Origin of the sequence: Wenyingzhuangia aestuarii (assembly GCF_011927765.1) — a bacterium.
Taxonomy (GTDB): domain Bacteria; phylum Bacteroidota; class Bacteroidia; order Flavobacteriales; family Flavobacteriaceae; genus Wenyingzhuangia; species Wenyingzhuangia aestuarii.
Genome location: NZ_JAATJG010000017.1, coordinates 1 through 53,712 on the forward strand (window position 1 = coordinate 1; position 53,712 = coordinate 53,712).

A 53,712-nucleotide genomic window follows, 5' to 3' on the forward strand; every position below is an offset into this window, starting at 1 on the left:
CGAGTACCTTTTGAAAAGCGAGTAAGGAAAGCACGACCCTTCCAAAGCTTTGGTAGGGGAATGCCCTAAAATAACTCTTATAATGTGTATGTTTTGAAATTATGAATTAGTACTATAACTAATGGTTAGGAATTAATTATTGCGTAAATTTATTTCTAATATATGTTACATGGGATTACACTTTAATTTTAAGGAAATAGTTACTGCAACTATGGTTTTATTTGCGGTAATTGATATTATAGGGAGTATTCCCATTATTATTGATTTGCGTAAAAAAGTAGGACATATTCAGTCAGGAAAAGCAACGATTGTTTCTGCTATTATTATGGTTTTATTTTTATTTGTTGGAGATAAAATACTTGGGTTAATAGGAATTGATGTGAATTCCTTTGCTGTTGCTGGGGCTTTTATTATTTTTTTCTTAGCGATTGAAATGATTTTGGGTGTTTCTATTTTTAAAGATGAAATATCAGAATCTACTTCTATTGTTCCTTTAGCTTTTCCATTAATAGCTGGTGCTGGTACTATGACAACTTTAATTTCTCTAAGAGCTGAGTATCATGTTGAGAATATTGTGATTGCTATTATGGTTAATAGTATTTTTGTCCTTTTTGTATTGAAGGCTTCTAAAAGAATTGAAGCTACATTAGGTACGGTTGGACTTAGTGTATTAAGAAAAGTTTTTGGAATTATTTTGTTAGCGATAGCTGTGAAATTGTTTGCAACGAATATTAATCAGTTATTAAATTAGGATACTATTATGTACATAAAAAAAGCTCATTTAAATTCATAAAATGAGCTTGTCTATAATTATTTAGATTTAACAATTAGTATTCACAATCTGTGTTATTTTCTTTTATGTAGTATGATTTGTAATTTTTAGCTTTAGGATCTTTACAGCCACAAAGGTTTAATAGTTTGATGTTTTTAAAGTCTACAGGTTGACTTTCTGCCTGCAGTGCAATATAACCTTGGGTTATAATTTCTTTTGTTTTTTGCTCCCATTTGTTTTGATTCATTCCCCATTTTTCCCATCTTTCTCCTCGTTTTTTCTTTTTAGTAAAGGTTTCTCCTATTTGAGGTTTTTTAAATTTTAATACGGTATCATTTTCAATTATAAAAGTCATAGATTCTCCTCCCTTTACAATAGCTTCGGCATGAACCCATTGGTTTCCATTATAAGTTTTTGAATTTGAGTTTATGCAATGTTTATAATCTACTTTATTATTATAAGTTAAAATAGTTCCAGGAGTACATACATTGGCTGTAGGTCTTTCTTGATTATTATTTAATCCACCTAAAAGTTGAAATTCTATAGATACTGGAAAGTTTTGGTTGAATTCGTTACTTTCTGCAGATTGTGAATGTAACATAACTCCACTATTTCTATTGTTAGAGGTAGAACCACCTTTTGTTTGTGTACCTGTAAACCTATAATCAAACACTAATTTGTAATATGAGTAGGGAGTTTTGTAATATAGGTGTCCAAATTTATTATCAAAGTTTTCATAATCATCATAAACAACGCGTAACATATTGTTTTCTGCTCTAAATGTGTTTTTGTAATTATGATTTAATTTTTCTCCAGTAAATTTAATATCCCAATCGTCGAGATTTTTTCCGTTAAATAGTTGAATCCAATCTTCTTTTTGACTAATAGATTCTTTGGTTTTTATGGATTTACAACTTGATATTACAAGAAGTATTAATAAAAAGGAACTACTAAGTTTTAAGTAATGTGTCATTTTATAAGTTTATAAAGCTAAATATATAGAAAATAAAAACTCCTTTAAGTACAAACTGTACTTAAAGGAGTTTTTATAGGATAGAAAAGAAATTTAAATAGTTACATATTTTAATTTTTTTTCTATTGCTTGAATAATGTTTCCTGCAATGTCTTTACCAGTTGCATTTTCAATTCCTTCTAACCCTGGAGATGAGTTTACTTCTAGTAAAAGAGGTCCTTTGTTAGAGCGAATTAAATCGACTCCTGCAACAGGTAGATTTAAAATTTTAGCTGATTTTAAGGCTAGTTTCTTTTCTTCTGAAGAAATTCTAACAATAGAAGCGGATCCTCCTTGGTGAATATTAGCTCTAAACTCCCCTTTAGCTGCAGTTCTTTCTATAGAAGCAACTACACGACCATCTACTACAAAACATCTTAAATCTTTACCATTAGCCTCTCTAATAAATTCCTGAACCAAGATATTTGCGTTTAAACTTTTAAAGGCATTAATTACAGATTCAGCTGCTTTGTTAGTTTCGGCCAAAACAACTCCTTTTCCTTGCGTACTTTCTAATAATTTAATGATTAATGGAGCTCCACCTACCATGTGAATTAAATCTTTAGTATCTAATGGAGATTTTGCAAACCCAGTAGTAGGAATGTGAATATCGTTTTTAGAGAACAGTTGAGATGAAAACAATTTATCTCTAGATGATGAAATAGATTCAGCTTCGTTTAAACAATATGTCCCTAAAGATTTAAACATTCTAAGTAAAGCACAACCATAAAAAGTCATACTTGTTTTAATACGTGGAATCACAGCATCAAAATCATTAATAACATTTCCTCCTCTATATCTAATTTCTGGAGTAGCAGTATCTAATTTCATGTAACATTGTTGCACGTTTAAAAAGACCATTTCATGACCTCTTGCACGACCAGCTTCCATTAATCTTTTGTTAGAATACAATTCTGGATTACTAGCTAGTACAGCTATTTTTAATCCCGATTTTTTCATCACAAAAGTTTCGTATTTTTTGTCAATTTCTTCATCAGGAATATTTCCCATTAAAAATTCTTCAGAAGGATTTACAATCATTCTGTTTTCCATAGCTTGTCTACCTAATAACATTTTAAATTCCATGTTATCTCTATCGGCTAAGGTCAATTCTATGTCCCAAGTTTCATTCCCCATGGTTACTGGAGAAGAAATTACGTATCGTTTTTCAGGAATACCAGATGAACTTTTAATAATTCTAGTCGCTATTATTTTAGATTCACATTCTATAGAAATACTTCTGTTTTCTGTTAGAGGTTGAATATAAAAACGTACCCAGTTTTCTTTGTTTTTTTTATATGTTGTGATATCAGTAGCTTGTATAGATGATGTTTTAGCACCAGAATCTACTCTAGCTTTGATAGCAGGAATATTTAGTTTGTCAAAATGACACCATTCTTTATTTCCTACAATAGTTAACTCACTCATGAATATTTATTTTTTTTCGAATGTAAAGGTAATCATATGTTGTTTGTGTTACCTCAATATTAAATTTAAAGATAGCTTATTTTCTTTATTTTAATGCTTTTATAATCATATTGAATTGCTATATTTGTCACAGAAATTAAGAACATGAATTCAATTAAATTACATCATCATCACATCCAGTACTGCGCTTAAGCGAGTTGGAAGGACTATGTTGTAATTAGAACATATTTTTCAAACCCGTTTGAGCTATCTCGAACGGGTTTTTTTATTTTAGAAATTGATTATAAACTATATATACCAATGAGCACGTTAAAAATTGCCATTCAAAAATCTGGAAGATTAAATGAAGATTCTTTACAACTTTTAAAAGAGTGTGGAATTTCAATAGATCATCGTAATGCACAGTTAAAAGCTACAGCAAGAAATTTTCCATTAGAAGTTTTTTATTTAAGAAATGGTGATATACCTCAGTATTTAGAAGATGGTGTTGTTGATATTGCTATTTTGGGAGAAAATACATTAATTGAAAAAGGTGATAATTTACCAATAGTAGAGCGTTTAGGTTTTTCTAAATGTAAAGTTTCTTTAGCGGTGCCTAAGGATGTTGAATATACTGGACTTTCTTATTTTGAAGGGAAACGTATTGCTACTACTTATGTAAAAACTTTAGATAAATTTTTAAAGGAAAAAGGAATTTCAGCATCTTATCATCAAATTGCAGGATCTGTAGAGATTGCTCCAAATATTGGTTTGGCTGATGGTATTTGTGATATTGTAAGTTCTGGAGGTACATTATTTGCTAATGGATTAAAAGAGGCAGAGGTAATGTTTTGGTCAGAAGCAGTGTTGACAAAATCACCTGTTTTATCGACTGATAAACAAGCTTTGCTAGATAAACTACAATTTAGAATTCAATCTATTTTAAAAGGTAGAGCGTTTAGATATGTATTGTTAAATGCTCCAAATAATAAGGTTGATGAGATTATTAAAGTAATTCCAGGAATGAAATCTCCTACGGTTTTACCTTTAGCTCAAGAAGGGTGGAGTTCTATACATACGGTAATTCCTAAAGATAAATTTTGGGAAATATTAGATGAGTTAAAAGCTTTAGGAGCAGAAGGTATTTTAACAACGGAGATAGAAAAAATGGTATTATAAATTAGTACAAAGTACAGAGTACAGAGTACAAAGTATTAAGTAAAATAGTCTAAGATAAATTGAAGACTTTGTACTTAATGCTTAATACTTATAACAAATGAAAACATACAATAATCCAGCAAAAAATACATGGGCAAGAATAACCCAACGTCCGGCTAAAGAGGCTAATACGTTAGGTACTACTGTAAAAGCTGTTTTTGATGATATAAAAGAGAAGGGAGATGTTGCTTTAAAACAATATACTCAAAAATTTGATGGAGTTACTTTATCAGATTTAAAAGTTTCTCAGCAAGAAATAGACGATGCAATTCCTTTGGTTTCACAAGAATTAAAGGATGCTATTGTATTGGCTAAAAACAATGTAGAAAAATTTCATACTTCTCAAAAAATTGAGAAAAAAATAATTTCTACCGTAAACGGTGTAGATTGTTGGCAAGAAATGAAACCTATAGAAAAAGTAGGTTTGTACATTCCTGGAGGTTCAGCTCCTTTGTTTTCTACTATTTTAATGTTGGGAGTTCCGGCAAAAATAGCAGGAGCAAGTAAAATAGTCTTGTGTACACCACCATCAAAAGATGGAACTATCCATCCAGCAATTTTGTTTGCTGCCCAACTAGTAGGTGTTACAGAAATCTACAAATTAGGAGGGATTCAAGCTATTGCAGCGATGACCTATGGTACGGAATCTGTCCCAAGTGTGTATAAAATATTTGGACCAGGAAATCAATTTGTAACCGCAGCAAAACAATATGCTTTAACACAAGGTTTGGCTATTGATATGCCTGCAGGACCTAGTGAAGTAATGGTTGTTGCAGATAAAGATGCCGATGCTAGTTTTGTGGTAGCAGATTTATTATCACAAGCAGAACACGGTGCGGATAGTCAGGTAATTTTAGTTACCGCTTCTCAACAATTAATTGATGAAGTTCAAATAGAATTAGACAAACAATTGGCTGAGTTGCCAAGACAAGAGGTAGCTACCTTGGCTATTGAAAACTCTAGTGCTATTTTAATAGATAGTATTGCAGATCAAAATGAATTGATTAATGCCTATGCTCCAGAACATTTAATTTTAAATGTATTGAATGAAGATGTGTATTTAAGTGAAATTGTAAATGCTGGATCTGTATTTATTGGACCTTTAACTCCAGAAAGTGCGGGTGATTATGCTTCGGGAACCAATCATACTTTACCTACGAACGGATACGCTCGTATGTACAGTGGTGTGAATTTAGATGCATTTACGAAGAAAATTACCTATCAAAAAATAACAAAAGAAGGAATCTTAAACATAGGACCTGCTATTGAATTGATGGCTGCAGCCGAAGGTTTAGATGCTCACAAAAATGCAGTAACCTTAAGATTAAAGAGTTTGAAATAATTAGTACAAAGTACAAAGTACGGAGTACAGAGTATTTAGTAACAAAGAAACTTAGGAATTTGTACTTAATACTTAATACTAATTGAATTATGAGTTTCGATTTAAAAAATATAATCAGAGAAAATGTAGCCAATATGAAAGCTTACTCTTCGGCAAGAGATGAGTTTACTGGAACTACAGATGATATGGTTTTCTTAGATGCGAATGAAAATCCGTTTGAAAATGGAGTTAATCGTTATCCGGATCCCATGCAAAAGACTGTAAAGTCTGAATTGGCAAAAATTAAAGAAGTTGCTCAAGAAAATATTTTGTTAGGAAATGGTTCTGATGAAGTCATCGATTTAATTTTACGTGCTTTTTGTGAACCTAAAGAAGATAATATCATCACTTTGCCACCTTCATACGGAATGTATGATGTGTCGGCAAATTTGAATAATATCAGCATTAAAGAAGTTCCTTTAAAAGAGAATTTTCAACCTAATGTTGCTAAAATATTAGAAACAGTTGATGCCAATACCAAAGTGATTTTCTTGTGCTCTCCAAACAATCCATCAGGAAACTTGTTTGATTATGCCAATGTAAAAGCTATTGTGGAAGGTTTTAACGGATTGGTGGTTGTAGATGAAGCTTATATAGATTTTGCATCGGAACCAAGTTGGGTGACACGTTTAGAAAAACATCCGAATTTAATTGTAAGTCAAACCCTATCTAAAGCATTTGGTATGGCAGGAATTCGTTTGGGAGTTTGTTATGCATCTGCCGAAATTATTGCTGTATTAAACAAAATTAAACCTCCATACAACGTTAATGAGTTAACACAGCAAAAAGCTTTAGAACGTTTGTTGGCATATGAAGATGTACAAGAAGAAATTGAGGCTATTTTGGTAGAACGTGACAATTTAGAAATTGCGTTAAAAGAGGTTTCTTTTGTGGAGAAAATATATCCAAGTGATGCCAATTTCTTGTTGGTAAAAGTAGATGATGCTACAAAGCGTTACACTCAACTAATAGAAAAAGGAATTGTGGTACGTAATAGAACCACTCAAGTATTGTGTGAAAATACCTTACGATTTACGGTAGGAACTATTAAAGAGAATATTGCCTTAATGAAGGCGTTAAAGGAGATTGAATAGTACTGAAAAAGTACAGAGTACAAAGTAGTTAGTACAGAGTTTTTTGTTGTTAAAATATACTTATTACTCAGTACTTTGTACTAAATACTAAAAGAATATGAAAAAAGTTTTATTTATAGACAGAGACGGTACCCTTTGTATTGAACCGCCTGTAGATTATCAATTAGATAGTTTAGAAAAGTTAGAGTTTTACCCAAAAGTTTTCCGTTACCTAGCAAGAATTGCTGAGGAATTGGATTACGAATTGGTGATGGTAACCAATCAAGATGGATTGGGAACAGATTCTTTTCCAGAAGATACATTTTGGCCTGCTCAAAACAAGGTGATTCAAGCTTTTAAGAACGAAGGAGTAGAATTTGCTGCTGTACATATAGATAAAACTTTTCCGCATGAAAATGCTGAAACTCGCAAGCCTAGAACAGGTTTGTTAACGCAGTATTTTGATAAAGAAAAATACGATTTAGAAAATTCTTTTGTGTTAGGTGATAGAATTACCGACATGGAATTGGCTAAAAATTTAGGAGCTAAAGGAATCTTTTTATCAGAAAATCCTGAATTGGGTGCTGATGAAGTAGAGGCTGATGTAAAAGCAATTCAAGATTGCATCGCTTTAACTTCTACGGACTGGAAAACTATTTATGAATTTTTAAAATTAGAAGATAGAGTTTCAGAAATCACAAGAAATACCAACGAAACTAAAATTTACATCAAACTAAATTTAGATGGTTCTGGTAAAAATGATATTTCTACAGGAGTAAAATTCTTTGACCATATGTTAGATCAAATTGGTCGTCATGGTTCTATGGATTTAACGGTAAAAGTAGATGGAGATTTAGAGGTTGATGAACATCACACTATAGAAGATACCATGATTGCTTTAGGAGAATTGTTCCATAAAGCCTTAGGAAATAAATTAGGAATAGAACGTTATGGATTCTGTTTGCCAATGGATGATTGTTTGGCACAAGCTGCTGTAGATTTTGGAGGAAGACCATGGATTGAGTGGGATGCTGAATTTAATCGAGAAATGATTGGAGACATGCCTACCGAAATGTTTTTCCACTTGTTTAAATCGTTTACAGACGGAGCCAAATGTAATTTAAACGTAAGAGCAGAAGGAAAAAACGAACATCACAAAATTGAAGGGATTTTTAAAGCTTTTGCAAAAGCAATGAAAATGGCTGTAAAACGTGATGCGAATAAAATGTTTTTACCAAGTACGAAAGGAGTATTATAGAAAACAGTAGTTAAGAATTTAAGAAGTTAAGAAGCTACTTAACTCCTCATTTCCTTAACTCCTTAACTACTAAAATAAATATGAAAATAGTAATTATAAACTACGGAGCAGGAAACATACAATCTATCCGATTTGCCATTGAGCGATTGGGATACGATGCTATTTTAAGCAACGATGTTGAAGAAATAAAAAGTGCAGATAAAGTCATCTTTCCAGGAGTGGGAGAAGCAAGTTCTGCCATGAAAATGTTAAAAGCTACCGGGTTAGATACTGTAATTCCAACCTTAACACAACCTGTTTTAGGAATTTGTTTGGGAATGCAATTGATGTGTAAATATTCTGAAGAAGGAGATACCACAGGATTAGGTGTTTTTGATGTAGACGTAAAACGTTTTGAGAACATTGTAAAAGTCCCTCAAATAGGATGGAACCAAATTAGCGGTTTGGGATCTAAGATTTTTAACAATGTTAAAGAAGGTGCTTACATGTATTTGGTACACAGTTATTATGCACCTTTAACTAAAGAAACTATTGCGACTACGGAATATGGGATTCAATACTCTACAGCATTGCAAAAAGCTAATTTTTACGGAGTGCAATTTCACCCAGAAAAAAGTAGTACAGACGGAGCTCAGATATTAGAGAATTTTTTGAATCTGTAGTTGTTTGTTTTAGCAACCAGAACGAACAACGAACAACGAACAACGAATATGAGAATTATACCAGCCATAGATATTATTGACGGACAATGTGTTCGTTTGTCTAAAGGAGATTACAATACTAAAAAAGTATATAATGAAAACCCTTTAGAGATTGCCAAGCAATTTGAAGCTCACGGAATAGAGCATTTACACTTGGTGGATTTAGATGGAGCCAAAGCAAGCCATATTGTAAATCATAAAGTTTTAGAACAAATAGCAACGAAAACAACCTTAAAAATTGATTTTGGTGGTGGTTTAAAAACCGATGAAGATTTAAAAATAGCTTTTGAATCTGGAGCCAATCAAATTACAGGAGGAAGTATTGCAGTAAAAAATGCAGCTGTTTTTAAAAGTTGGATTGCAAAATTTGGAGCAGATAAAATTATTTTAGGAGCCGATGCAAATAATGAAAAAATTGCAGTTAGTGGTTGGTTAGAAGAATCTGATGAAGATTTGATTCCTTTTATTCAAGGATATCAAAAAGAAGGAATTCAATATGTAATTTGTACAGATATTGCTAAAGACGGAATGTTACAAGGTCCTTCTTTTGATTTGTATGAAAAAATATTAAAAGAATGTCCTAAAGTAAAATTAATTGCAAGTGGAGGAATTTCTACTTTTGATGAATTACCAAGATTAAAAGAATTAGGATGTGAAGGAACCATTGTTGGAAAAGCGATTTACGAAAACAGAATCAGCTTAAAACAATTGGAAGATTTTATTATAGGAAAGTAACAAGTATGAAGTAAAAAGTAACAAGAATTTAGAAGTCTTGCTACCTGTTACTTGATACCAGATACCAAAATTATGTTAGCAAAAAGAATAGTTCCTTGTTTGGATATAAAAAACGGACGTACTGTAAAAGGTGTCAATTTTGTAGATTTGCGTGATGCAGGAGATCCTGTAGAATTGGCAAAAAAATATGCAGCAACAGGAGCAGACGAATTGGTGTTTTTAGACATTTCTGCAACTGAAGAACGTAGAAGAACTTTGGTGAATTTAGTAAGAGATGTAGCTGCACAAGTAAACATTCCGTTTACCGTAGGTGGTGGAATATCATCTGTAGAAGATGTTGATATTTTATTGCAGAATGGAGCTGATAAAGTTTCTATCAATTCATCAGCAGTAAAAAGACCACAATTAGTGAATGAGTTGTCTCAAAAATTTGGAAGTCAATGTGTCGTAGTTGCTATTGATGCCAAAAAGATTGATGGAGAATGGATTGTGCATTTGGTAGGAGGTAAAGTTCCTACAGAGTTGAATTTATTTGACTGGGCAAAAGAGGTTGAAGAAAGAGGAGCAGGAGAAATTTTGTTTACTTCTATGAATAACGATGGAACCAAAGATGGTTTTGCCAACGATGCTTTGGCTCGTTTGTCAGAAGAATTAAACATTCCTATTATTGCAAGTGGTGGAGCCGGAAATGTGCAACACTTTATAGATACTTTTAAAGATGGAAAAGCAGATGCCGCTTTGGCAGCAAGTGTGTTTCATTTTCAAGAAATTGAAATTCCAGATTTAAAACAAGAGTTAAAAAAACAGGGAATTCCTGTAAGGTTATAAATAGATTTTCTAAAACATCTCGACTCCGCTCGATGAACTTTTTAGAATATTTACGATAAATATAACAGTGAAGAGTTTGGTTAAACTGTAAAAACTGTGGTAAAATAATAAAATTGATTGTCATTTTGAATTGCTATGGTCATCGAGCGTAGTCGAGATGAAAAATATAGAATTCGATAATAAAACATAAATCAAATGGAAATTAAATTTGACGAAAAAGGACTAGTTCCTGCAATTATACAAGATGCTGAAACTAAAAATGTATTGATGTTAGGATACATGAATCAGGAAGCATTTGATAAAACGTTAACGACTAATAAAGTTACTTTTTACAGCAGATCTAAAAAAAGATTGTGGACCAAAGGAGAGGAAAGCGGAAACTTTTTAGAACTGGTTTCAATTAAGAATGATTGTGACAAAGACACCTTGTTAATTCAAACAAAACCCGTTGGGCCTACGTGTCACAAAGGAACAGATACATGTTGGGCAGAAGAAAATACAGAGAATTTTGGTTTTTTATCTACGTTAGAAAATGTTATCACAGAGCGTGTAAAAAACAAAGATGTTCAAAAATCTTATGTAGCTAGTTTATTTGCCAAAGGAATTAATAAAGTAGCTCAAAAAGTAGGAGAAGAAGCTGTAGAAACAGTAATTGAAGCTATGGATAATAACGATGAATTGTTTTTATACGAAGCAGGAGATTTGTTGTTTCACTATTTAATGTTGTTACAAGCAAAAGGATTTACCTTAAAAGATATTACGGCTGAATTGAGAAAACGTCAGAAGTAAATTGTTTATAAATAGTACATTCAAGCCCTAGAAAATTTATTTTCTAGGGTTTTTGTTTTTTATATTTGTGTTCCTATTGCAACTATGAAAGATACATTTAAACATCAAGGATTAAGAAACAGATTGATTACTGTTTTACAAACTAAAGGGGTTACAGATCACGCTGTGTTATCTGCTATAAAAACAATTCCAAGACATTTGTTTATGGATTCTAGTTTTGAGGAATATGCTTATCAAGATGTGGCATTTCCTATTGCAGCAGACCAAACTATTTCTCAGCCTTATACGGTAGGTTTTCAGTCTCAGTTGCTAGAAATTAAACCAGGTGAAAAAATATTAGAAATAGGAACGGGGTCAGGTTATCAAACAAGTGTATTGGTAAGCTTAGGGGCTCATGTGTACACTATTGAAAGACAGCAGGAGCTGTTTAAAAAAACACAGTTGTTATTGCCTAGGCTAGGATACAAGCCTAAACATATGTATTTTGGTGATGGTTACAAAGGGTTACCACAATTTGCCCCTTTTGATAAAATTATAGTGACTTGTGGAGCTCCATTTTTACCGAAACCTTTATTAGCACAATTAAAAATTGGAGGACGAATGGTAATTCCGGTAGGGGATGCTCAACAAATGATGACTTTAATTACTCGCAATTCTGCCAAAGAATTTGACAAGCAAATTATTGAAGAATGTGCTTTTGTACCAATGCTTACGGACAAAAGTCTTAAGAATTTTTCTTAATTGTTCTTATATTTCTTTCTCGTTCATCAAAAGTAGTTTCGGGTACGGGTAAAACTACTTCATTAAATAGTTCCATCAATTTAGAACTATGCTCTCTGGTGGTGTTTTTCTTTAAATCTATATGAACAAAGGTCATCCAAGCAATAGCTTTTAACTTGTCTTTCTTTTTGTTAAACATTCGCATTTCTACCTTCATATGTTTTTTAGAAAACTCTATAGTTTGAGACTCAAAAGCAATTTCTTCCATAGTGTAAACCGGTAGAATATAAGCAAGCTGGGTACTAGAAACTACCCAGCCAATATGCTCTTCACGAATCATTTTAAAAATATCAATACCATAAGCGTTTAACACGTGATCTTCTCTTTGATTGATAAAATAATCAATATAACGACCATTGTTTAAGTGGTTAAAAGGATCACAATCTTGAAAACGAATTTTGGTACTGCTGGTTAATATTTTTGGTTTTTCCATGTTAATTTTTGGGATTAAAAACGGCACAAGGAATAATCATTTCTTCTAAGGATATTCCTCCGTGTTGGTAAGTGTCTTTAAAATATTTTGTATAGTGATTTTGATTGTTGGGATACACAAAAAACAAATTGTCTTTGGCAAAAACAAAAGAACTGTTCATGTGTTCTTGTGGTAAAAAAATCTGTTTAGGATCGTGTTCTGCATACACATCTTTTTCTTGGTACGTAATGCTTCGTCCTGTTTTGTATCTTAAGTTAGAGGCAATGGCTTTGGTTCCTATAACTTGTGTAGGTTTGCTACAGTTAATGGTACCGTGATCTGTAGTTAAAATTAATTTGGCATTGTCTTTTTGCGCTTTTTTAATCAATTCTAACATAGATGAGTTTTGAAACCAAGTTTCGGTTAAAGCTCTGTAAGATTTATCATCAGAAGCTAGCTCACGAATAACTTTGGTGTCTGTTTTGGCATGAGATAGCATATCTACAAAATTAAAAACAACCATGTTAAACTTATTGTCTTTGTATTGATTGTAATTACTCAAGAGCTCTTTACCTGCTTTTTGATTACTTATTTTATGATAAGAAAAAGAATAATCTTTCTTTAATGTTTTTAATTGACGTTTTAAAAACTCTTCCTCGTGCATGTTTTTACCACCTTCATCATTTTCACCCAACCAAATATCTTTATGTTTGGTAGCCATTTCTAAAGGAGTTAATCCAGAAAATATAGCATTTCTTGCATAATGTGTTGCGGTAGGTAAAATGCTGTAAAAAGGAATTTCATCTTGTTTTTTATAATGATTAGATATAATTCTTTCAATCATTAAATATTGATCATAACGAAGGTTATCAACCACAATAACTAAAGATTTTTCGGCACTTTCTATTTCGGGTAATATTACTGTCTTAAATAATTGATGTGATAAAATAGGAGCATCATCATCATAAAACCAATCGGCATAATTCTTTTTAATAAACTTAAAAAATATTTGATTGGCTTCTTGTTTCTGACTTTCTAAAATTCCTAACAATCCGGCATCATCTATATTTTCCAATTCTAATTCCCAGTGCACTAGTTTTTTGTAAACATCTACCCATGCTTCGTGAGAATTTACAGAAGCCAATTCCATAGATATTTTTCTAAACTCTTGTTGGTAATTAATAGTTGTACGCTCACTAATTAATCTATTGTGGTCTAAGTTCTTTTTTAAACTTAATAGTATTTGGTTAGGGTTTACAGGTTTAATTAGATAATCGGCAATTTTAGAACCAATAGCCTCTTCCATTAAATATTCCTCTTCACTTTTGGTAATCATTATAATAGGAACATTAGAAACTATATTATTAATTTCTGTTAAGGTTTCTAACCCCGATAAGCCAGGCATGTTCTCGTCTAGAAAAATAACATCGTAGTTGTTTACTTTTACCAAATCCAATGCATCGGCACCGTTAGTACAAGGAGTAACTTGATAGTTTTTTTTCTCTAAAAAAAGAATATGAGGTTTTAATAAGTTGATTTCATCATCAACCCATAAAATTTGAATTTTATTCATGAGGCAAGAATATGTTAATTACTAACTATAAAGGAATTAGATTTTTATATTTGTGGTACACTAAAAGTACAAAAATTGAAAAGCTTGTCCAATAAAGTTAAGATTATAAACGATCCCATCTATGGGTTTATTACAATTCCGAACAAATTAATTTTCGATTTAATAGAACACCCTTATTTCCAGCGCTTAAGAAGAATTACCCAAATGGGAATGTCTAACTTAGTGTATCCAGGAGCGCATCACACACGTTTTCATCATGCAGTTGGTTGTATGCATTTAATGCAAAAAGCCATTTCTGTATTGCAAAACAAGGGAATAGAAATTTCTGAAAAGGAGAAAAATTCGGTTTGCATTGCTATTTTATTGCACGATATTGGTCACGGACCCTATTCACATGCTTTAGAACATAGTATTGTAGAAGGAGTTAGTCACGAAACTATTTCGTTAATTTTTATGAAAGCTCTAAATAAAGAGTTTAAAGGAAAATTAGATTTAGCCATTGAGATTTTTGAAGGCAAATACAAAAGAAAATTCCTAAATCAATTAGTATCTAGTCAGTTAGATGTTGATAGAATGGACTACCTAAAACGTGATAGTTTTTACACAGGAGTTGCCGAAGGAAATATAAGTTCTGAACGTTTAATAGATATGTTAAACGTGGTAGATGATAAGTTGGTAGTAGAAGAAAAAGGAATTTACTCTGTAGAAAAATTTATAGTAGGTCGTAGATTAATGTACTGGCAAGTTTATTTGCATAAGGCAGGAGTTGTGGCCGAAAAAATGTTGGTAAATTTATTAGCTAGGGCTAAATATTTGGCAAGTCAAGGAGTAGAGTTGCCATCTAGTAAAGCTTTACATTATTTTTTATATAAAGAAATAGATGCCAATTTTGATAGTGAAACCCTTAAAATATTTTCTAGATTAGACGATTATGATATTTTATCAGCCATAAAAGATTGGATTAGTCACGATGATAAAGTATTATCACTATTATCAGAAATGATAATTAACAGAAAATTATTAAAAGTTCAATTAAGTAACCAACCTTTTAAAGATGAATATATTGCTTTGGTTAGAAACAATATGGAACAAAACGGATGGACCCAAGAAGAGATGAAATATTTCTTTATTCTTGATACTATTAGTAATCAAGCATATAACGATACAGAAAGCAAAATATATTTATATTATAAAAATGGTCAAATTGTAGATATTGTAGAAGCATCCGACCAATTAAACATTCAAGCTTTAACAAAGCCTGTTGTAAAACACTTTCTTTGTTATCCTAAAGGCATCAAAATGGCCTAAATAGATTTTAATTTTATATTTTTGCGGATAATGGAATTTAAAGCAACACAGATAGCTGAAATTTTAGGAGGAGAAATCGTAGGAGATTCATCAGCTACAGTTTCTACTTTGTCTAAAATAGAAGAAGGAGAAAAAGGGTCTATGACTTTTTTATCAAATCCTAAGTATACACAATATATTTATTCAACAAACGCATCGGTCGTTATTGTCAATAAATCGTTTGAAGCCACTAAAGAAATTAAAGCAACTTTAATTAAAGTAGAAGATGCTTATCAGGCTTTTACTCAGATTTTAGAATTCTATAACGAATATAAAAATCAAAAGTCAGGTATAGAATCTCCGGTAAGTATATCGGATACCGCAACTTTGGGAGAAGATTTGTATATTGGAGCTTTTGCCTATATTGGAGCAAATGTAACTATTGGTAACAATGTAAAAGTATATCCAGGATGTTACATTGGAGACAATGTAACAATAAAAGAGAATACTACTTTGTATGCAGGCGTTAAAATTTATGCTGATTGTGAAATAGGAAGTCATTGTAAAATACATGCAGGAGCTGTTATTGGAGCCGATGGATTTGGTTTTGCACCTACCAGTAGTGGTACATATACAACAATTCCACAAATAGGAAATGTAATTATTCAAGATAATGTAGATATAGGAGCTAACACTACTATTGATAGAGCAACTATGGGATCTACCATTATAAAACAAGGAACTAAGTTAGATAACTTAATTCAAATTGGTCATAACGTGGTTGTAGGAGAAAATACTGTAATTGCTGGACAAACAGCAATAGCAGGTTCTAGTACTATTGGTGATTATTGTATGATAGGAGGACAAGTAGGAATTGCTGGACATATTAAGATTGGTAAAAATGTTAAAGTCTCAGCAAAATCAGGAGTTACTAAAAACACAAAAGACAATGTTGTGTTAAGAGGTATTCCTGCTATGGACTACAGTGATTATAATAAATCATATGTGTATTTTAAGAGATTACCCCAAATTGTAGAAGAGTTAAAAAATAAATAAAAAGCTTTTAAAAAAGTAAAAGGATGCTAAAACAAAAAACAATCCAAAAAGAAGTAACATTAACGGGTATAGGTTTACATACAGGTAAAAATGTTACCATGGTATTTAAACCAGCTCCAGAAAACTACGGATATGCGTTTGTGCGTGTAGATTTAGAAGGAAATCCAACTATTGAAGCAAAAGTAGAATATGTTACCGAAACAGAAAGAGGTACTAATTTAGAAAAAAAAGGAGTTAGTATTAATACGTCAGAACATGTTTTGGCTGCTGCAGTAGGATTGCAAATAGATAACTTAATTATTGAAATTGATGCATCTGAACCTCCAATAATGGATGGTTCTTCTAAATTTTTTATAGAAGCATTAGAATCTGCTGGTATTGCAGAACAAAATGCTCCTGTAGAAGAATATATTGTAAAAGAAGTAGTTTCTTATAAAGATGAAGCAACAGGTAGTGAAATTATTTTAATGCCTGCTGATGAGTATCAAATAACTACTATGGTAGATTTTGGAACTCAAATTTTAGGAACCCAAAATGCTACTTTAGATAGTATTGCAAAGTTTAAAGAAGAAATTTCTGCAGCAAGAACCTTTAGTTTTTTACATGAATTAGAAATGTTGTTAGAACACAATCTTATTAAAGGAGGTGATTTAAACAATGCTATTGTTTATGTTGATAAAGAAATATCTGCTGAGACTTTAGAAAGATTAAAAAAAGCATTTGGAAAAGACGAAATTAAAGTAACTCCAAATGGAATTTTAGATAACCTAGAATTGCACTGGGCTAACGAAGCTGCAAAGCATAAGTTATTAGATGTTATTGGAGATTTAGCATTAGTAGGAACTCGTATTAGAGGAAAAGTAATAGCTAACAAACCAGGACATAAAATAAACACCTTATTTGCAAAACGTTTGGCAAACATCATTAAGCAAGAAAAACGCAAAAGTGTTCCTACTTACGATTTAAACCAACCGCCTTTAATGGATATCAACCAAATTATGAAGTTGTTACCACACAGACCACCATTCTTGTTAATAGACAGAATTTTGGACTTAGGTGATGATTTTGTAGTAGGAATGAAAAACGTATCTATGAACGAGCCTTTCTTTGTAGGACATTTTCCAGAAGCACCTGTAATGCCTGGAGTTTTACAAGTAGAAGCTATGGCTCAATGTGGAGGTATTTTAGTGTTAAGCACCGTTCCAGATCCAGAAAATTACTTAACCTATTTCATGAAAATGGACAATGTTAAGTTTAAGCAAAAAGTATTACCTGGAGATACATTAATATTTAAGGCAGAATTAATTTCGCCTATTAGAAGAGGAATATGTCATATGAGATCTGTTGGTTATGCTAACGGAAGAATAGTAGTAGAGGCTGAATTAATGGCTCAAATAGCAAGAAAAAAATAAAAGGATGAATCAACCATTAGCATATGTGCACCCAGGGGCAAAAATAGCTCGTAATGTTGTTATTGAACCATTTACAACCATTCATAACAATGTAAAAATAGGTTCAGGAACATGGATAGGGTCTAATGTAACTATTATGGAAGGAGCTGTAATTGGAGAAAATTGTAAAATTTTTCCTGGAGCAGTAATATCTGCAATGCCACAAGATTTAAAATACGACGGAGAGGAAACATCTACTATTATTGGTAACAATGTTACTATTAGAGAGTGTGTAACCATTAACCGTGGTACTACAGATAGAATGAAAACCGTAATTGGAGACAATTGTTTAATTATGGCCTACTGTCACGTAGCTCATGATTGTATTGTTGGAGACAATTGTATTTTTTCTAACGGAAGTACTTTAGCAGGACATGCAAACGTAGGAAACAATGTTATTTTAGCAGGTATGACTGCAATTCATCAGTTTTGTTCTATTGGAGACCATGCTTTTGTAACCGGTGGTTCTTTGGTAAGAAAAGATGTTCCTCCGTTTGTAAAAGCAGCAAGAGAGCCTTTATCTTATGTAGGAATAAATTCTGTAGGATTAAGAAGAAGAGGTTTTTCTACAGATAAAATTAGAGAGATTCAAAACATATATAGAATCTTATTCCAAAGTACTTATAATAATACGCAAGCAATTCGAATTATTGAAGCTGAAATGGAAGCAACAAGTGAAAGAGATGATATCATTAAATTCATCCAAAATTCACAAAGAGGAATCATGAAAGGATATTTTAGTAATTAAGAATAAAAAATTATAGATGGCAACAACATCAGATATTAGAAACGGATTGTGTATTGTATACAATAGCGATACTTACAAAGTAGTAGAGTTTCAACACGTAAAGCCAGGAAAAGGACCTGCATTTGTAAGAACTAAATTAAAAAGTTTAACATCAGGTAAAGTAATTGATAATACTTTTTCTGCTGGACACAAAATAGACGAAGTAAGAGTAGAAACTAGAAAGTACCAGTATTTATATGCAGAAGGTGATACTTTTAACTTTATGAATACAGATGATTACAACCAAATCACTTTGGAAAGATCAGCTTTAGATGCTCCAGATTTATTAAAAGAAGGAGAAATAGTTACTATTATTGTACGGTCTGAAGATGAAATGCCATTATCGGTAGATATGCCTCAATCTGTAATTTTAGAAGTTACTTACACAGAGCCAGGTATTAAAGGAAATACAGCTACAAATGCAACCAAACCTGCAACGGTAGAAACAGGAGCATCTGTAAACGTACCCTTGTTTATTAATGAAGGAGACAAAATTAAAATTGAAACTGCAAAAGGAACTTATCAAGAAAGAATTAAGTCTTAAAGTATTGCAATTAAATAAATTGTAAAAGCCCAAAACAAAATATCGTTTTGGGCTTTTGTTATAAAATTAGCACAGTTTTACAATTCTGTGATAAAAAAAATAAAAGAAGATATATTGTAAACAAATATTTATATTTGTTCGCAACGAATTTTCAATAAAAAAATAAAATTAAATGAGTGTTTTAGTAAATAAGGATTCTAAAATTATAGTTCAAGGATTTACTGGGAGTGAAGGAACTTTCCATGCTTCTCAAATGATTGAATACGGAACAAACATCGTAGGTGGAGTTACTCCAGGAAAAGGAGGACAAGAACACTTAGGTAAACCTGTTTTTAACACTGTACAAGATGCAGTTGTAAAAGCTGGAGCCGATACTACTATTATTTTTGTACCACCAGCATTTGCTGCGGATGCAATTATGGAAGCTGCAGAAGCAGGTATTAAAGTAATTATTTGTATTACTGAAGGTATTCCTGTAGCAGACATGGTAAAAGTAAAAGGATACTTAGAAGGAAAAGAAGCTCGTTTAATAGGACCTAACTGTCCAGGAGTTATTACTCCAGGAGAAGCTAAGGTTGGTATTATGCCAGGTTTTATTTTTAAGAAAGGTAATGTTGGTATTGTTTCAAAATCAGGAACGTTAACTTACGAAGCTGCTGACCAAGTTGTAAAACAAGGTTACGGTATTACAACAGCAATTGGTATTGGTGGAGATCCAATTATTGGAACTACAACTAAAGAAGCTGTTGAAATGTTAATGAATGACCCAGAAACAGAAGCAATTGTAATGATTGGTGAAATTGGAGGTCAGTTAGAGGCTGAAGCTGCAAGATGGGTAAAAGCTGATGGTAACAGAAAACCAGTTGTAGGATTTATTGCTGGACAAACTGCACCTGCAGGACGTACTATGGGACATGCTGGAGCTATTGTAAGTGGTGAAGGAGAATCTGCACAAGCTAAAATGGAAATATTAGCAGAAAACGGAATTCACGTTGTTGCATCACCTGCAAAAATTGGAGAAGCTATTGCTAGCGTATTGGCTAAAGTAGCTCAATAAGAATACTAGAAAGAAACTATTTTATGGGATTATTAGAAAATAAAACAGCAATTATTACCGGAGCGACTAGAGGAATTGGTAAAGGAATTGCTTTAGAATTTGCAAAGCAAGGTGCTAATGTTGCTTTTACTTATAGTTCATCTGTAGAGGCTGCAAATGCTTTAGAAGCAGAATTAGCTGCTATGGGAGTAAAAGCAAAAGGATATCAATCTAACGCTGCAGATTTTGATGCTGCTCAAGCTCTAGCTGCAGACGTATTAAAAGAATTTGGTACTATTGATGTGTTAATCAACAATGCAGGAATTACCAAAGACAATTTATTAATGCGTATTTCAGAAGATGATTTTGATAAAGTAATTGAGGTAAACTTAAAATCGGTATTTAACTTAACCAAAGCTGTTATTCGTCCTATGATGAAACAAAGAGCTGGATCTATTATTAACATGAGTTCTGTAGTAGGAGTTCAAGGAAATGCAGGTCAAACTAATTATGCTGCTTCTAAAGCAGGAATGTTAGGGTTTAGTAAATCGGTAGCTTTAGAATTAGGATCAAGAAACATTCGTTGTAATTCAATAGCTCCAGGGTTTATTGAAACTGAAATGACAGCTAAGTTAGATGAAGCTGTTGTAGATGGATGGAGACAAGCTATTCCTTTAAAAAGAGGAGGTCAACCAGAAGATATTGCAAATGCATGTGTGTTTTTAGCTTCTGATATGTCTGCATATATTACAGGGCAAACATTAAATGTTGATGGTGGTATGATTACTGCTTAATACAAATAAAATAATAATTTTTAAACTGCCCTAAAGCATTGACTTTAGGGCAGTTTTTTTATATTTATACAAACCTATTTTACATGACTATTTCTGACGTTAAAGAGAAAATTTTAGCAAATACATGGAAACCTTTAAAGTTGTTTTCTTACCAATACAAACGATCTGATGGTAACGTAGTAAAACAAGTAAGAGAAGTTTACGATAAAGGTGATGGAGCAGCAGTTTTTATGTACAATAAAACCACAAAAAAAGTGCTGTTAACTCAGCAGTTTAGAATGCCAGCTTATATTAATGGATTACCAGGTGGAATAGTTACAGAAGTTCCTGCAGGAATGTTAGATAAAGACGATCCAGAAACATGTATTATAAGAGAAATAGAAGAAGAAACAGGTTATAAAGTACCCAGTGTTACTAAAGTAAGAGACTGTTTTATGACTCCAGGTGCGGTTACCGAAATAACTCATATGTTTATTGCTGAATACAATGAATCTATGAAAGTTTCCAAAGGGGGGGGATTAGAAAATGAACAAGAAGACATTCTTGTTTTTGAGATGAGTTTTGATGAAGTTAAAAGAAGCGTAGAAAACAATGAAATTAAAGATGCAAAAACATTAATTTTGTTACAATATGCATGGATTCATAATTTATTAAACGATTAAACACAATTAATAACGTAAATTACAACTAAAATAAAGGATTATAATGGAGAAAGTAATAATCAATAGCTTTGAAGATTTTAAAGCTTATGAAGGTAAAGAGATTGGTGTTTCTGATTATTTAGAAATTCCACAAGACAGAATCAATCAATTTGCAGATGCAACATTGGATCATCAATGGATTCATTGCGATGCTGAAAAAGCAAAAGATGGTCCTTTTGGAACTCCTATAGCTCATGGTTATTTAACACTTTCTTTAATGCCCTATTTATGGGAGCAAATAATAGAAGTAAACAACAGTAAAATGTTGGTGAACTATGGTATTGAAAAATTAAGGTTTAACAAACCAGTTACGGTTAATAGCAAGGTTAGATTAAGAACTAAATTAAAATCTATAGAGAATTTAAGAGGTATTTCTAAAGCCGTATTATCTATTAATATAGAAATAGAAGGAGAACGCAAAACAGCTTTAGATGCTGATATTGTATTCTTATATCACTTTGTAAACTAAGAAATGCATACTACAGAAGAAGTAAAACAGTTAGTGCAACAAAACATTCATCAAATTAAAATTAGTGAATTTGTAGCAGAAGGAGGGTGGCCAAATATAGATGCTATAGATGTTGCTATTTTTAGTCAAGTAGAAGAAAATGAGCTAGAAACAATTAGTTTGCATATTTTGTATACTGTAGACAAAGCAGGTTGTTGTTTTATACCCGGAGGAGAAGAACAGAAGAGATTGCCTAAAGTAGTAACAATCTTTAATAATAGCGTTAAAATTTTATAAAATGAATAACAATCAAAGTTTGAATATCCCTAAAGGACTTCCATTAATTATTATCATTGCAGTTGTAGTGATTGTATTTATTTCCAAATCGGCTTTAACCATAGATTCTGGTAAAGCAGGAGTTTTGTACAAAACTTTTGATGGTGGTGTAGTTACCGATGAGCCAGCTTTAGGAGAAGGATTTCATTTAATAGCTCCTTGGAATAAGGTGATTGTTTATGAAGTTCGTCAACAAGAATTATTCGAAAAAATGAAGGTTTTATCTTCTAACGGATTGGATATTATATTAGAAGTAACTGCTTGGTATTTACCTCAAAAAGATAAAATAGGTAGATTACATCAGCAAAAAGGTCAAAGTTATTTAGAATCGGTTATTAAGCCTTCTTTAAGATCTGCAGCACGTTCTGTAGTAGGTAGGTATACCCCTGAACAAATTTATTCTAGTAAAAGAGATGTAATTCAGGAAGAAATTTTTGCAGAAACTAAAAAGATTTTAGATGATCAGTTTATTCAGTTAAATGATGTTTTGGTGAGAGATGTAACGTTGCCTCCAACAATTAAAACAGCCATTGAAAACAAATTAAAACAAGAGCAAGAGTTTTTAGAATATGAGTTTAGATTAGAAAAAGCTCATAAAGAAGCGGAACGTCAAAAAATTGATGCAGAAGGAAAAGCTATTGCGAACAAAATTTTAAGTGAATCTTTAACTGATAAAATTTTAATGGAAAAAGGAATTGAAGCTACTAAAGAGTTAAGTAGTTCTCCAAATGCCAAAGTAATTGTAATAGGTTCTGGTAAAGCAGGATTGCCTATTATATTAGGAAATCAATAAGATAAACCACATAGTTAAAAAAGCCTTCACTAATTTAGTGAAGGCTTTTTTTTTGTTAAAATTATAAAAAAAGAAACTTAATTCTTTTTCATATCTATTAAAATAGAAAAGGTTTTGTTAATGTCTTCTTCCTTAACTACAATAGTAATTTCGTGTGTGGTAGATATAATTTCTTGTACAGGAATATCTGCCCAAGCTAATTGTTTTAAAATAAAATAATAAATTCCAGATTGCTGAGAATTGGACTTTGGCAACTTAATGGTAATAGAAGCTAATTCTTTAGAAGAAGATAATAATTGCTCCGTTTTAAAAATTTGAGTAACCTTATCGTGTAATTTTTTACTGGTGATTAAATTCGTCTCAAAAATACCTTGGGAAATGGTAAAGAAATAGTCTTTGTCTTCACCAAATTCATGAATCAAATCTGAAATACATTTTAACAACGTTGGAGTGTTTTTAAATGTAAAATTTCCTAGGTCAGAACGCACAATAAAATCACCTAAAGTAAGGGTTATTTTCTTGATGTTCTTCCTTATTTTTAAAATACTGGACGGAGATAGTCTGTTGATAGCCATCATGATAGCTCCAGATTTTACATCTTTATTTAAATCTTTTTCAACGTCTGGCTGAATCACTCTAGCCAAAGATGAAACGTTGATTAATTTGTCATTTAAAGCCTCTTCTAAGAAAGGTGTTTTTCTAATAATTCCCTCTACAGATTCTTGTATGGTTTTCATACGTGTTCAAATTTTAACAATTCGTATTAAGATGTAAAGATATTATTATTTTTTTGTTCAAATAAGACATTTGTGAAACCTTTGCATTTTTATTGCAAATATTTTTTTTTGGATAAAAATTAAATAACTGAAACTAGAAACAACTATTATGAAAGTATTAAAATTTGGAGGTACTTCTGTTGGGAGCCCAAAGAGTATAAGGGAAGTGGCTAACATTGTTAGAAATGTTGAGGGGAAAAAGACAGTGGTCTTATCTGCAATGTCTGGGACTACAAATTCATTACACGAAGTTGCCGATCATATCATCAATTATAGAGAAGAGGAAGCAAATGACTTAATTAACGATTTAATTGCTAAATACGTTGATGTAGTAAATGAGTTGTTATCAGAAAAAGCGAATCAAGATGAAGCAATTGCTTTGGTTTCTGATCGTTTTGAGTTTATTAGAGAACATATTGGTATTGAAATTCCATCTTCTCAAATAGAAAAAAATATTGTGGCACAAGGAGAAGTTTTATCAACTAACTTGTTCAATTTTCATTTAAAAGAAGTTGGAGCTAGCGCATTGTTAGTATCTGCTTTTGATTTTATGGCTATTGATGAAGCTAACGAACCTGTAATTTCTAAAATTACAGAAGAGTATGGTAAAATTGTTGCTGCTAACCCAACTACAGAAATTTTTGTAACACAAGGGTATGTTTGTAACAGCCACACTGGTAAAATAGACAACTTAAAAAGAGGGGGATCTGACTATTCTGCTTCTTTAATTGGTGCTGCTATTGTTGCTGAAGAAATTCAAATTTGGACAGATATTGATGGAATGCACAATAACGATCCTCGTTTTGTAGAGAACACCTTTTCTTTAAAAGAAATTTCTTTTGATGAGGCAGCAGAGTTGGCTTATTTTGGAGCTAAAATTTTACATCCGCAATCTGTAATACCTGCACGCAAAGCTAATGTGCCTGTATTGTTAAAAAACACATTTGAGCCAGATGCACCAGGAACAATTATTAAAAATTGTAAAGTACCAAGCGGAGTAAGAGCTATTGCAGCCAAAGATGGTATTACAGCAATAAAGATTAAGTCTTTCCGTATGTTAATGGCTTACGGTTTCTTAAAAGGGGTATTTGAGGTGTTTGAGAAGTATAAAACTTCTATAGATATGATTACCACATCAGAAGTTGCAGTTTCTGTTACTATTGATGATATTACTCATTTAAACGAAATTGTTGCAGAGTTACAAGAGATTGGTTCTGTTGACGTAGATACTGATTTAAGTATTGTTTGTTTGGCAGGAGATTTTTCTGAGCAAAACGCGGGTTCTAGCACAGCTATTTTTAGCAGTTTGTCTAACATTCCTATTCGTATGATTTCTTATGGAGGTTCTAATTACAACGTTTCGTTGGTAATTAATACAGAGAATAAGAAAGAAGCATTAGTAGCGTTAAATAATGGTTTATTTTAGTAGATAATTATTTTTAATTTGAGGTGTTCAAATCAAAAAATAGTTTTATTTTTGCAATTATAAAACACGAACAAAAGATTTAAGATAAAATGGATATTTCACAATTCTCAGGATTTTTAGCATTCTTATTTGTATTTACAGCTGGATTTTGGTTGTTAATTTTCTTATTAACATTTGTAGTTCCTTATTGGATTACAGGAACTATTATAGAAAACATCAAATTAAAAGCAGAAGCTAAAAAGAATAAATAGTAAAATATTTCATTCAACAATATAAAAGCCTAGTAGAAAAATTCTACTAGGCTTTTTTTATGGTGCCTCCATTGCCTTTTGTATCTTTATTTTATTAGAATAGAACTATGAACTTACAGTTTACTCAAACCTTACTTAGTAGTACTAAAGCTAGCAATGCTCTGGAATTAGAAGTAATTCAAACCTTGTGGAGTGGTTATGGTAAAATTGTACGTTATCAACTTTTAGATAGTCCTATTGAGCAAGCAGTTGTTAAATGGGTACAGTTGCCTAAGCAACAAAAACATCCTAGAGGGTGGAATACCAATTTGTCACACAGGAGAAAAGTAAAATCGTATCAGGTAGAAACTAACTTTTACAAAACCTATGCAAGTCGGTGTGATGCATCTTGTAGAATTCCCCAACTATATGCTTTTGATACTTATAAGGATGATGTTTTATTAGTTTTAGAAGATCTAGACTTGGCAGGTTTTTCTGCTAGGGTTCATTCTGTTTCTTGGCATCATATAAATGCATGTGTACAATGGTTGGCAAATTTTCATGCTACATTTTTACAGCAACAACCTAAAGAATTGTGGCAGGTAGGAACATATTGGCACTTAGAAACCAGGCCCGAGGAACTAGCCGTTTTAGATGATAAGGCTTTAAAGAAAGTTGCTGCTAAAATTGATGAAAAATTAAACAACGCTAGGTACACAACTTTTGTACATGGAGATGCTAAATTGGCTAATTTTTGTTTTTCAGAAGATGGTGTAAAAGTAGCTGCTGTGGATTTTCAATATGTTGGTGGTGGTTGTGGAATGAAAGATCTAGCTTATTTTATGGGAAGTTGTTTGTCTGAAGAAGATTGTAGAGAATATGAGCCAGAAATTTTAGATTTATATTTTAACTGTTTAGAAAAAGCAATACTAGTTAAAAAGATAGCAGTTGATTTTAAGGAAGTAGAAAAAGAATGGAGAAGTTTGTTCCCTGTAGCATGGACAGATTTTCATCGATTTTTAAAAGGATGGAGTCCTTCTCATTGGAAAATTAATAGTTACAGTGAGCAAGTAGCACAACAAGTAATTAAAGCATTAAAATAATATGGAATTAAGCATACAAGATTTAGAAGCGTTACGAGTAATTGCTAAAAAAGCAGCTCTAAAAGCAGGAGCACATGTAATAGCTTGTTTTGGAACCGATTTTAAAATAGGAAGTAAAAATAAAGGAGGAAGTTTGGCCGCAGATGTTGTAACAGAGGTTGATCTTAAATCTCAAGAAATTATTTTTTCTAGCTTACAAGAAAGTATTAATAAGTACGATTTAGGTTGGTTAGGAGAAGAATCGGAAGATGATAGAAGTAGATTGACAAAAGATTATTTTTGGACCGTAGATCCTATTGATGGAACTCTACCGTTTACTAAAAAAACTCCAGGCTTTGCTGTGGCTATAGGTTTGGTAGCTAAAAATGGTGAAGCCGTTGTAGGGGTGGCTTATGATCCTTATCACAATCATTTATACGATGCAGTCAAAGGAGGTCAGGCATATAAAGACGGAGAAGTTTTTAGCATTCAATACCATAAAAATAAAGGGTTAACTTTTTATAGCGATTTAAGTTTTGTTTCCTCAGGATCACATCAATATTTGGTACAATCTTTAGAAAGAATTTCTTTAGAAAAATACAATGCACCTTTGGAGGTTGTAACGCATCAAGGAGCTATTATTAATGCTATGTGTGTGTTAGAAAATGCTCCGGCAGTTTACATAAAACCACATAGGGACAAACAAGGAGGAGGTTGTGCCTGGGATTTTGCAGCAAGTGTTTGTATTGCCGAGGCAGTAGGTTGTACTCCTACAGATTATTTTGGAAATAAAATAAATTTAAACAAAGAGGAAAATACCTATATGAACAACGAAGGAATTAAATACGAAGTTTGGTAATATTGGGTTTATCCTAAAATTTCAAACTCAATATTTACATCCACCTCTGGCCATTCAGAATGTCCGTCTAGTTTTACGTTAATAATTTTATCAATGACATCAAAACCTTTGGTTACTTGTCCAAAAACCGTATGTTCACCATCTAAATGACTACAATCTAAATCTGTTTGTATGATAAAAAACTCAAAAGGGTTTGATTTTTTACCAGGGTTATTTACCCATCTTCTGGCAGCAGACAAAGCACCACGTTTGTGAGTAATACCCTCTCTAAATTCAGGAGGAAGTTTGTAATTGTTTAGTTGAATGCGATAAGTATCTACAATTGTTTTTTCTGACCAACCTCCTTGAATAATAAAGTCTTTTACAATTCTATGAAAACAGGTTTTATTGTAGTAACCATTTTTAATTAAATAAAGAAAACTAGCTCTGTGTAACGGGGTTTCTTTGTAAAGAGTAATGTGTATGTTCCCAAGTCTAGTTTTTAACAAAAGCTTGGTTTCAGGATTTTTTCTTCCATAATCTAAAAAAAAGCTTTTTACATTTTTATGATTGATAATATCATTAACTAAAAGCTTTTTTTTAGGAATTTGAGCTAATAAAGAATCTTTAATTTCTTGTAGCGTAGGCTTTTTAGGCTCTTTTTTTAGGGAACTTTTTTGTATTGTTTTTACTACAGCCTGTTTTTTTTCTGTTTTTGATTTTTTGGTGTCCGAAGAACAGTTACAGATCAAAAAAGAAATACACAAAACTTTTAGTAGCGCATAGATCTGTTTATTCAATAATACCAGCATATAAACTTTTTACAATTCCGTCTGACAATCCAATTTTAGGAACATAAATGCGTTTTGCATTGGACCATTTCATGGCAGATAAGTATATTTTTGTAGCGGGTATAATTACATCGGCTCTATCTTGATTTAAATTTAATTCAGAGATACGTTCATCGTAGCTCATGGTTTTTAAATACTTGTAATTGGCTTTCATGTAAATAAAAGATAGGGGAGAGCCATCTGTTCTACCAGACATTTTGTAAATTTTGTTAATGTTACCACCAGATCCAATTAAAGAAATATTTTTAATGTCTTCGGTGTGTTTTTTAACCCATTCTTTCATTTCATCCCACTCGTCTTTTAAATTGTCTTTTTGGTTCAGCATTCTTACTGTCCCCATTTTAAAAGATTTAGATCTGTCTATTTTCCCTTTTTTGTAAATCGTCATTTCTGTACTACCCCCACCTACATCAACATATAAGTAAGATTTACTACTGTCTAGTAATTCCCCTAAATCTGTAGTAGCAATAATTTTAGCTTCTATTTTACCGTCAATAATATCTATTTTAACACCGGTCTTTTTTAAAATTCTATCAATAACATAGTCTCCGTTAGAAGCATCTCTCATAGCAGAGGTTGCACAGGCTTTGTATTTAACAACTCCATGAACACTCATTAACAATTGAAAAGCATTCATAGCATCCGTTAGTCTAATAATTTTCTTTTCAGAAATTTCACCAGAAACAAAAGTGTCTTCTCCCAAACGAATTGGAACACGGATTAATGCTGCTTTCTTAAATTTTACACTTGTATTGTCTTCCTTTTCTATAACATCCATAATTAGTAATCTAACTGCGTTAGAACCTATATCAATGGCTGCGTATTTTTGAATTTTAATCAAGATAATATGGTTTTAATTATACTAGAGTTTCTTTATTTTTTATGATGTCTTGGAAATTCTTTTAAAATTGTTTTTCCCGGTTTCACATTTTTCCAATGCTCTGTGTCAAACTGAATTCCAATAACTCCACAGGTAGGTACATGGGCAATAGGTTCGCTTCCAAAAGAATTTACAAAATCGTTAATTCCGTGGTCGTGACTAAAAACAATGGCAGAGTCATAAGCATCATCTAGTGCTCTAATTGTTTTTACCAAGTATCCATCACTAAAGCTATACAAAGATTTGTTAATTTTCAAGTTTGCCATAGGAAAACCTAGTACATTACAAAAAATAATTCCTGTATGTAATGCTCTGTTGGCACAGCTAGCAATAAAAGTATCTGGCTTAGCTATTTTTTTCTTTAAAGCTTTTGCAACAATATAGGCATCTTTAATACCTCTTTTCTTTAATGGCCTATCGATGTCCTCTATCCCTTCATATTCCCATGAAGATTTTGCATGTCTTACGATATATATTGTTTTCATAATTTTTTAAGTACAGGGGTTAAGGGGCTAATCTTTCAATTTTCCACTCAAAATTTTCTAATAAAGTATATCTTATTCTGTCGTGCATTCTGTTAGGTCTACCTTGCCAAAATTCAATAGAAATGGGTTTTATTATATAACCACCCCAATGTTCTGGTCTAGGAATTTCTTTTCCTTTAAATTTTTGCGTGTAGTTTTCTAATTGTTGATTTAATTCTTCTTTAGAGGCAACTACTTGGCTTTGGTTAGATGCCCACGCACCTAATTTACTACCATCGGGTCTAGTATCAAAATATCCATCAGATAAATTTGACTGTATTTTCTCAGCTTTTCCTTTAATGATCACTTGTTTTTCTTGATGCTCCCAAAAAAAGGAAGCACAAACATTTGGATTGTTGGCTATGGCTCTTCCTTTTTCGCTATTATAATTGGTGTAAAATATAAATCCTTCCCAAGTAAAACGCTTTAATAAAACAATTCTGTTTTTAGGAAATCCATCCAATCCTATGCTAGCAATGTTCATGGCATTGGTTTCTAAGCCTGTTTCGGCTTCTTCTACCTCGTAAAACCACTTCTGAAAAAGCTCTATAGGGGCTTCAGGAATTGCTGTTTCTAACAATTCTCCCTTTTGATAGGTTTTTCTATAGTTACTTAAATCCTTATTCATGTTTGTCTTTAATCATATAAAGTCCTAGGTATGTGATGATTCCGTTAATTAATAATAATTCGTAACCAAACTGAAATCCGTTAAACAAACTAGCACTGTATTCATTTATAAAATAACTAAAAATAATAGCAATAATGGCTATAAATAATACCCATTTATCTTTAATGTTATGTTTGGTAAAAATACCAAAAGAAAACAACCCTAATAAGGGACCATAGGTAAAAGAAGCTACTTTTAAAAGATTGCTAATTACGTTGTCACTTAATATGTATTTAAAAGAAATAATAGTTAAAATTAAAACCAAAGACATATAAATATGGGTTTGCTTTCTAATTTTTTCTTGCTCTTTTTTTGCTTTGGTTTCAATTTTTAGAAAATCAATACAAAAAGAAGTGGTTAATGATGTTAAAGCGCTGTCGGCACTAGAGTAGGCAGCTGCAATTAATCCCAATACAAATAAAATAGAGGCTCCTATTCCCAAACCTCCGTTTAAGGCAATTTCTGGGAATAACAAATCGGTTTTAGCTTTACCATCTACTACGGGAATGCTAATGTTTTCTTTTTGAGCGTAGGTAAATAGCAAAGCTCCTAATATTAGAAATAGAAAGTTAATAATTATAAGAGATGGAGCTAAAGACATCATGTTCCATTGTGCTTCTTTAGAATTTTTACAAGCTAAGTTTTTTTGCATCATGTCCTGATCTAAACCTGTCATGGCAATGGCAATAAAAGCACCTCCTAAAACAGATTTTAACCAATAGTTTTTGGTGTTAACATCATCTGTAAAAAATATTTTCCCATAATTACTGTATTCTTGAGAGCTTATAAAATCAAAAAGATTGGTGTTTAGTTTTTCTAACAACAAGTACCCAATTACAATTAAGGCGGTTAGCATAAAAAGGGTTTGTAGCGTATCTGTCCATATAATGGTTTTAATTCCTCCTTTAAAAGTGTAAATCCAAATAAGCAATACAGAAAAAACAACGGTAAATTCAAAACGAATGTTCCATGCATCAAAAATAAAATATTGTAAAACAATGGCTACCAAGTACAATCTAAACGATGCTCCAAGGACTCTAGAAACTAAAAAAGAAGCAGCTCCAACTTTGTGACTATTGGTTCCAAAACGTTGCTCTAAATAGCCGTAGATGGAAGTAATGTTGTATTTGTAGTAAAGGGGAAGTAAAATGTAGGAAATAACTACATATCCTAAAAAATAACCAAAAACTACTTGCATGTAACTAAATTGGCTAGTAGCTACCCAACCCGGAACGGAAATAAAAGTTACCCCAGATAAAGAAGCTCCAATCATTCCAAAAGCGACTACGTACCAAGGTGCTTTTTTGTTGGCTTTAAAAAAAGTATCGTTGTTGTTTTCTTTTCCTGTTATTACAGATATTGCATATAATACAATAAAATAAATTCCGATAATTAAAGCAATGGTAGTAGGTGTCATTTAGTGTATTTAATATGACTACAAATTAAATATTTTTTTTATTCTATTCCCGCTATATATGTACATTTGTGGACTTATGGATTTTTCATCAAAACTTTTAGAAAGTGCCGTTAACGAAGTGTCTCAATTACCAGGAATTGGTAAGAGAACTGCTTTGCGTTTGGTACTGCATTTATTAAGACAGCCTAAAGAGCAAACAGCGTATTTAACCCGTGCGTTAGATAATTTGGTTACAGAAATTAAGTTGTGCGAAAATTGTCATAACATATCTGATGTAGAGCTTTGTGAAATATGCTCTAGTCATAAAAGAGACGAAACGACTATTTGTGTGGTAGAAGATGTGCGTGATGTAATGGCTATTGAAAATACAGCTCAGTTTCAGGGAATGTATCATGTGTTAGGAGGTAAAATTTCTCCTATGGAAGGAATTGGTCCTAACAATTTAAAAATAGAAAGTTTAGTAGAAAAAGTAAAAAGTGGAAAAGTAAAAGAATTGGTTTTTGCTTTAAGTTCTACTATGGAAGGGGATACAACCAATTTTTATATTTACAAACAAGTAAAAGATTTAGATGTAAAAATATCTGCCATTGCCAGAGGAATTTCTGTAGGTGATGAATTGGAATATGCAGATGAGGTTACTTTAGGAAGAAGTATTTTAAATAGAATTCCTTTTGAAAACAGTTTAAGACAATAAAAAAATCCTCTTTAGTACTTACTAAAGAGGATTTTTTTAATCTTAAGATTTAAGAAGTTATATTTTTGTTGCTTTTTTAATGGCATCAAAATGTACTTTTAAAGCTACTTTATCACCAGAAGCAATAATATTCTTATCAAATAAAGAACCACCCATTCCACAACCAACAACACCCACTTTAAAAAAGTCTGCAATGTTGTTTTTATCAACACCACCTGTAGGTAATAATTTAATGGTGTTTAAAGGTCCTAAAATATCTTTAATGTATTTGGTTCCCAACTGTGTTGCCGGAAAAATTTTAACAGCACTAGCTCCTAAAGACCAAGCTTTGTAAATTTCGGTAGGAGTATAGGCTCCTGGAAAAACAGGGATTTTATGTGCTACACAGTAACTAATTACGTCTTCATCAATTACAGGAGTTACAATAAATTGAGATCCTGCATCTAAAGCACGTTTTAAATCATCCATATTGCAAACCGTACCTGCTCCAACATTTAAGGTTGGGTATTCTTTAGCTAAAGTAGCAATAGATGCTTCTGCATTTTCAGAATTCATAGTAATTTCTACTGTGTAAAAACCACTATCTATATAAACAGGTATAATCTCTTTTATTTGCTCCATAGAAAACCCTCTCATAATTCCTACAACAGGAGTTTCGTTATATTTTTCCCAAGAAAATGTTGATTTAGACATGTGCTGCTATTATTTTTTTGTGTCCTATTAATAAAGCTTTGTCAATCCTATCTGCATCAAAACAAATAACTGTTTGATGTGTTTGATCCAAAGCCAATTTGTATAATTCGTATAAAATGCCTGTAGTGGCAATGTACACTTGTTGATGAGTGTTTTTTAAATACGCTAGTTCTCCGCCAATTAACAAACCAGATAAAAAGTAAAAGTTTTCTTCTTTGGTTTTGTTTTGTAATAAATCATTTGCTCTGATGGAGAATAAAGAAGAAAGGTGTTGGTTTTCTAATCCTTTATTAACTCCTTCTATAAATGCAGGTTCCAATTCTTTGCTCCAATCTGTTTTAATGATAGAATTTGTTAAAAGTGTGTTTTTACGAATCACATCAAACAATTCACCTGTCATATGGGTAGTAAAAGAAGTGAAAACACCATTTTTAAAAGTGATGTGCTTGCTGTGTGTTCCTGGCAATAGTAACACACCCTCTTTATCTGTTGGAATGTGTTTAGACAATCCAATGGCTTGGATTTCTTCACCTCTCATAACATCTGCAGTAGTTTTAGCTCCCGATACTAAAATAAGCTCCAATCCATTTTCTGATATTGTTTTGCTAAGTAAATTAGCTCCATTAAAATGAATAGGCATGTCTACATAAGGCAGTTCAACCATACCAATACTAGAAGTAGCCATTCCAGAAGCAACAATAATTGGTGTTGCCCCTGTAAATTTTAAGGCTTTAATTTCAGTTTTTAGATAATTAGCAAAGTAGGATGTTTGCGTTTCTGCTTGATGACTTTCTGTATACTGTTGATGTAGTTTTTTTACACCCACATTTGTACTATGTTCAGCTATTACTTCTAAAGTAGAGGTGTTTACTAAACGCAATCTAAAATTAGAGGTTCCCCAATCGCAACTAATAAATGTTTTTGGTAAAGACATAGGTTATAATTGTACGCTAATTCTTTTTCTGATTAAATAATCTTCTAAGGCAAATTCAGAACAATCTACACCAATACCACTATTTTTAATTCCACCATGTGGCAAGTAGATATCGTATTTTACACCGTTTATTTGTACCTCTCCAAAAGCTAATTTTTGAGAGAAATAAGTTTGTGTTTCTTTGTTTTCTGTAAATACATACGATGCCAATCCAGCATCTGTATTATTGGCCAATTCTAATACTTCTTCTTTAGAGGTAAAAGGAACAATTAAAGCAACAGGTCCAAAAATTTCGTGCTCTAAAACTTCTGATTTTGGATTACTTAATTTAATAGCTGTAGGTTCAAAGAAATATCCAGGCTTGTCAATTGCTTTTCCTCCTGTAATAATTTTACCTCCTTCGGAAACAGCTTGGTTTACAATATTCTGAACTCTAGTAACCGAAACTTTATTTGCCAAAGGTCCCATGTCTGGTTTTTGTTCTTTTCCAAAACCTACAGAAGTAGCTTCAAATTTAGCTTTCATTCCAGCTATAAACTGATCTATTACCGCTTCATGTACATAAAATCTATTTGGAGCTACACAAATTTGACCTGTGTTTGCTGTTTTTAAAATAGAACCAATGTTAATGGCATTTTCTAGGTTGGCATCTTCACAAACAATAAAAGGTGCGTTTCCTCCACATTCCATACTATATTGTTTGATAGAGGTTTTGCTACTTTGTTCAATTAGTTTTTGAGCAGTTTTGGTAGAGCCAATCATAGTAATTAATTGTGGAATAGTGCTTTCACACAAAGGAATTCCTACGTTTTCTAAATCTCCACAAATAACATTTATAACACCTTTAGGAAAGTTAATCTGTTCACAAATTTCTCCAATTAAATAGGCAGAAATAGGAGAGAATTCAGAAGGTTTTAAAATAATACTACATCCGGCAGCTAGGGCAGGACCTAATTTAAATCCAAGGTTTAACAAAGGAAAATTATAAGCCAAAAATGCAACAGCAACACCTAAAGGTTGTTTAATAACTGTATGCGTATGTGTACCTTCTTTATCTTTTATATCTAAATCTTGTACTTTTAGAATTTCTTCTGCATAGTACTGTAATGAATTGGTAATGCTTGTAACATCCTCTTCAGAACCTTCCCAAGTTTTTCCCATTTCAAAAACAATAGCTTCACGTAGGTCGTTTGCTCTTTCTAAAATAGCATCTCTAAGTTTGTGCATCCAAGAAACTCTTTCAGAAACTGGTATTTGAGACCAATATTCAAATCCTTTTTGAGCTGCATCTAAAGTACGTAAAGTATCTTCTTTAGTAGCCCAACTAATGGTTGCAATAGCTTGTTCTGTTCCTGGACAAACTACTTCAAAAGTACTGTTGTTTGTTGCAGAAACTAATTGTCCATCAACGTATAAATCTTTATGTCCAAATAATAAATTACTCATAAGGCTTATTTTATAAAAATTTTGGTATTGGCTTGGCAAGAATATTTTTGCAAAGCATCTTCATCAATATCTACTCCTAATCCCGGATTGGTAGGGACTGTTAATACACCATTTTTAATAATTAAACTGTGTTTAACTACTTCATCTCTTAACGGATTTTCTGTTCTGTCTAATTCCATAACAGGTTTGTCTGAATACATTCTTCCTGGATTTTTGTCTAAGTTAGCAACTAAATGCACAGCTGCACTAATAGCAATCCAAGTTCCCCAAGTATGTGGTACTACATCTTTAGAATAGGTTTGAGCTAGAGAGGTAATTCTTTTTACTTCTGTAAAACCTCCTGTAGCACAAATATCTGGTTGTGCAATGTCTACACAATCGTTGTCAAATAATCTTTTAAATCCGTGTTTTAAATATTCACACTCACCACCTGCAATAGGAATAGAGGTTCTAGAGCGTAATTTTCTATATCCGTCATAATCTTCAGGAGATACGGGTTCTTCAAACCAAGATATATTATATTTTTCTACGTTTAATGCTAGTTCTAAAGCTTCTTTATAAGAATAAGCGTGGTTGGCATCAATCATTAGTTTAACATCATCTCCAATAGCTTCTCTTACTGCTTTTACATAAAGAGTATCTTGTTCAATACCTAATCCAACTTTCATTTTAATAGCTTTAAAACCTTCGGCTTTGTAACCTAAAGCTTCATCTACTAATTTTTTTTCTAAGTTTTCACATCTCTCAAAATACAATCCTGTTGCATACGGATGAATTTCAGGGTTTTTTACTCCTCCTAAAAGAACAGAAACAGGTTGATTTAAAATTTTACCTTTTAAATCCCAAAGCGCAACGTCAATAGCACTTACTGCTGCTTGAAAAACTCCACTTCTACCAAAATCTAAAGATCGCAAGTACATTTCTTGCCAAATACATTCATTTTCTAATGCATTTTTTCCAACAATAAAAGGTCTAAAGAATTCAATTCCTGCTTTAATAACATCTGCAGGACCATAACCTTCTCCCCATCCATAAGTACCATCTTCTAAGGTAATTTTTACCAAACATATTTTTCTAGTATCATATTGCCATTGCGAAAAATAAAATGGCTCGTCTAGTTTACTAGTTAGTACGTAGGGTGTAATTTCTTTAATAATCATAATAATGACTTTTTGTATATGTACGCATGATGAACTTTATCAGTACGCTTAAGTTAATTTCTTGCTTATAAAGTATTAGAGTACGCTAATACACAAGTAGCGATAATGATAATTCCAATTCCTAACAATAGTATTTGAAAAGGTTTAGCTACATTTTTCCATTCTCCAGATCTGTATGCCCAAATGTTACTGATGATTAATGAAATCCCCAACATCATTGGCCAAGCAATCATAGTTCCTATATCTCCCATTAAAGCAACTCCTTGTCCGTAAGTTCCTAGAGCAGCAAACCATAATAATCCTGCAATTACAGACCATTTTAAGGCTTTCCCCATTTCTGGAGTTTTAAAAGAATTGAATGATTTGTTTTTGATTAATAAGAATAAAGAGTATCCTAAATTCATAACATAGGCACCTGCTAAAACAACTACCCAACGAGCTAGTGCTGTGTTTCTTTGTAAAGCACCTGCTTTTTCTGCAATTTTTCCAATTTCAGAAGTGTTGTCAAAACCAACGGCTAACATGGCAGATAAAATTCCACTAGCAGAAGCTATTAACAATCCTGTTTTAAAGTCTTTTCCTTTTTTAATACCTTCTATTTCTCCACCTTGTTCTGCTAAAAGTTTATCTCTTTTTAAACCAGCAATGGTTACTACAATTACGGCAATGGCTAACAATACCAATCCAATTAATAAATATGGAACACTCGCAGGGTTTAAAGAATCGTATTTTAAAAACATAGGAATTAAAGCACCTACAATAGAACAAAGCCCCATTACAATTCCGTAGGTTAAAGACATTCCAATATATCCTACAGAAACTCCAAACATAATTCCTCCAATACCCCATCCAAAACCAAGTGCAGCACCAGACCAAATTTCGTTACTAGGAGCCTGAGCAATCACATCAAATAAATTGGGTACCACTAACAGAGCCCATATTAAAGGAAAAATAACCATGGCCACTGTTGCGTGAACAATCCACCAAGCTTCCCATTTTAAAGGAGCTATGTATTTCATTCCTAAACCAAAGCTTCCTTGAAATAAACTAGCAAATAAGATTAATGCTATTGCAATTAAATATGTGTCCATAGTTTTAAATATTAATTTTTTAAAATAGTTGTTAGTAAAGTGAACTTTTAGCAAGTCCGTTATTTTTAAAATAGTACTTTTTTTACAGTAAAGAATGTGTTGTAGTATTCTATTGATAAGTATTATTTGTGTTTCTGAAAACAAATTTCGTTAATAATTATCCAATAAATTAACAACAGTTTACCAAAACAAGTACCTTATTGACATATCATCAAATTAGCAGTCTTTTTTTGATAAAATATGTTATTTTTATAGTTCATAAATAAAACAACGTATTAAAATTGAAGATTTTACAAAAAAAAATCACACCCTCTAACAAAAGTTTTTCGGTGTATAAGAATACCAAACCTTATTTGGATGAGTCTTGGCACTTGCATCAAGAGCTAGAACTTATCTATATAATAGAAGGTACGGGTACTTGTTTTATAGGGGACAATGTTCACGAATTTTCTTCGGGTGAATTGGCTTTAATAGGTTCTAATATGCCACACTTATGGAGAAACTCAGAAGATTATCATAAAGACATTACTTTAAAAGCTGAGGTAATCATATTGCATTTTAACGAAGATTTTTTAGGAAAAGAGTTTTTTGAGAAAAATGAAATGGTTTTAATGAAAAACCTAATCAGTAAAGCAAACAACGGAATTGCTTTTTTAGACGAAAAGGTTAAAGCCTATGTTGCTAGTGAATTAGAAAGACTAATTAGTTTAACAGGTTTTAAAAGTATACAGTGTATGCTTAATATATTAGATGCATTATCGTGCACTAAAGATGTAAAGGAATTTGCAAGTAACGGATATACAGAAAAGGTATATGTAAAAGATTCTCAACGCTTAGAAAAAGTATATCAATATGTATTGTCTAATTTAAGTAGAGAGATTCATTTAGATGAGGTCGCAGAAATTGCTCACTTGGGAGTTTCTCCGTTTTGTAGATTTTTTAAGAAAAGAATGCATAAAACTTTTTCTCAATTTTTAAACGAGGTTCGAGTAGGGTATGCTTGCAAACTATTAATAGAAAATAAATTATCTATTTCTGAAGTTACTTATAGTTGTGGATACAATTCACAAACTAATTTTAACAGACAGTTTAAAAAAATAAAAGGTATTAATCCTAAAGCCTACCAAAAAATGTATTTAGATAACTAAATCATAGCACACACTTATTAATGTTTAAAAGTTCTGTTATATGTAATAGAACAGTATTACTGCACCGTAAATTAAATAAAAAATGAAAAATAAAATCAATGCAATTTTGCTGTTGTTTATTGCAACAGGTCAATTTCTTATGGCTCAAGTCCAAAAAGATTGGGAGAATGAGTTAATGTTTGAGCAGAATAAACTAAGGTCACGTGTGCCTAGTTATTCATATAAAAATCATACAGATGCGTTAGAAGGAAATAGAGATAAATCTAGAACGCAATCTTTAGATGGTGCTTGGAAATTTAATTTTGTAGAAAAATCTGGAGACAGACCTAACGATTTTATAGCCAAAGATTTTCAAGGAAACCCTAAAGATTGGAAAGATATTACCGTACCCTCTAACTGGGAGTTAGAAGGATACGGACAACCAATTTACACAAATATTATCTACCCCTTTACTCCTAATATTTTAAACGGAGGTACTCGTAATTATAGTTACATGGGACCACATCCTCCTCAATTTCCATTTGTAGAAAAATACAGAGATAATCCGGTAGGAAGCTATTATAGAGATTTTACAGTGTCTGAAGATTGGAAAAATGAATCTGTTATTTTACACTTTGGTGGAGTTTCTTCAGCTTTTTATGTATGGGTAAATGGAAAAAAAGTAGGATACAGTCAAGGAAGTAGATTGGCTGCTGAATTTGATGTTACGGATTTTGTAACCACAGGTAAAAACAGAGTAGCCGTTCAGGTATTTAGATGGAGTGATGGAAGTTACTTAGAAGACCAAGATATGTGGAGGTTGAGTGGAATTCACAGAGAGGTATTATTGATGGCTCAACCTAAAGTTGCATTAAACGATTGTTTTATTAGAACAAAATTTGACAAAGATTTAAAAGATGCCAAATTAGAAGTTCGTCCGCATATGTGGATAAAAGGCGATGAAGAAAAATTAAAAGGATGGGAGTTAAAAGCTCAGTTGTACGATGCAGAAAATAAAAAAGTATTAGCAAATCCTATCTCTTGTTCTATTGAAGCTATTCATTTTGAAAGATGGCCACAAAGAGATATTACCAAATTTGCTTTTTTAGAAGCAACTATTAAAAATCCTAAAAAATGGTCTGTAGAAAGTCCGTATTTGTACACTTTGGTTTTTGATGTGGTAGATGCTAATGGAAAATTAGTAGAATCTAGAAGTCAAAAAATAGGATTTAGAAAAGTTGCTTTTAGTGATGATAATGAATTGTTGGTTAACGGACAGCCTGTTAAAATAATGGGAGTTAATAGACATGATCATCATCCGGTAAGAGGAAAAGCATTAACTAGAAAAGATATGGAAGATGATATTAAATTGTTAAAGCAATTTAATTTTAACGCTGTACGTACATCTCACTATCCTAACGATCCTTATTTTTATGAATTATGTGATAAATATGGTTTGTATGTAATGGATGAAGCAAACATAGAATCACATCATTTAGGAAGTTATGTGCCACAACAACCAAGTTTGGCTATTCCAATTTTAAGTAGAGTTATGCGTATGGTAGATAGAGATAAAAACCACGCATCTATTATTTCTTGGTCTATGGGGAACGAGTCTGGAACTGGTCCTGCTTTTGCTGCTGCTGCCGCTTGGATAAAAGATTACGATCCATCTCGTTTTGTACATTACGAAGGAGCACAAGGAGATCCAACAGATCCAGATTATTTAGAGGGAGAAGAGGGGCAAGCAGTATTTAGAGGTCCTGCACATGCCAATCCAGATGATCCTTATTATGTAGATGTGTTAAGTAGAATGTACCCAGAGATTTATCAATTAAAAGCCATGTCTGAAAGCAAGCATATTGATAGACCTATTGTAATGTGTGAATATGCTCATGCTATGGGGAATTCTATAGGGAACTTAGGAGAATATTGGGATTTAATACATGCTAAAAAGAATTTAATAGGAGGGTTTATTTGGGATATGATAGATCAAGGTTTAGAAACTACTACTGCCGATGGTGTAAAATATTACGCTTATGGAGGTGATTTTGGTGATAAACCTAATGATAAAAACTTTTGTATCAATGGAGTGTTTTCTCCAGACAAAAAACCAAATCCGCATGCTTGGGAATGTAAATACATTTTTCAACCGTTTAATTTTAAAGCTGCTGATGTTAAAAATGGAAAAGTAACCGCTATCAACCATTTAGCATTTACCAACCTAAATCAATACGAGGTAAGATGGACTTTGTCAGAAAACGGAAAAGAATTACAATCCGGAGTGTTAAAAGATGTAAATGTTGCTCCAAAAACATCATCAACATTAACCATTCCTTATAAAAAAGTAAGGTTTAAAGACAATGCAGAATATTGGATTAAAGTGAGTGTGCATGAGAAAAACAATCAATTTTGGGCTACTAAAGGATTTGAGGTTGCTAAAGAACAAATTCAGTTAAAAGAAAGAGATTTTTCTAACAATTATGCATCAACATCAAAAGCATTGGTTACCGTAAAAGAAGGAGTCAATGAAGTGGTTGTAACAGGAAAACGTTTTTCTGCAAAAGTGTCTAAAACCAATGGAGAATTAATTTCTTTTGTGTCTAACAAAGTAGAGCAATTAGTAACTCCATTAAAACTAAGTTTTTTCCGTCCTCCAATTGATAACGATTTAAGAGGAGCTAGTTCAAGAGCGTTTAGAGCTTCTAGAAAATATTGGGAGTTTTTGGCAGATAACCTAAAAACTACATCTGTAAAAACAAGCTCAAAAGATTCTGAAGTTGTTGTAACCGTTCGCAAAGAATTTAAAGAGGAGGTGAATTTAACAATAGGTTATCGCTTTTTAAGTGATGGTCGTGTAGTAGTAAACATGGATATGGATGCTAAGGAAACTTTACCAGGGCTTATTAAGTATGGTATGACTATGGGTGTGCGTAATAATTACCAAACCACAACTTTTTATGGAAAAGGACCTTGGGAAAATTATGTAGATAGAAAAAGAGGAACGGAGGTAGATGAGTTTACGTTTAAAACAGATGATTTGTTTTACAATTATATTTTTCCACAAGAAAATTCTAACAGATCAGACGTAAGATGGGTAAAATTATCTGAATCTAAAAAGATGAATTTAACCGTACAAGGTTCTCCAGAGTTTAACTTTTCTATTTGGCCATACTCAGCTAAAAACATTCAAGAAGCAACACATCCTTATGAATTAAAAAAACAAGGTTTTTATACTTTAAATATTGATTTGATGCAAATGAGTGTGGGGGGAACTTTATCAGAAACGCTACCTAAATTTATCATTCCTTCTGGAAAGTACAATTTTGAATTTATCTTAAAATAATTAAAAAATAGAAAATGGAATACAAATTTAGTCACATAGGAATCCCAACAACAGAAGAAAAAGAATGGGATGGTTTTTTTGAACCAGGAAAGGTACATTTTACAGAGTTTGACAAAGATGAATTTTTGGTAGAATGGGTAAAGTTTGATGCTGATAGTCCTTGGCATGAGTTGGTAACTACAAAACCACACGTAGCGTATTTAGTAGATAATATTGAAGAAGCTATTCAAGGAAAAGAAGTAATTGTAGAAGCTTTTAGCCCAGCAGAAGGAGTTAGAGTGGTGTTTATTGCTCATAACGGATCTCCTGTTGAATTTATGGAGGTGAAAGCGTAAATTTTAGATTAGTATATATTCTTAAAACAGGATTGAAATATGTTTCAATCCTGTTTTTTTGTGATTATTGATTTAGATAATTATATACTACCTATAAATGCAGTTAAATTTGTTTTCCTATCTAATTTTATTTTTTTTCTAAGTCTGTGTCTAGCCACGTTTACACTTCCTAAAGAAATACCAAGTAAATAAGCCATTTCTTTACCGGTAAAGTTTAATTTAATCAATGCGCATAATTTTAGTTCTGCAGCACTTAAATTTGGAACCTTTTTTTGCAAACGCTCGTAAAAACCTTTGTTTTGAGTTGTAAAACGCTGGTTAAAATCTTCCCAAAGATTTCCGGAGTTTTTATCAATGGATTTTATCAAGCTTTTGGTGCTAGAACTTTTATCAGTCTCTAACAGTTGAGTTTTTAAGGTGTTGATAATTTCTTCTTTTTCAATTAGTTTTAGGGTGTTAACGGTTAGTTCTTTATTATTTGCTTCTATCTTTTTTTCTGCTTCCTCTTGTTCTAGTTGATGTTTTTTAGAACGAACTTTTATCCAAATAAATATACCTACTAATACAAAAGCAAAAACGACAACAATCAAGCAAATTTTATAGTTCAGTATTTTTTGTTCTATCTCAGCATATTTTAATTTTTGAAAACTAACCTGCTGGTTAGATTTAATCAATTGATCTCTGTAATGATCTTTTAGGGTTAAAAAACTTTGAGTGGCTTCATTTCTGGGATTCAGGTATTTATTATTAATGTTTCTAGATTTTTGAAGGTATTTGTATGCTTCTGTAGCTTTTCCTTTTTTATATAACAAGTTTGCGTACTTGGCATATACATAAGCTTTAAAAAAGAGGTATTCTTCATGTGTGTCTTTAGTGTCAATAGATTTTTTAAAGTATTTTTCAGATAGGTCTAATTGATTGATGTTACTGTATACTTTACCTAAATCAGCATATAAAATGACTAGAAAATGATTGTTTTTGGTAGAGTTTTCTATTTGTTGAATAGATTGCTTGAGTAATTGTATGGCTTTTTTGTAGTTTTTGTCCCAAATATAAGTACAGGCTACTTTCTCTTTTAGGTAAATCTGATAATCAAAATTTAATTGTTGCTTGGTAGCGATTGTTTTACAAGTATCTACATATTTTAGAAGTAGTTCTTTGTTTTCTATGCGTTGGTAGTACAATGCTAGGTTAAAGTAAGAGTTTAATAAGTCGGGGTGATAGTCTTTGTAGTACTCTTTAAAATATAGGTTCGACTTTTTAAAATTATTACCAGCATTATCATCTTGTTTAAATATGTAGTTTAAAATTCCTTGTTCTCTATGGGCTTGTGCTAATTGTAATTTATTATCAATCTGATATGATAAAAACAGAGCCTCTCCAGCAAGATTAAAAGCAGTTCCATAGTTCAAATCTTTACGGTGATATCTACTTAAAAGGATTAAATTTTTAACGATCAATGTAGTGTCTTGCTTTTGTAAAGCATATTGATAGTCTTTTTCAATTTTTTTTACATTATTTAAGATTGTTTTAGATTCAATTTTAAATAAGTCAAACTGTTGTGCATGTAAAGTTATGTTTATGAACAAAAGTATGTATGTTAATTTTGTTTGTATTGATAAACTCATTATTTACAGTGTTTTAAGTTTTTTAAAAGAACTAAATGTTAAGTAATTTTTAGACTTTTTTTTATCTATGTTAACTTTATGTAATTCTAAAATTAGTGATTTAAAATTCAATTGCAGCTAAATTAGACAAACGAATTTAATCTTAAATAATTTTTAAAATTTCATAGATGACGAAGTATTTAAAAATAGGAACTCTTTTCTTTTTTAGTGTTGTTTTAGCAAGTAAGAAACCAAAACCTAATGTGTTGTTTATTGCAGTTGATGATTTAAGACCTGAGTTAGGTTGCTACGGATCAGATATAGCCATTACGCCAAACATAGACAAGTTGGCAAGTCAAGGATTGTTGTTTAACAAGGCATATTGTCAACAAGCCATTTGTGGTCCCTCAAGAGCTAGTATTATGACAGGTATACGACCAGAGAATAGTGGTGTGTTTCATAATTACTTAAAGTTTAGAGAGGCAAATCCTAATGTTAAAACTTTACCACAAACCTTTATAGACAACGGATATCAAGCGGTAAGCTATGGAAAAATATTTCATCATGGAGATAGGGATCAAGCATCGTGGAATAGAATACCGTTAAAAGGGGATTCTAAAAAATTAGCTAAAATGGGTTTTGCTTTACCAGAAAATCAAAAGATTAGAGTAGATAGCAAAAAAGAAATGTTTGCCAAGTATGGAGCTGTTGCCAAGTATGGATTGGCTATGGGGCCTGCGTATGAATGTGCAGATGTACCAGACGATGCTTACAAAGATGGTTTTAACGCAGCGTTAACCATTCAGACATTAAGAGATTTAAAACAAGAAAAAGGTAAGCCTTTCTTTTTAGGAATAGGCTTTCATAAGCCACATTTAAATTGGGTTGCTCCCAAGAAGTATTGGGATTTATATGATGCTTCTAAAATCAAGCTAACCAATCAAAAGAATCAACCTGAAAACGGTGCAACTGTTGGATTACCACCTTCTTTTGAGTTGCGTGTGCGTAGTGGGATTCCCAAAAAAGGAGATCTGGATAAGGAATTACAACTTACATTAAAACATGCTTATTTAGCTTGTGTTAGTTATGTAGATGCTCAGGTAGGTAAAATTCTAAATGAGTTGGATGTTTTAGGAATGAGAGACAATACCATTGTAGTGTTGTGGAGTGATCATGGGTACCATTTAGGAGACATGGGACATTGGGGAAAGGCCACGAATTACGAAATTGCTACACGTGTTCCTTTTTTAATTTCTACTCCAGAAATGCCATCAAAAGTAAGAGGTAAGAAAACAAATGCCTTGGTAGAATTACTAGACATCTATCCTACATTGTGCGATTTGGCTCAAATACCAACTCCAGAAACAGCAGAAGGAAAAAGCTTAGCTCCTTTGTTAAAAAATCCTAAGAAAAAAATAAGTAAATGGGCAATGAGTGTATTCCCATCACCTGCTTTAAGAGAATGGGGAGCTTATCCTATTAGACCTGCTATGAGAGAAACTTTCTTTGGCCCTTTGTTAAAAGAAGTAGAAGCTAAAATAAAAAGGCAACAAGGAAATAAATGGAACAGGGAGTTGTTTGAAAATAATGTAATGGGCTATGCAGTAAGAACCGATAAGTACAGAGTGATTTTTTGGAAAGATAGAACTAAAAAAAATGCGGAACCTCTTTATGTAGAGTTGTACAATCATAAAACTGATCCTAACGAAACTAAGAATATTGCAAAGAGCAACCCAAAAATAGTAAAGAAGTTATACAAGCAATTTAAAGGAATTACAAAATATTAAGAATCATGAAGAGAAGAGATTTTTTTAAGAAAGGAGTACAAGGTGCTGTGGCTGCTACTATTTTACCAGTTAGTAGCATGGCTGCTGGTGAAATATTGAATGAGGGACATTTAGAAATAAAAAAAGAAGAGCGTTCAGGTGCCAATATTATTAGAAAGAAAACACTTGAGTATGAAGTTGTAGTTGTTGGTGGTGGTGTAGCCGGAGTTTGTGCTGCTGTATCTGCTGCAAGAAATGGAGCCAAAACTATTTTGGTTCAAGATAGACCGGTACTTGGGGGGAATGCATCTAGTGAAATTAGAGTGCATTTAAACGGTGTTACACATTTAAAAGATGGAAGACCAGAACGAGAAACAGGGGTGGTAGAAGAAATTTTATTGCACAATCGTTTTCACAATCCTCAAGAATCCTATCCTGTTTGGGATCATATTTTGTATGATTACGTAACTGCTACACCAAATTTAAAAGTGATTTTAAATACATCGGCCATAGAAGCTACAACTAAAAATGATAAAATTACTTCGGTACGTTGTTGGCAATTAACAACCGAAACAGAAATTACCATTAACGGAGAAATTTTTATTGATTGTTCTGGAGATGGATTAATGGCAGCAACAGCAGGAGCCTTGTTTAGAAGTGGTAGAGAAGGAAAAGCTGAATTTAATGAGAAGTATGCTCCAGATGAACCAGATGGTTGGAAAATGGGGGCTACTATTTTATTAAGTTGTAAAGATATGGGAAAGCCAATGCCTTATGAAGCACCGCATTTTACCATTCCCTACGATTATAAGAATGCACACAAGCACAGAAAGTTAAAACACTTTACAGAAGGTGTTTGGTGGGTAGAAGTAGGTAGTGATAAAGATATTATTGGAGAGTTTGAAGAGAACAGAGAAAAGTTAATGGGCTATGCATATGGAGTTTGGGATTATATAAAAAAGACCAATCCTAAAGCAGAGAACTATGCTTTAGATTGGGTGTGTTCTCTACCTGGTAAAAGAGAGTCTAGACGATTTTTAGGGGATTATATTCTTAGTGAACCAGATATGTTAGGTTACAAACATTTTAAAGATGCCGTAGGATACGGTGGATGGTCTTTAGATGAACACAACCCAGGAGGAATTGAAAATATAGGCGAACCTCCAAGTTATTTTCATGAAAGATTTGTACGTGTTTATGAGATCCCATACCGAAGTTTGTATTCTAAGAATATTAAAAATTTGTTGTTTGCAGGTAGAAACATTAGTCAAACACATATTGCTTTGTCTTCAACAAGACTACAAGGTACTTGTGCAACCATGGGGCAAGCAGTAGGAACAGCAGCAGCTTTATGTATTGACAAAGGTGTATTGCCAAGAAAAATTTATACCAAACACATAAATCAATTGCAGGAGCAGTTGTTAAGAGATGATGCTTATATTCCAAATAGACCTTCAAAAGACGACAAAGATTTAGCAAAAAAAGCGAGTGTTATTTTTGCTTCGTCAACTACTTCTGGAAACGCAAAATTATTGATAGATGGATACTCTAGAGATGTTGAAGATAACATTCATCACTGGCAATCGGAAGGTTTACATGCAAATGTTCAATTAGAATGGGACAAACCCATAAAATTATCTAATGTGATGGTTAAGTGCGATACCAATACAAGACGTAATTTATTAATGAGAAAAGATTCTAGGAACGACGGAAAGTTTACCAATACTGTACCTGTAGAAATGTTAAAGTCATTAGATTTGGAGGTAAGAGTAAATGGAAAGTGGGTTAAGGTTGCAGAAAATACCAGCAATAGAAAGAGGTTGATACAATTTTCTTTTGATACTATAAAGACCACTGCCATTAGACTTAATTTAAAAGAAACTTATGGAGTAGCAAATATTCGTTTGTACGAAGTAAGATGTTACGAAGCTTAAAAGAAGAAAGGTTAGTTGATTAAAGAAAACTTACCAACTATAGAGTTCCTAATAAACAAATCTTCTGTTGATAAGGTATAAATCTTAATTGCCTATTTTTCTTTTTAACAAGGTGTTATAAGTCAATTTAGTACTATTACAGGGTAAAATAGATTGATAAAATACTATAATGTTTTGCTTAATTTGTAATATGAAAGAATAAAAATAATTATTTCTCATATTATAAGCTTATTTGTTAAAACATTATCAAAATGAATAGATTTTTATTATTGGTATTGTTGGTGTTAAGCCAACAATACTTTTTTGCCCAAAAAAAGCCCAACATTGTCCTTCTATTTGCAGATGATGCAGGTTATATAGATTTTGGATTTCAAGGAAGTAAGGTGATGAAAACTCCTAACTTAGATAAATTGGCAAAATCTGGAGTTATTTTTAAACAAGGTTATGTTTCCGATCCTACTTGCGGACCTTCAAGAGCAGGATTAATGACAGGAAAATACCAAGCAAGATTTGGGTACGAAGAAATTAACGTTCCTGGTTATATGAGTGATCATTCTGCCTTAAAAGGAGATGAAATGGGATTGCCATTAGACCAAAAAACAATAGGAAATTACTTACAAGAACAAGGGTACAAAACAGCTGTATATGGAAAATGGCATTTAGGAAATGCAGATAGATTCCATCCTTTAAACAGAGGTTTTGATGAGTTTTATGGTTTTAGAGGAGGAGCAAGAAGTTATTTTGCGTACAAAAATCCTAAAGGAGATCATAAAATGGAAACAAACTTTGGTAAGTATGAAGAGCCAGACCATTATGCTACTGATGTTTTTGCAGAAAAAGCAGCAGACTTTATAGAAAGAAATAAAGAAAATCCTTTTTTTATATACCTTTCTTTTAATGCAGTGCACACCCCTATGGAAGCTACTGAAGAAGATTTAAAACAATTTCCAAACTTAACAGGAAAAAAACAGCAATTAGCAGCTATGACTCTAGCTTTAGATAGAGCTTGTGGTACTGTGTTAAACAAACTTAAAGAGCTAAAACTTGATGAAAATACAATTGTGGTTTTTAGTAACGACAATGGAGGACCATCCGATAAAAATGCCTCTACAAATAAACCTTTAAGTGGAACCAAATCAAATCATTTAGAAGGAGGAATTAGAGTACCGTTTTTAATGAGTTGGCCTGCTAAAATTAAATGTAAATCTACTTATGATTATCCGGTTATTACCTTGGATTTATTACCTACTTTTTATGCAGCAGCAGGTGGAAATGTTCAAAAGTTAACCGATGTAAATGGTGTTAATCTTGTTCCTTTTGTTACTGGGCAAAAAGAAGGAAGACCACACGATATTTTATTTTGGAAAAAAGAAACAAGAGCTGTGGTTAGAGAAGGAGATTATAAATTAATTCGTTTTCCAGACAGACCTGCAGAGTTGTATGATGTACCTAACGATATTTCTGAGCGTTATAATTTAGCTAACAAATATCCTGATAAAGTAAAAAGTATGTATCAAAAACTTTTTGATTGGGAAATGACCCTAGAACGTCCGTTGTGGTTGTTAAAAAGAAAGTACGAGCAATACGATATTGACAGAATGAACAAGTATAGAGAAGGATGGATTCCTGCAAAAGAATAAAACAATCAATATGAAAAAAATAAGCATTTTAATGTTGTCAACTTTATTTGTGGCAATAGCATGTAGTAAAAAAACAAATCCATCAGCAACTCAGAACAAAACAAAGGTAGTTGTACCTTTTTCAGACCCTATAAATACAGGTAATTGGGTGTTAAATACTGCAGTAAGTGATGAGTTTGATACAACTAGTTTAGATCGAGATAAATGGCATGTTGTAGGAGAACTAAATAACGGAATTCCTAGTTATAAAAATCCAGACAGACCGCAAAGAGAAGATTGGATAGGTAGAGCTCCTTCTCAATTTTCTGGAGATAATTATCGCTTAGAAAACGGAATGTTAAAATTAGAAACCAGATGGGAGCCAGATTTTGCTTTTAGTGATAAAACAGATAAAGTAGCAGGAAAAGATATAAAGCACGAGAACATTACTACGGCTTGTATTATTGGTAGAAAAGAATTTTTATATGGTTATATGGAAATTAAATGTAAAGCTGCCGATGCTGAAATTTCTAGTGCATTTTGGGCTACAGGAGGGCAAACAGAATTTGATATGTTTGAGTTTTTTGGAGATCATAGACAGCCTAAAAAAGAAGCCGCTGGTAAAGACAAAGAACTTTGGTGGTCTATGCATGATTGGAGTAAAACAGGAAAAGGAAAAACTACTTATACAGAACATAAATATTTTGATTTTAGAGTAGCTGATGATTTTCATGTATACGGATATGATTGGAACGAAAACGGAGTTAAAATTTATGTAGACGGAAAATTGTTTAGAGACGTATCTAGAAAACAAATTAACGAGTGGGACGATGTAAAATTAAGTAAAGGAGGAAACGGAGCTGCAGAAAATTATGTAATTACCCATCCTCTTAAAATTTGGTTAGATCAAGAAACGTTTCCATGGCATGGAGTTCCAGATTCTAAAGAAGATTTACATCCATCAGGAAAAGTGGATTTTGAAATAGACTATGTAAGAGTTTGGCAAAAGAAATAAAAAGTAACAAACAATATAATTATAAAATAAGATGAGGAAGTTAATCACAAGCGCGTTAAGCGTATTCATGTTGAGTGCAGGTTTTGCTCAAGAACGTGCAATCTTAAATCATACACACAGTAAACATGTTAAGCTAAAAAGTATTAACATGGGAGATTGTCATTGGACAGAAGGTTTTTGGGCAGACAAGTTTAAGGTAGCAGAAGAATCTATGATTCCTTATATGCGTAAAGTTTTAACAGGAGATGTGGGTCATGCGTTAAACAATTTTAAAATTGCAGCAGGTTTAAAAAAAGGAGAGCACAAAGGAATGCGTTGGCACGACGGAGACTTCTATAAGTTTATGGAAGCAGAGTGTTATTTATATGCGCAAAATAAAGACAAAGCTTTGTTAACAGAGTTAGACGGCTACATTGATATTATTAAAAAAGCGCAAGCTGAAGATGGGTATTTGCAAACACAAATTCAGTTGAATAAAGATGTAGATCGTTACGAAAATCGTAAGTACCACGAAATGTACAATTCGGGGCACTTTTTAACAACAGCTTGTATTCACTACAGAACTACTGGGCAAAGAAACATGTTAGATTTGGCTATTAAGCATGCCAATTTACTATATACTCAATTTATGCCAGATAATAAATTGTTGGGTCGTTTCGGATTCAATCAAACTCAAATTATGGGATTGGTGGAATTGTACAGAACTACTCAAGATGAGCGCTATTTAAAACTAGCAGAAAAATTCATCAACAACAGAGGAAAGTATAAAGTAACTGAGGTTTCTACAACAGTAGGATATCCTATTGGAGATATGGTACAAGAGCGTACACCGTTGCGTAAATCTAGCGAAGCTGTAGGACATGCTGTATTGGCATTGTATTATTATGCAGGAGCTGCAGATGTGTATGCAGAAACTGGAGAGCAATCTTTAATTGATGCTTTAGATAGATTGTGGTACAATGTTACAGAGCAAAAAATGTATGTAACGGGAGCTTTAGGACAAACTCACTACGGAGCATCTACCAACAGAGATAAAATTGAAGAAGGTTTTATTGATAAGTATATGATGCCTAACTTAACGGCTTATAACGAAACTTGTGCAAATGTTTGTAACTCTATGTTTAGTTACCGTATGTTAGGATTACATGGAGAGTCTAAATATGCAGATATTATGGAATTGGTATTGTACAACAGTGCCTTGTCTGGAATTAGTTTAGATGGAGAACATTATTACTATGCAAACCCATTAAGAGTAATAGAAGGTTCTAGAGATTACAAAAAAATGAATACAGAGTATCCAACACGTCAGCCTTACTTAGACTGTTTCTGTTGTCCTCCAAACTTGGTTAGAACTATAGCAAAAGTATCTGGATGGGCATATAGTTTGGCAGAAAACGGAGTAGCGGTAAACTTGTATGGTGGAAACAAATTAGAAACTAAAATGTTAGATGGTTCTAAGTTGGTTTTAAATCAAGAAACACAATATCCTTGGGAAGGAGCGGTTAAGTTAACTGTAGAAAAAGCAAAACGTTCTGCTTTTGATGTTATGTTAAGAATTCCTAACTGGGCTAACGGAACAAAAGTAATGGTAAACGGAAAAGATGCGGGTGTTAAAGTAACAGCAGGAGAATTTGCAACCATTAACCGTAAGTGGAAAAAAGGAGATGTAGTAACTATTGAGTTCCCAATGGATGTTTATTTTGTAGAAGGACATTCTAGAATAGAAGAAGTTAGAAACCAAGTGGCAGTAAAAAGAGGTCCTGTAGTATATTGTTTAGAATCTGCAGATTTACCTAAAGGTGCTAAAATTGTTGATGCTTATATTAAAGGAGATGCTTCAGCTTTAAAAGCAGAATACCGTCCAGACTTTTTAGGAGGAGTTACAGCTATTACAGGAGAGTTGTTATTACGTAAAGATAAATCAGATGCTAAAATGTATAACAAAGTAAGCAAGCCAACTTTACAAAGCTATAAAACTACCTTAGTGCCTTATTTTTCTTGGTCTAATAGAAATGGTGGAAAAGAAAGTGAAATGAGTGTTTTCTTACCTGTAGTTTGGTAATAACATCAGAATTTATTTTAAGGATGTAATTACTTTTAATACCTATCATAAAATGCGTTCAGTTAAGTGTTTACTTAATTTGAACGCATTTTTTTTGTGGATGAATTTTAGAATTTAAAAATTAACACACACATTTTTATTTACAATAACTTCTTTGCTTAGTATTTGTAAATCTCCTTTAGGGCTAATCATTACATGATGTTTTTCTATTACATAAGGCTCACAGATGCTAATTTCTTTTTCAGCAATTAGTTCATATCCTTTATCTGTTTCTTTTATAAAGACAGGATTATTAGTTGTTAAGGTATTGTAACCACTGTTTTTAAGTAACCAATAGGCTTCTTGTATTGTGTTGATATCTCCCAAAAACTCCAGTAAAAGATCTTTATTTTGATAAAATTTAAGAATAGAAAATTTGTTAGATGTTTCAAAACGTATGAGTTTATAGCAACAATGAGCACACTCCCCAAGAAAGTGATGAATAGGGTGTTGAAAGTTTGCTTTTGTATACTCAGTTTTTAATTCTTCACTTTGTTTTCCTTTGGCATAGTTAACTAAAATACGATACTCACCATTTTCTCCATTAGAACATTCTTCACTATAATCCCAATAAGATATATTTTTATTAGGATCAAAATTTTGAACGTCAAGTTTAGTAATTTCTTTAAATTCACTTAAATTAATAAAGGTCTGGTTACGCTCACAACTCAATAAAAATAAGATTAGCAGAAGGCTTATTTTCTTCATAAATAATAATGTTTTTTAAATAGATGAAATTATCTCCATAAGGTTGCGTATTTTCTTTAGTATAAGTAGTACACAGCTGTTTTAGTCTAAGTTAGTAAGTTTTAGCTGTGGTTGTTGGTAATTGTAAAAATACACTTTAAAAAGCACCTATATTAAAGAACAAAAAAAAGGGGTCGGCAATAGAGTGCCCCCAAAATGTTAGACACAATTTGGGGGTATTTTTATGTCTAGAAAAGTAAAATACACATTAGACTTTAAACAAGAATGTGTGAA

The 53,712-nt window shown here is 32.2% G+C and carries 51 protein-coding genes; 34 read left to right on the top strand and 17 right to left on the bottom strand.

Features of this window, described 5'->3' with window-relative positions:
- Positions 1-169: 169 nt before the first annotated feature.
- A complete protein-coding gene (locus GGR97_RS13825; RefSeq protein ID WP_167899124.1) occupies positions 170-751 on the top strand; it encodes a MarC family protein in 582 nt (193 codons plus the stop codon).
- Between the two features lie 76 nt (positions 752-827).
- Here GGR97_RS13825 and GGR97_RS13830 read toward each other — a convergent pair whose 3' ends face one another.
- Together GGR97_RS13830 and rimK are read right to left on the bottom strand one after the other, a co-directional pair.
- Positions 828-1,745: a 3-keto-disaccharide hydrolase gene (locus tag GGR97_RS13830; RefSeq protein WP_167899125.1), complete on the bottom strand. Its 918-nt coding sequence runs from the start codon at positions 1,743-1,745 to the stop codon at positions 828-830.
- 93 nt (positions 1,746-1,838) lie between these two features.
- Positions 1,839-3,212 carry a 30S ribosomal protein S6--L-glutamate ligase gene (rimK, locus tag GGR97_RS13835; protein WP_167899126.1) on the bottom strand — a complete coding sequence of 458 codons (1,374 nt, stop codon included), beginning with the start codon at positions 3,210-3,212 and terminating at the stop codon, positions 1,839-1,841.
- Between the two features lie 300 nt (positions 3,213-3,512).
- Between rimK and hisG the strand changes: the two genes are divergently transcribed.
- The 9 genes from hisG to GGR97_RS13880 all read left to right on the top strand — a co-directional run bounded on the left by hisG (position 3,513) and on the right by GGR97_RS13880 (position 11,915).
- Positions 3,513-4,370 (top strand): ATP phosphoribosyltransferase, encoded by an 858-nt coding sequence (hisG, locus tag GGR97_RS13840; protein WP_167899127.1) that lies wholly within the window; start codon positions 3,513-3,515, stop codon positions 4,368-4,370.
- Positions 4,371-4,467: 97 nt separating this feature from the next.
- Positions 4,468-5,751, top strand: a complete 1,284-nt coding sequence (gene hisD, locus GGR97_RS13845) for a histidinol dehydrogenase (RefSeq protein WP_167899128.1) — start codon at positions 4,468-4,470, stop codon at positions 5,749-5,751.
- 89 nt (positions 5,752-5,840) lie between these two features.
- Positions 5,841-6,884, top strand: a complete 1,044-nt coding sequence (hisC, locus tag GGR97_RS13850) for a histidinol-phosphate transaminase (RefSeq protein WP_167899129.1) — start codon at positions 5,841-5,843, stop codon at positions 6,882-6,884.
- A gap of 97 nt (positions 6,885-6,981) precedes the next feature.
- Complete coding sequence (gene hisB / locus GGR97_RS13855) at positions 6,982-8,121, top strand: bifunctional histidinol-phosphatase/imidazoleglycerol-phosphate dehydratase HisB (RefSeq protein WP_167899130.1); 1,140 nt, start codon at positions 6,982-6,984, stop codon at positions 8,119-8,121.
- A gap of 80 nt (positions 8,122-8,201) precedes the next feature.
- Positions 8,202-8,783, top strand: a complete 582-nt coding sequence (hisH, locus tag GGR97_RS13860; RefSeq protein WP_167899131.1) for an imidazole glycerol phosphate synthase subunit HisH — start codon at positions 8,202-8,204, stop codon at positions 8,781-8,783.
- Between the two features lie 48 nt (positions 8,784-8,831).
- Entirely contained in the window at positions 8,832-9,557 is a 726-nt protein-coding gene (gene hisA / locus GGR97_RS13865; protein WP_167899132.1) for a 1-(5-phosphoribosyl)-5-[(5-phosphoribosylamino)methylideneamino]imidazole-4-carboxamide isomerase, read from the top strand.
- Positions 9,558-9,629: 72 nt separating this feature from the next.
- A complete protein-coding gene (hisF, locus tag GGR97_RS13870) occupies positions 9,630-10,385 on the top strand; it encodes an imidazole glycerol phosphate synthase subunit HisF (RefSeq protein ID WP_167899133.1) in 756 nt (251 codons plus the stop codon).
- Positions 10,386-10,580: 195 nt separating this feature from the next.
- Positions 10,581-11,174 (top strand): bifunctional phosphoribosyl-AMP cyclohydrolase/phosphoribosyl-ATP diphosphatase HisIE, encoded by a 594-nt coding sequence (gene hisIE, locus GGR97_RS13875; RefSeq protein ID WP_167899134.1) that lies wholly within the window; start codon positions 10,581-10,583, stop codon positions 11,172-11,174.
- Between the two features lie 84 nt (positions 11,175-11,258).
- Complete coding sequence (locus tag GGR97_RS13880; RefSeq protein WP_167899135.1) at positions 11,259-11,915, top strand: protein-L-isoaspartate(D-aspartate) O-methyltransferase; 657 nt, start codon at positions 11,259-11,261, stop codon at positions 11,913-11,915.
- On the opposite strand, the gene GGR97_RS13885 is transcribed toward GGR97_RS13880, so the two are convergent.
- Both GGR97_RS13885 and porX read right to left on the bottom strand, forming a co-directional pair.
- Entirely contained in the window at positions 11,899-12,387 is a 489-nt protein-coding gene (locus tag GGR97_RS13885; RefSeq protein WP_167899136.1) for an acyl-CoA thioesterase, read from the bottom strand. The genes GGR97_RS13880 and GGR97_RS13885 overlap by 17 nt on opposite strands.
- Before the next feature lies 1 nt (position 12,388).
- Positions 12,389-13,939, bottom strand: coding sequence for a T9SS response regulator signal transducer PorX (gene porX / locus GGR97_RS13890; protein WP_167899137.1), 1,551 nt, complete (start codon positions 13,937-13,939; stop codon positions 12,389-12,391).
- A 75-nt stretch (positions 13,940-14,014) separates the two neighbouring features.
- Here porX and GGR97_RS13895 point away from each other — a divergent pair, with 75 nt between their 5' ends.
- The 11 genes from GGR97_RS13895 to GGR97_RS13945 all read left to right on the top strand — a co-directional run bounded on the left by GGR97_RS13895 (position 14,015) and on the right by GGR97_RS13945 (position 23,172).
- Positions 14,015-15,247 carry an HD domain-containing protein gene (locus tag GGR97_RS13895; RefSeq protein WP_167899138.1) on the top strand — a complete coding sequence of 411 codons (1,233 nt, stop codon included), beginning with the start codon at positions 14,015-14,017 and terminating at the stop codon, positions 15,245-15,247.
- Positions 15,248-15,277: 30 nt separating this feature from the next.
- Entirely contained in the window at positions 15,278-16,282 is a 1,005-nt protein-coding gene (gene lpxD / locus GGR97_RS13900; RefSeq protein WP_167899139.1) for a UDP-3-O-(3-hydroxymyristoyl)glucosamine N-acyltransferase, read from the top strand.
- A 23-nt stretch (positions 16,283-16,305) separates the two neighbouring features.
- On the top strand, positions 16,306-17,694 hold the full coding sequence (locus tag GGR97_RS13905) for a bifunctional UDP-3-O-[3-hydroxymyristoyl] N-acetylglucosamine deacetylase/3-hydroxyacyl-ACP dehydratase (protein ID WP_167899140.1): 1,389 nt from the start codon (positions 16,306-16,308) through the stop codon (positions 17,692-17,694).
- Positions 17,695-17,698: 4 nt separating this feature from the next.
- Positions 17,699-18,481, top strand: a complete 783-nt coding sequence (gene lpxA, locus GGR97_RS13910) for an acyl-ACP--UDP-N-acetylglucosamine O-acyltransferase (RefSeq protein ID WP_167899141.1) — start codon at positions 17,699-17,701, stop codon at positions 18,479-18,481.
- Positions 18,482-18,497: 16 nt separating this feature from the next.
- On the top strand, positions 18,498-19,064 hold the full coding sequence (efp, locus tag GGR97_RS13915) for an elongation factor P (RefSeq protein ID WP_167899142.1): 567 nt from the start codon (positions 18,498-18,500) through the stop codon (positions 19,062-19,064).
- Positions 19,065-19,236: 172 nt separating this feature from the next.
- Positions 19,237-20,121 (top strand): succinate--CoA ligase subunit alpha, encoded by an 885-nt coding sequence (gene sucD / locus GGR97_RS13920; RefSeq protein ID WP_167899143.1) that lies wholly within the window; start codon positions 19,237-19,239, stop codon positions 20,119-20,121.
- A gap of 23 nt (positions 20,122-20,144) precedes the next feature.
- A complete protein-coding gene (gene fabG / locus GGR97_RS13925) occupies positions 20,145-20,894 on the top strand; it encodes a 3-oxoacyl-[acyl-carrier-protein] reductase (protein WP_167899144.1) in 750 nt (249 codons plus the stop codon).
- 83 nt (positions 20,895-20,977) lie between these two features.
- Positions 20,978-21,556, top strand: coding sequence for an NUDIX domain-containing protein (locus GGR97_RS13930; RefSeq protein WP_167899145.1), 579 nt, complete (start codon positions 20,978-20,980; stop codon positions 21,554-21,556).
- Positions 21,557-21,599: 43 nt separating this feature from the next.
- Complete coding sequence (locus GGR97_RS13935; RefSeq protein WP_167899146.1) at positions 21,600-22,064, top strand: MaoC family dehydratase; 465 nt, start codon at positions 21,600-21,602, stop codon at positions 22,062-22,064.
- A gap of 3 nt (positions 22,065-22,067) precedes the next feature.
- On the top strand, positions 22,068-22,340 hold the full coding sequence (locus tag GGR97_RS13940) for a hypothetical protein (RefSeq protein ID WP_167899147.1): 273 nt from the start codon (positions 22,068-22,070) through the stop codon (positions 22,338-22,340).
- A 1-nt stretch (position 22,341) separates the two neighbouring features.
- Positions 22,342-23,172, top strand: a complete 831-nt coding sequence (locus tag GGR97_RS13945) for a prohibitin family protein (RefSeq protein WP_167899148.1) — start codon at positions 22,342-22,344, stop codon at positions 23,170-23,172.
- A gap of 77 nt (positions 23,173-23,249) precedes the next feature.
- Here GGR97_RS13945 and GGR97_RS13950 read toward each other — a convergent pair whose 3' ends face one another.
- Positions 23,250-23,909: a hypothetical protein gene (locus tag GGR97_RS13950; RefSeq protein WP_167899149.1), complete on the bottom strand. Its 660-nt coding sequence runs from the start codon at positions 23,907-23,909 to the stop codon at positions 23,250-23,252.
- 148 nt (positions 23,910-24,057) lie between these two features.
- On the opposite strand from GGR97_RS13950, the gene GGR97_RS13955 reads away from it, so the two are divergent.
- The 4 genes from GGR97_RS13955 (at position 24,058) to GGR97_RS13970 (ending at position 27,545) form a co-directional block, all read left to right on the top strand.
- Positions 24,058-25,374 (top strand): aspartate kinase, encoded by a 1,317-nt coding sequence (locus GGR97_RS13955; RefSeq protein WP_167899150.1) that lies wholly within the window; start codon positions 24,058-24,060, stop codon positions 25,372-25,374.
- A gap of 89 nt (positions 25,375-25,463) precedes the next feature.
- Positions 25,464-25,625: a hypothetical protein gene (locus GGR97_RS13960; RefSeq protein ID WP_167899151.1), complete on the top strand. Its 162-nt coding sequence runs from the start codon at positions 25,464-25,466 to the stop codon at positions 25,623-25,625.
- Between the two features lie 107 nt (positions 25,626-25,732).
- Positions 25,733-26,707, top strand: coding sequence for an aminoglycoside phosphotransferase family protein (locus GGR97_RS13965; RefSeq protein WP_167899152.1), 975 nt, complete (start codon positions 25,733-25,735; stop codon positions 26,705-26,707).
- Between the two features lies 1 nt (position 26,708).
- Positions 26,709-27,545: a 3'(2'),5'-bisphosphate nucleotidase CysQ family protein gene (locus GGR97_RS13970; RefSeq protein WP_167899153.1), complete on the top strand. Its 837-nt coding sequence runs from the start codon at positions 26,709-26,711 to the stop codon at positions 27,543-27,545.
- 8 nt (positions 27,546-27,553) lie between these two features.
- On the opposite strand, the gene GGR97_RS13975 is transcribed toward GGR97_RS13970, so the two are convergent.
- The 5 genes from GGR97_RS13975 to GGR97_RS13995 are packed head-to-tail and all read right to left on the bottom strand — an operon-like array spanning position 27,554 to position 31,863.
- On the bottom strand, positions 27,554-28,324 hold the full coding sequence (locus tag GGR97_RS13975) for a peptidylprolyl isomerase (protein ID WP_209272390.1): 771 nt from the start codon (positions 28,322-28,324) through the stop codon (positions 27,554-27,556).
- Positions 28,317-29,216 carry a Ppx/GppA phosphatase family protein gene (locus GGR97_RS13980; RefSeq protein WP_167899155.1) on the bottom strand — a complete coding sequence of 300 codons (900 nt, stop codon included), beginning with the start codon at positions 29,214-29,216 and terminating at the stop codon, positions 28,317-28,319. Before GGR97_RS13980 ends, GGR97_RS13975 begins: the two co-directional genes overlap by 8 nt.
- Positions 29,217-29,248: 32 nt before the next feature.
- Positions 29,249-29,740, bottom strand: coding sequence for a SixA phosphatase family protein (locus tag GGR97_RS13985; protein WP_167899156.1), 492 nt, complete (start codon positions 29,738-29,740; stop codon positions 29,249-29,251).
- Positions 29,741-29,759: 19 nt separating this feature from the next.
- Positions 29,760-30,407 (bottom strand): pyridoxamine 5'-phosphate oxidase, encoded by a 648-nt coding sequence (pdxH, locus tag GGR97_RS13990; RefSeq protein WP_167899157.1) that lies wholly within the window; start codon positions 30,405-30,407, stop codon positions 29,760-29,762.
- A complete protein-coding gene (locus GGR97_RS13995) occupies positions 30,400-31,863 on the bottom strand; it encodes a sodium:solute symporter (protein WP_167899158.1) in 1,464 nt (487 codons plus the stop codon). Before GGR97_RS13995 ends, pdxH begins: the two co-directional genes overlap by 8 nt.
- Positions 31,864-31,939: 76 nt before the next feature.
- On the opposite strand from GGR97_RS13995, the gene recR reads away from it, so the two are divergent.
- Entirely contained in the window at positions 31,940-32,557 is a 618-nt protein-coding gene (gene recR / locus GGR97_RS14000; protein WP_167899159.1) for a recombination mediator RecR, read from the top strand.
- A 57-nt stretch (positions 32,558-32,614) separates the two neighbouring features.
- Here recR and GGR97_RS14005 read toward each other — a convergent pair whose 3' ends face one another.
- The 5 genes from GGR97_RS14005 to GGR97_RS14025 form a co-directional block, all read right to left on the bottom strand.
- Positions 32,615-33,250 (bottom strand): bifunctional 4-hydroxy-2-oxoglutarate aldolase/2-dehydro-3-deoxy-phosphogluconate aldolase, encoded by a 636-nt coding sequence (locus tag GGR97_RS14005; protein ID WP_167899160.1) that lies wholly within the window; start codon positions 33,248-33,250, stop codon positions 32,615-32,617.
- The gene (locus GGR97_RS14010) at positions 33,243-34,184 is read right to left on the bottom strand and encodes a 2-dehydro-3-deoxygalactonokinase (protein WP_167899161.1); all 942 of its coding nucleotides are present in this window, start codon (positions 34,182-34,184) and stop codon (positions 33,243-33,245) included. The genes GGR97_RS14005 and GGR97_RS14010 overlap by 8 nt, the downstream gene beginning before the upstream one ends.
- Before the next feature lie 3 nt (positions 34,185-34,187).
- The gene (locus GGR97_RS14015; RefSeq protein WP_167899162.1) at positions 34,188-35,630 is read right to left on the bottom strand and encodes an aldehyde dehydrogenase family protein; all 1,443 of its coding nucleotides are present in this window, start codon (positions 35,628-35,630) and stop codon (positions 34,188-34,190) included.
- 5 nt (positions 35,631-35,635) lie between these two features.
- A complete protein-coding gene (locus GGR97_RS14020; protein WP_167899163.1) occupies positions 35,636-36,790 on the bottom strand; it encodes a mandelate racemase/muconate lactonizing enzyme family protein in 1,155 nt (384 codons plus the stop codon).
- A gap of 65 nt (positions 36,791-36,855) precedes the next feature.
- Positions 36,856-37,881: an L-rhamnose/proton symporter RhaT gene (locus GGR97_RS14025; RefSeq protein WP_167899164.1), complete on the bottom strand. Its 1,026-nt coding sequence runs from the start codon at positions 37,879-37,881 to the stop codon at positions 36,856-36,858.
- A 281-nt stretch (positions 37,882-38,162) separates the two neighbouring features.
- Here GGR97_RS14025 and GGR97_RS14030 point away from each other — a divergent pair, with 281 nt between their 5' ends.
- The 3 genes from GGR97_RS14030 to GGR97_RS14040 all read left to right on the top strand — a co-directional run bounded on the left by GGR97_RS14030 (position 38,163) and on the right by GGR97_RS14040 (position 42,689).
- The gene (locus GGR97_RS14030) at positions 38,163-39,029 is read left to right on the top strand and encodes an AraC family transcriptional regulator (protein ID WP_167899165.1); all 867 of its coding nucleotides are present in this window, start codon (positions 38,163-38,165) and stop codon (positions 39,027-39,029) included.
- An 82-nt stretch (positions 39,030-39,111) separates the two neighbouring features.
- The gene (locus tag GGR97_RS14035) at positions 39,112-42,354 is read left to right on the top strand and encodes a glycoside hydrolase family 2 TIM barrel-domain containing protein (protein WP_167899166.1); all 3,243 of its coding nucleotides are present in this window, start codon (positions 39,112-39,114) and stop codon (positions 42,352-42,354) included.
- A gap of 14 nt (positions 42,355-42,368) precedes the next feature.
- The gene (locus GGR97_RS14040; RefSeq protein ID WP_167899167.1) at positions 42,369-42,689 is read left to right on the top strand and encodes a VOC family protein; all 321 of its coding nucleotides are present in this window, start codon (positions 42,369-42,371) and stop codon (positions 42,687-42,689) included.
- Between the two features lie 80 nt (positions 42,690-42,769).
- Here the strand turns inward: GGR97_RS14040 and GGR97_RS14045 are convergent, their stop codons facing one another.
- Positions 42,770-44,317, bottom strand: a complete 1,548-nt coding sequence (locus GGR97_RS14045) for a hypothetical protein (RefSeq protein ID WP_167899168.1) — start codon at positions 44,315-44,317, stop codon at positions 42,770-42,772.
- A gap of 167 nt (positions 44,318-44,484) precedes the next feature.
- On the opposite strand from GGR97_RS14045, the gene GGR97_RS14050 reads away from it, so the two are divergent.
- From GGR97_RS14050 to GGR97_RS14070, 5 genes are all read left to right on the top strand, one after another.
- Positions 44,485-46,083 (top strand): sulfatase, encoded by a 1,599-nt coding sequence (locus tag GGR97_RS14050; protein WP_167899169.1) that lies wholly within the window; start codon positions 44,485-44,487, stop codon positions 46,081-46,083.
- A gap of 5 nt (positions 46,084-46,088) precedes the next feature.
- A complete protein-coding gene (locus tag GGR97_RS14055) occupies positions 46,089-47,996 on the top strand; it encodes an FAD-dependent oxidoreductase (protein WP_167899170.1) in 1,908 nt (635 codons plus the stop codon).
- A 251-nt stretch (positions 47,997-48,247) separates the two neighbouring features.
- Entirely contained in the window at positions 48,248-49,636 is a 1,389-nt protein-coding gene (locus GGR97_RS14060; protein ID WP_167899171.1) for a sulfatase-like hydrolase/transferase, read from the top strand.
- Positions 49,637-49,646: 10 nt separating this feature from the next.
- Positions 49,647-50,630 carry a family 16 glycosylhydrolase gene (locus GGR97_RS14065; RefSeq protein ID WP_167899172.1) on the top strand — a complete coding sequence of 328 codons (984 nt, stop codon included), beginning with the start codon at positions 49,647-49,649 and terminating at the stop codon, positions 50,628-50,630.
- Positions 50,631-50,661: 31 nt separating this feature from the next.
- Positions 50,662-52,692, top strand: coding sequence for a glycoside hydrolase family 127 protein (locus GGR97_RS14070; RefSeq protein WP_167899173.1), 2,031 nt, complete (start codon positions 50,662-50,664; stop codon positions 52,690-52,692).
- A gap of 114 nt (positions 52,693-52,806) precedes the next feature.
- Here GGR97_RS14070 and GGR97_RS14075 read toward each other — a convergent pair whose 3' ends face one another.
- Positions 52,807-53,439 (bottom strand): hypothetical protein, encoded by a 633-nt coding sequence (locus GGR97_RS14075; RefSeq protein ID WP_167899174.1) that lies wholly within the window; start codon positions 53,437-53,439, stop codon positions 52,807-52,809.
- Positions 53,440-53,712 lie beyond the last annotated feature (273 nt).

What these genes read in the sequence shown, in the direction of transcription:
- GGR97_RS13825 (WP_167899124.1), top strand. Translation starts at nt 170, where the DNA reads ATGGGATTACACTTTAATTTTAAGGAAATAGTTACTGCAACTATGGTT.
- GGR97_RS13830 (WP_167899125.1), bottom strand. Translation starts at nt 1,745, where the DNA reads ATGACACATTACTTAAAACTTAGTAGTTCCTTTTTATTAATACTTCTT.
- rimK (WP_167899126.1), bottom strand. Translation starts at nt 3,212, where the DNA reads ATGAGTGAGTTAACTATTGTAGGAAATAAAGAATGGTGTCATTTTGAC.
- hisG (WP_167899127.1), top strand. Translation starts at nt 3,513, where the DNA reads ATGAGCACGTTAAAAATTGCCATTCAAAAATCTGGAAGATTAAATGAA.
- hisD (WP_167899128.1), top strand. Translation starts at nt 4,468, where the DNA reads ATGAAAACATACAATAATCCAGCAAAAAATACATGGGCAAGAATAACC.
- hisC (WP_167899129.1), top strand. Translation starts at nt 5,841, where the DNA reads ATGAGTTTCGATTTAAAAAATATAATCAGAGAAAATGTAGCCAATATG.
- hisB (WP_167899130.1), top strand. Translation starts at nt 6,982, where the DNA reads ATGAAAAAAGTTTTATTTATAGACAGAGACGGTACCCTTTGTATTGAA.
- hisH (WP_167899131.1), top strand. Translation starts at nt 8,202, where the DNA reads ATGAAAATAGTAATTATAAACTACGGAGCAGGAAACATACAATCTATC.
- hisA (WP_167899132.1), top strand. Translation starts at nt 8,832, where the DNA reads ATGAGAATTATACCAGCCATAGATATTATTGACGGACAATGTGTTCGT.
- hisF (WP_167899133.1), top strand. Translation starts at nt 9,630, where the DNA reads ATGTTAGCAAAAAGAATAGTTCCTTGTTTGGATATAAAAAACGGACGT.
- hisIE (WP_167899134.1), top strand. Translation starts at nt 10,581, where the DNA reads ATGGAAATTAAATTTGACGAAAAAGGACTAGTTCCTGCAATTATACAA.
- GGR97_RS13880 (WP_167899135.1), top strand. Translation starts at nt 11,259, where the DNA reads ATGAAAGATACATTTAAACATCAAGGATTAAGAAACAGATTGATTACT.
- GGR97_RS13885 (WP_167899136.1), bottom strand. Translation starts at nt 12,387, where the DNA reads ATGGAAAAACCAAAAATATTAACCAGCAGTACCAAAATTCGTTTTCAA.
- porX (WP_167899137.1), bottom strand. Translation starts at nt 13,939, where the DNA reads ATGAATAAAATTCAAATTTTATGGGTTGATGATGAAATCAACTTATTA.
- lpxD (WP_167899139.1), top strand. Translation starts at nt 15,278, where the DNA reads ATGGAATTTAAAGCAACACAGATAGCTGAAATTTTAGGAGGAGAAATC.
- GGR97_RS13905 (WP_167899140.1), top strand. Translation starts at nt 16,306, where the DNA reads ATGCTAAAACAAAAAACAATCCAAAAAGAAGTAACATTAACGGGTATA.
- lpxA (WP_167899141.1), top strand. Translation starts at nt 17,699, where the DNA reads ATGAATCAACCATTAGCATATGTGCACCCAGGGGCAAAAATAGCTCGT.
- efp (WP_167899142.1), top strand. Translation starts at nt 18,498, where the DNA reads ATGGCAACAACATCAGATATTAGAAACGGATTGTGTATTGTATACAAT.
- sucD (WP_167899143.1), top strand. Translation starts at nt 19,237, where the DNA reads ATGAGTGTTTTAGTAAATAAGGATTCTAAAATTATAGTTCAAGGATTT.
- fabG (WP_167899144.1), top strand. Translation starts at nt 20,145, where the DNA reads ATGGGATTATTAGAAAATAAAACAGCAATTATTACCGGAGCGACTAGA.
- GGR97_RS13930 (WP_167899145.1), top strand. Translation starts at nt 20,978, where the DNA reads ATGACTATTTCTGACGTTAAAGAGAAAATTTTAGCAAATACATGGAAA.
- GGR97_RS13935 (WP_167899146.1), top strand. Translation starts at nt 21,600, where the DNA reads ATGGAGAAAGTAATAATCAATAGCTTTGAAGATTTTAAAGCTTATGAA.
- GGR97_RS13940 (WP_167899147.1), top strand. Translation starts at nt 22,068, where the DNA reads ATGCATACTACAGAAGAAGTAAAACAGTTAGTGCAACAAAACATTCAT.
- GGR97_RS13945 (WP_167899148.1), top strand. Translation starts at nt 22,342, where the DNA reads ATGAATAACAATCAAAGTTTGAATATCCCTAAAGGACTTCCATTAATT.
- GGR97_RS13950 (WP_167899149.1), bottom strand. Translation starts at nt 23,909, where the DNA reads ATGAAAACCATACAAGAATCTGTAGAGGGAATTATTAGAAAAACACCT.
- GGR97_RS13955 (WP_167899150.1), top strand. Translation starts at nt 24,058, where the DNA reads ATGAAAGTATTAAAATTTGGAGGTACTTCTGTTGGGAGCCCAAAGAGT.
- GGR97_RS13960 (WP_167899151.1), top strand. Translation starts at nt 25,464, where the DNA reads ATGGATATTTCACAATTCTCAGGATTTTTAGCATTCTTATTTGTATTT.
- GGR97_RS13965 (WP_167899152.1), top strand. Translation starts at nt 25,733, where the DNA reads ATGAACTTACAGTTTACTCAAACCTTACTTAGTAGTACTAAAGCTAGC.
- GGR97_RS13970 (WP_167899153.1), top strand. Translation starts at nt 26,709, where the DNA reads ATGGAATTAAGCATACAAGATTTAGAAGCGTTACGAGTAATTGCTAAA.
- GGR97_RS13985 (WP_167899156.1), bottom strand. Translation starts at nt 29,740, where the DNA reads ATGAAAACAATATATATCGTAAGACATGCAAAATCTTCATGGGAATAT.
- pdxH (WP_167899157.1), bottom strand. Translation starts at nt 30,407, where the DNA reads ATGAATAAGGATTTAAGTAACTATAGAAAAACCTATCAAAAGGGAGAA.
- GGR97_RS13995 (WP_167899158.1), bottom strand. Translation starts at nt 31,863, where the DNA reads ATGACACCTACTACCATTGCTTTAATTATCGGAATTTATTTTATTGTA.
- recR (WP_167899159.1), top strand. Translation starts at nt 31,940, where the DNA reads ATGGATTTTTCATCAAAACTTTTAGAAAGTGCCGTTAACGAAGTGTCT.
- GGR97_RS14005 (WP_167899160.1), bottom strand. Translation starts at nt 33,250, where the DNA reads ATGTCTAAATCAACATTTTCTTGGGAAAAATATAACGAAACTCCTGTT.
- GGR97_RS14010 (WP_167899161.1), bottom strand. Translation starts at nt 34,184, where the DNA reads ATGTCTTTACCAAAAACATTTATTAGTTGCGATTGGGGAACCTCTAAT.
- GGR97_RS14015 (WP_167899162.1), bottom strand. Translation starts at nt 35,630, where the DNA reads ATGAGTAATTTATTATTTGGACATAAAGATTTATACGTTGATGGACAA.
- GGR97_RS14020 (WP_167899163.1), bottom strand. Translation starts at nt 36,790, where the DNA reads ATGATTATTAAAGAAATTACACCCTACGTACTAACTAGTAAACTAGAC.
- GGR97_RS14025 (WP_167899164.1), bottom strand. Translation starts at nt 37,881, where the DNA reads ATGGACACATATTTAATTGCAATAGCATTAATCTTATTTGCTAGTTTA.
- GGR97_RS14035 (WP_167899166.1), top strand. Translation starts at nt 39,112, where the DNA reads ATGAAAAATAAAATCAATGCAATTTTGCTGTTGTTTATTGCAACAGGT.
- GGR97_RS14040 (WP_167899167.1), top strand. Translation starts at nt 42,369, where the DNA reads ATGGAATACAAATTTAGTCACATAGGAATCCCAACAACAGAAGAAAAA.
- GGR97_RS14045 (WP_167899168.1), bottom strand. Translation starts at nt 44,317, where the DNA reads ATGAGTTTATCAATACAAACAAAATTAACATACATACTTTTGTTCATA.
- GGR97_RS14050 (WP_167899169.1), top strand. Translation starts at nt 44,485, where the DNA reads ATGACGAAGTATTTAAAAATAGGAACTCTTTTCTTTTTTAGTGTTGTT.
- GGR97_RS14055 (WP_167899170.1), top strand. Translation starts at nt 46,089, where the DNA reads ATGAAGAGAAGAGATTTTTTTAAGAAAGGAGTACAAGGTGCTGTGGCT.
- GGR97_RS14060 (WP_167899171.1), top strand. Translation starts at nt 48,248, where the DNA reads ATGAATAGATTTTTATTATTGGTATTGTTGGTGTTAAGCCAACAATAC.
- GGR97_RS14065 (WP_167899172.1), top strand. Translation starts at nt 49,647, where the DNA reads ATGAAAAAAATAAGCATTTTAATGTTGTCAACTTTATTTGTGGCAATA.
- GGR97_RS14070 (WP_167899173.1), top strand. Translation starts at nt 50,662, where the DNA reads ATGAGGAAGTTAATCACAAGCGCGTTAAGCGTATTCATGTTGAGTGCA.
- GGR97_RS14075 (WP_167899174.1), bottom strand. Translation starts at nt 53,439, where the DNA reads ATGAAGAAAATAAGCCTTCTGCTAATCTTATTTTTATTGAGTTGTGAG.